Annotated in this window: 61 protein-coding genes (2 of these 61 running past the window's edge); 44 read left to right on the forward strand and 17 right to left on the reverse strand. The window is 64.3% G+C overall.

Annotation, left to right across the window (positions count from 1 at the left end; all coding sequences use genetic code 11):
- From M2334_RS01655 to M2334_RS01680, 6 genes are all read right to left on the reverse strand, one after another.
- Positions 1-97, reverse strand: partial view of a HesA/MoeB/ThiF family protein gene (locus M2334_RS01655; RefSeq protein WP_264604635.1) — the start only. The gene continues 662 nt to the left of window position 1, outside the view; the window shows 97 of its 759 coding nt (coding positions 1-97); it begins with the start codon at positions 95-97; the stop codon falls past the left edge of the window.
- A gap of 15 nt (positions 98-112) precedes the next feature.
- Positions 113-571 (reverse strand): dUTP diphosphatase, encoded by a 459-nt coding sequence (dut, locus tag M2334_RS01660; protein WP_264604636.1) that lies wholly within the window; start codon positions 569-571, stop codon positions 113-115.
- Complete coding sequence (gene coaBC, locus M2334_RS01665; RefSeq protein ID WP_264604637.1) at positions 552-1,805, reverse strand: bifunctional phosphopantothenoylcysteine decarboxylase/phosphopantothenate--cysteine ligase CoaBC; 1,254 nt, start codon at positions 1,803-1,805, stop codon at positions 552-554. Before coaBC ends, dut begins: the two co-directional genes overlap by 20 nt.
- Positions 1,806-1,862: 57 nt before the next feature.
- A complete protein-coding gene (gene ubiB / locus M2334_RS01670) occupies positions 1,863-3,401 on the reverse strand; it encodes a 2-polyprenylphenol 6-hydroxylase (protein ID WP_264604638.1) in 1,539 nt (512 codons plus the stop codon).
- Between the two features lie 48 nt (positions 3,402-3,449).
- A complete protein-coding gene (locus M2334_RS01675; protein ID WP_181561244.1) occupies positions 3,450-4,181 on the reverse strand; it encodes a class I SAM-dependent methyltransferase in 732 nt (243 codons plus the stop codon).
- Between the two features lie 89 nt (positions 4,182-4,270).
- Complete coding sequence (locus M2334_RS01680) at positions 4,271-4,795, reverse strand: DUF1993 family protein (RefSeq protein ID WP_264604639.1); 525 nt, start codon at positions 4,793-4,795, stop codon at positions 4,271-4,273.
- Between the two features lie 362 nt (positions 4,796-5,157).
- Between M2334_RS01680 and rpsL the strand changes: the two genes are divergently transcribed.
- The 24 genes from rpsL (at position 5,158) to rpmD (ending at position 19,061) form a co-directional block, all read left to right on the forward strand.
- The gene (gene rpsL, locus M2334_RS01685; RefSeq protein ID WP_181561246.1) at positions 5,158-5,529 is read left to right on the forward strand and encodes a 30S ribosomal protein S12; all 372 of its coding nucleotides are present in this window, start codon (positions 5,158-5,160) and stop codon (positions 5,527-5,529) included.
- Positions 5,530-5,547: 18 nt separating this feature from the next.
- On the forward strand, positions 5,548-6,018 hold the full coding sequence (gene rpsG, locus M2334_RS01690) for a 30S ribosomal protein S7 (protein ID WP_181561247.1): 471 nt from the start codon (positions 5,548-5,550) through the stop codon (positions 6,016-6,018).
- A 183-nt stretch (positions 6,019-6,201) separates the two neighbouring features.
- Positions 6,202-8,295, forward strand: coding sequence for an elongation factor G (gene fusA, locus M2334_RS01695; protein ID WP_264571786.1), 2,094 nt, complete (start codon positions 6,202-6,204; stop codon positions 8,293-8,295).
- Positions 8,296-8,401: 106 nt separating this feature from the next.
- Positions 8,402-9,592 (forward strand): elongation factor Tu, encoded by a 1,191-nt coding sequence (tuf, locus tag M2334_RS01700; protein ID WP_181561249.1) that lies wholly within the window; start codon positions 8,402-8,404, stop codon positions 9,590-9,592.
- A 144-nt stretch (positions 9,593-9,736) separates the two neighbouring features.
- Positions 9,737-10,048: a 30S ribosomal protein S10 gene (gene rpsJ / locus M2334_RS01705; RefSeq protein WP_014077880.1), complete on the forward strand. Its 312-nt coding sequence runs from the start codon at positions 9,737-9,739 to the stop codon at positions 10,046-10,048.
- Between the two features lie 236 nt (positions 10,049-10,284).
- Positions 10,285-11,043 carry a 50S ribosomal protein L3 gene (rplC, locus tag M2334_RS01710; RefSeq protein ID WP_181561250.1) on the forward strand — a complete coding sequence of 253 codons (759 nt, stop codon included), beginning with the start codon at positions 10,285-10,287 and terminating at the stop codon, positions 11,041-11,043.
- A gap of 3 nt (positions 11,044-11,046) precedes the next feature.
- Positions 11,047-11,673, forward strand: a complete 627-nt coding sequence (rplD, locus tag M2334_RS01715; protein ID WP_264571787.1) for a 50S ribosomal protein L4 — start codon at positions 11,047-11,049, stop codon at positions 11,671-11,673.
- Positions 11,666-11,980 (forward strand): 50S ribosomal protein L23, encoded by a 315-nt coding sequence (locus M2334_RS01720; protein ID WP_181561252.1) that lies wholly within the window; start codon positions 11,666-11,668, stop codon positions 11,978-11,980. The genes rplD and M2334_RS01720 overlap by 8 nt, the downstream gene beginning before the upstream one ends.
- Positions 11,981-11,994: 14 nt before the next feature.
- Entirely contained in the window at positions 11,995-12,831 is an 837-nt protein-coding gene (gene rplB, locus M2334_RS01725) for a 50S ribosomal protein L2 (protein ID WP_181561253.1), read from the forward strand.
- A gap of 3 nt (positions 12,832-12,834) precedes the next feature.
- Complete coding sequence (gene rpsS / locus M2334_RS01730) at positions 12,835-13,113, forward strand: 30S ribosomal protein S19 (protein WP_181561254.1); 279 nt, start codon at positions 12,835-12,837, stop codon at positions 13,111-13,113.
- Positions 13,113-13,496 carry a 50S ribosomal protein L22 gene (rplV, locus tag M2334_RS01735; protein ID WP_181561255.1) on the forward strand — a complete coding sequence of 128 codons (384 nt, stop codon included), beginning with the start codon at positions 13,113-13,115 and terminating at the stop codon, positions 13,494-13,496. Before rpsS ends, rplV begins: the two co-directional genes overlap by 1 nt.
- Positions 13,497-13,499: 3 nt before the next feature.
- Positions 13,500-14,195, forward strand: coding sequence for a 30S ribosomal protein S3 (gene rpsC, locus M2334_RS01740; protein ID WP_181561256.1), 696 nt, complete (start codon positions 13,500-13,502; stop codon positions 14,193-14,195).
- Positions 14,196-14,219: 24 nt separating this feature from the next.
- Positions 14,220-14,651 carry a 50S ribosomal protein L16 gene (rplP, locus tag M2334_RS01745; RefSeq protein ID WP_181561257.1) on the forward strand — a complete coding sequence of 144 codons (432 nt, stop codon included), beginning with the start codon at positions 14,220-14,222 and terminating at the stop codon, positions 14,649-14,651.
- Between the two features lie 5 nt (positions 14,652-14,656).
- Complete coding sequence (gene rpmC / locus M2334_RS01750; RefSeq protein ID WP_181561258.1) at positions 14,657-14,860, forward strand: 50S ribosomal protein L29; 204 nt, start codon at positions 14,657-14,659, stop codon at positions 14,858-14,860.
- Positions 14,861-14,875: 15 nt separating this feature from the next.
- Positions 14,876-15,154, forward strand: a complete 279-nt coding sequence (rpsQ, locus tag M2334_RS01755) for a 30S ribosomal protein S17 (RefSeq protein WP_181561259.1) — start codon at positions 14,876-14,878, stop codon at positions 15,152-15,154.
- 81 nt (positions 15,155-15,235) lie between these two features.
- On the forward strand, positions 15,236-15,604 hold the full coding sequence (rplN, locus tag M2334_RS01760) for a 50S ribosomal protein L14 (RefSeq protein ID WP_014077869.1): 369 nt from the start codon (positions 15,236-15,238) through the stop codon (positions 15,602-15,604).
- Positions 15,604-15,912, forward strand: coding sequence for a 50S ribosomal protein L24 (gene rplX, locus M2334_RS01765; RefSeq protein WP_181561260.1), 309 nt, complete (start codon positions 15,604-15,606; stop codon positions 15,910-15,912). The genes rplN and rplX overlap by 1 nt, the downstream gene beginning before the upstream one ends.
- A complete protein-coding gene (gene rplE / locus M2334_RS01770) occupies positions 15,912-16,487 on the forward strand; it encodes a 50S ribosomal protein L5 (RefSeq protein WP_181561261.1) in 576 nt (191 codons plus the stop codon). The genes rplX and rplE overlap by 1 nt, the downstream gene beginning before the upstream one ends.
- Positions 16,488-16,528: 41 nt before the next feature.
- Complete coding sequence (gene rpsN / locus M2334_RS01775; protein ID WP_181561262.1) at positions 16,529-16,834, forward strand: 30S ribosomal protein S14; 306 nt, start codon at positions 16,529-16,531, stop codon at positions 16,832-16,834.
- 10 nt (positions 16,835-16,844) lie between these two features.
- The gene (gene rpsH / locus M2334_RS01780) at positions 16,845-17,240 is read left to right on the forward strand and encodes a 30S ribosomal protein S8 (protein ID WP_181561263.1); all 396 of its coding nucleotides are present in this window, start codon (positions 16,845-16,847) and stop codon (positions 17,238-17,240) included.
- On the forward strand, positions 17,240-17,773 hold the full coding sequence (rplF, locus tag M2334_RS01785) for a 50S ribosomal protein L6 (protein WP_181561264.1): 534 nt from the start codon (positions 17,240-17,242) through the stop codon (positions 17,771-17,773). Before rpsH ends, rplF begins: the two co-directional genes overlap by 1 nt.
- Positions 17,774-17,776: 3 nt before the next feature.
- Positions 17,777-18,130: a 50S ribosomal protein L18 gene (gene rplR, locus M2334_RS01790; RefSeq protein WP_264604640.1), complete on the forward strand. Its 354-nt coding sequence runs from the start codon at positions 17,777-17,779 to the stop codon at positions 18,128-18,130.
- A 2-nt stretch (positions 18,131-18,132) separates the two neighbouring features.
- Entirely contained in the window at positions 18,133-18,876 is a 744-nt protein-coding gene (gene rpsE / locus M2334_RS01795; protein ID WP_264572349.1) for a 30S ribosomal protein S5, read from the forward strand.
- A gap of 5 nt (positions 18,877-18,881) precedes the next feature.
- Positions 18,882-19,061: a 50S ribosomal protein L30 gene (gene rpmD / locus M2334_RS01800; RefSeq protein WP_181561266.1), complete on the forward strand. Its 180-nt coding sequence runs from the start codon at positions 18,882-18,884 to the stop codon at positions 19,059-19,061.
- Between the two features lie 102 nt (positions 19,062-19,163).
- Here the strand turns inward: rpmD and M2334_RS01805 are convergent, their stop codons facing one another.
- Entirely contained in the window at positions 19,164-20,279 is a 1,116-nt protein-coding gene (locus M2334_RS01805) for an acyltransferase family protein (protein ID WP_264604641.1), read from the reverse strand.
- A 227-nt stretch (positions 20,280-20,506) separates the two neighbouring features.
- Between M2334_RS01805 and rplO the strand changes: the two genes are divergently transcribed.
- The 4 genes from rplO (at position 20,507) to M2334_RS01825 (ending at position 24,516) form a co-directional block, all read left to right on the forward strand.
- Complete coding sequence (rplO, locus tag M2334_RS01810) at positions 20,507-20,989, forward strand: 50S ribosomal protein L15 (RefSeq protein ID WP_264573848.1); 483 nt, start codon at positions 20,507-20,509, stop codon at positions 20,987-20,989.
- Positions 20,990-21,190: 201 nt separating this feature from the next.
- A complete protein-coding gene (secY, locus tag M2334_RS01815; RefSeq protein ID WP_181558375.1) occupies positions 21,191-22,558 on the forward strand; it encodes a preprotein translocase subunit SecY in 1,368 nt (455 codons plus the stop codon).
- Between the two features lie 58 nt (positions 22,559-22,616).
- Positions 22,617-23,264: an adenylate kinase gene (locus M2334_RS01820; protein ID WP_264604642.1), complete on the forward strand. Its 648-nt coding sequence runs from the start codon at positions 22,617-22,619 to the stop codon at positions 23,262-23,264.
- 61 nt (positions 23,265-23,325) lie between these two features.
- On the forward strand, positions 23,326-24,516 hold the full coding sequence (locus M2334_RS01825) for a glycosyltransferase (RefSeq protein ID WP_264593644.1): 1,191 nt from the start codon (positions 23,326-23,328) through the stop codon (positions 24,514-24,516).
- A 9-nt stretch (positions 24,517-24,525) separates the two neighbouring features.
- Here M2334_RS01825 and M2334_RS01830 read toward each other — a convergent pair whose 3' ends face one another.
- Positions 24,526-26,025: a lipopolysaccharide biosynthesis protein gene (locus tag M2334_RS01830; protein ID WP_264604643.1), complete on the reverse strand. Its 1,500-nt coding sequence runs from the start codon at positions 26,023-26,025 to the stop codon at positions 24,526-24,528.
- Positions 26,026-26,317: 292 nt separating this feature from the next.
- Here M2334_RS01830 and rpsM point away from each other — a divergent pair, with 292 nt between their 5' ends.
- The 3 genes from rpsM (at position 26,318) to M2334_RS01845 (ending at position 28,761) form a co-directional block, all read left to right on the forward strand.
- A complete protein-coding gene (gene rpsM / locus M2334_RS01835; protein WP_181558379.1) occupies positions 26,318-26,686 on the forward strand; it encodes a 30S ribosomal protein S13 in 369 nt (122 codons plus the stop codon).
- A gap of 492 nt (positions 26,687-27,178) precedes the next feature.
- Positions 27,179-27,568: a 30S ribosomal protein S11 gene (gene rpsK, locus M2334_RS01840; RefSeq protein ID WP_014077853.1), complete on the forward strand. Its 390-nt coding sequence runs from the start codon at positions 27,179-27,181 to the stop codon at positions 27,566-27,568.
- 128 nt (positions 27,569-27,696) lie between these two features.
- On the forward strand, positions 27,697-28,761 hold the full coding sequence (locus M2334_RS01845; protein WP_264604644.1) for a DNA-directed RNA polymerase subunit alpha: 1,065 nt from the start codon (positions 27,697-27,699) through the stop codon (positions 28,759-28,761).
- 89 nt (positions 28,762-28,850) lie between these two features.
- On the opposite strand, the gene M2334_RS01850 is transcribed toward M2334_RS01845, so the two are convergent.
- A complete protein-coding gene (locus tag M2334_RS01850; protein WP_264593646.1) occupies positions 28,851-29,141 on the reverse strand; it encodes a hypothetical protein in 291 nt (96 codons plus the stop codon).
- A gap of 66 nt (positions 29,142-29,207) precedes the next feature.
- Here M2334_RS01850 and M2334_RS01855 point away from each other — a divergent pair, with 66 nt between their 5' ends.
- Together M2334_RS01855 and rplQ are read left to right on the forward strand one after the other, a co-directional pair.
- Positions 29,208-32,504 carry a type ISP restriction/modification enzyme gene (locus M2334_RS01855; RefSeq protein ID WP_264593647.1) on the forward strand — a complete coding sequence of 1,099 codons (3,297 nt, stop codon included), beginning with the start codon at positions 29,208-29,210 and terminating at the stop codon, positions 32,502-32,504.
- Between the two features lie 225 nt (positions 32,505-32,729).
- Positions 32,730-33,155, forward strand: a complete 426-nt coding sequence (rplQ, locus tag M2334_RS01860) for a 50S ribosomal protein L17 (RefSeq protein WP_264604645.1) — start codon at positions 32,730-32,732, stop codon at positions 33,153-33,155.
- 178 nt (positions 33,156-33,333) lie between these two features.
- Here rplQ and M2334_RS01865 read toward each other — a convergent pair whose 3' ends face one another.
- From M2334_RS01865 to M2334_RS01890, 6 genes are all read right to left on the reverse strand, one after another.
- Positions 33,334-34,134, reverse strand: a complete 801-nt coding sequence (locus M2334_RS01865; RefSeq protein ID WP_264604646.1) for an IclR family transcriptional regulator — start codon at positions 34,132-34,134, stop codon at positions 33,334-33,336.
- Between the two features lie 138 nt (positions 34,135-34,272).
- A complete protein-coding gene (locus M2334_RS01870) occupies positions 34,273-35,217 on the reverse strand; it encodes a hypothetical protein (protein WP_264604647.1) in 945 nt (314 codons plus the stop codon).
- 87 nt (positions 35,218-35,304) lie between these two features.
- Positions 35,305-37,908, reverse strand: coding sequence for a TonB-dependent receptor (locus M2334_RS01875; RefSeq protein ID WP_264604648.1), 2,604 nt, complete (start codon positions 37,906-37,908; stop codon positions 35,305-35,307).
- Between the two features lie 244 nt (positions 37,909-38,152).
- A complete protein-coding gene (locus M2334_RS01880) occupies positions 38,153-39,730 on the reverse strand; it encodes a tannase/feruloyl esterase family alpha/beta hydrolase (protein WP_264604649.1) in 1,578 nt (525 codons plus the stop codon).
- A complete protein-coding gene (locus tag M2334_RS01885) occupies positions 39,727-40,215 on the reverse strand; it encodes a DUF3237 domain-containing protein (RefSeq protein WP_264571798.1) in 489 nt (162 codons plus the stop codon). The genes M2334_RS01880 and M2334_RS01885 overlap by 4 nt, the downstream gene beginning before the upstream one ends.
- Before the next feature lie 16 nt (positions 40,216-40,231).
- Complete coding sequence (locus tag M2334_RS01890; protein ID WP_264604650.1) at positions 40,232-41,893, reverse strand: carboxylesterase/lipase family protein; 1,662 nt, start codon at positions 41,891-41,893, stop codon at positions 40,232-40,234.
- Positions 41,894-42,247: 354 nt separating this feature from the next.
- Between M2334_RS01890 and M2334_RS01895 the strand changes: the two genes are divergently transcribed.
- From M2334_RS01895 to M2334_RS01935, 9 genes are all read left to right on the forward strand, one after another.
- The gene (locus M2334_RS01895; protein WP_264579941.1) at positions 42,248-42,724 is read left to right on the forward strand and encodes a nuclear transport factor 2 family protein; all 477 of its coding nucleotides are present in this window, start codon (positions 42,248-42,250) and stop codon (positions 42,722-42,724) included.
- A gap of 60 nt (positions 42,725-42,784) precedes the next feature.
- Positions 42,785-43,264, forward strand: a complete 480-nt coding sequence (locus M2334_RS01900; RefSeq protein ID WP_264592534.1) for a nuclear transport factor 2 family protein — start codon at positions 42,785-42,787, stop codon at positions 43,262-43,264.
- A gap of 3 nt (positions 43,265-43,267) precedes the next feature.
- Entirely contained in the window at positions 43,268-45,499 is a 2,232-nt protein-coding gene (locus tag M2334_RS01905) for a PQQ-dependent dehydrogenase, methanol/ethanol family (RefSeq protein ID WP_264604651.1), read from the forward strand.
- Between the two features lie 129 nt (positions 45,500-45,628).
- Positions 45,629-47,050, forward strand: a complete 1,422-nt coding sequence (locus tag M2334_RS01910; protein WP_264593652.1) for an MFS transporter — start codon at positions 45,629-45,631, stop codon at positions 47,048-47,050.
- Positions 47,051-47,096: 46 nt separating this feature from the next.
- Positions 47,097-47,561 (forward strand): DUF3237 domain-containing protein, encoded by a 465-nt coding sequence (locus tag M2334_RS01915; RefSeq protein WP_264604652.1) that lies wholly within the window; start codon positions 47,097-47,099, stop codon positions 47,559-47,561.
- Between the two features lie 2 nt (positions 47,562-47,563).
- Positions 47,564-48,037 (forward strand): nuclear transport factor 2 family protein, encoded by a 474-nt coding sequence (locus M2334_RS01920; protein ID WP_264593653.1) that lies wholly within the window; start codon positions 47,564-47,566, stop codon positions 48,035-48,037.
- A 174-nt stretch (positions 48,038-48,211) separates the two neighbouring features.
- Complete coding sequence (locus M2334_RS01925) at positions 48,212-49,000, forward strand: SDR family oxidoreductase (RefSeq protein ID WP_264604653.1); 789 nt, start codon at positions 48,212-48,214, stop codon at positions 48,998-49,000.
- Between the two features lie 235 nt (positions 49,001-49,235).
- Positions 49,236-49,916, forward strand: coding sequence for an epoxyqueuosine reductase QueH (locus M2334_RS01930; protein WP_264571805.1), 681 nt, complete (start codon positions 49,236-49,238; stop codon positions 49,914-49,916).
- An 89-nt stretch (positions 49,917-50,005) separates the two neighbouring features.
- Positions 50,006-50,758, forward strand: a complete 753-nt coding sequence (locus M2334_RS01935; RefSeq protein WP_264593655.1) for an SDR family oxidoreductase — start codon at positions 50,006-50,008, stop codon at positions 50,756-50,758.
- A gap of 79 nt (positions 50,759-50,837) precedes the next feature.
- Here M2334_RS01935 and M2334_RS01940 read toward each other — a convergent pair whose 3' ends face one another.
- Positions 50,838-50,972: an entericidin A/B family lipoprotein gene (locus M2334_RS01940; protein WP_181558396.1), complete on the reverse strand. Its 135-nt coding sequence runs from the start codon at positions 50,970-50,972 to the stop codon at positions 50,838-50,840.
- 186 nt (positions 50,973-51,158) lie between these two features.
- On the opposite strand from M2334_RS01940, the gene M2334_RS01945 reads away from it, so the two are divergent.
- Complete coding sequence (locus tag M2334_RS01945) at positions 51,159-51,716, forward strand: NADPH-dependent FMN reductase (RefSeq protein WP_181558397.1); 558 nt, start codon at positions 51,159-51,161, stop codon at positions 51,714-51,716.
- A gap of 7 nt (positions 51,717-51,723) precedes the next feature.
- On the opposite strand, the gene M2334_RS01950 is transcribed toward M2334_RS01945, so the two are convergent.
- Positions 51,724-52,002: a hypothetical protein gene (locus M2334_RS01950; protein ID WP_181558398.1), complete on the reverse strand. Its 279-nt coding sequence runs from the start codon at positions 52,000-52,002 to the stop codon at positions 51,724-51,726.
- A gap of 154 nt (positions 52,003-52,156) precedes the next feature.
- On the opposite strand from M2334_RS01950, the gene M2334_RS01955 reads away from it, so the two are divergent.
- Positions 52,157-54,350 carry the 5' portion of a DUF2126 domain-containing protein gene (locus M2334_RS01955; protein ID WP_264604654.1) on the forward strand. The gene runs 1,151 nt beyond the window's last position, so the window shows 2,194 of its 3,345 coding nt (coding positions 1-2,194); it begins with the start codon at positions 52,157-52,159; the stop codon falls past the right edge of the window.

The raw sequence follows: 54,350 nt of genomic DNA on the forward strand, positions 1-54,350 counted from the left end.
CATGCGCTCCGGCCAGCCGTGCCTGCCCCGCGCCGCCGATCTCGCGCAGCACGATGTGGCGGGCATATCGCTCAAGCTGATCGTCGGTGAAGTCCATCAGTGCGGCTGTGCGTCAGACCGTGCGGACGCCGGTGGAGCCAAAGCCGCCCGCACCGCGCGCCGTATCGTCCAGCGTCGCGACCTCGACCATGCGCGCGATCTGCACAGGCGCAACGATGAGCTGGGCGATCCGGTCGCCGCGCTTGATCTCGAAATCATCCTCGCCCAGGTTGACCAGAATGACCTTCAGTTCGCCGCGATAATCGCTGTCGATCGTGCCGGGCGTGTTCGGCAGCGTGATGCCATGCTTGAGCGCCAGCCCGGACCGGGGGCGCACCTGCACCTCGAACCCCTCGGGAATGGCGAGCGCGAGGCCGGTGGCCACCGCATGGCGAGCCATGCTCGGCAGCGTTACATCCTCGGCGGAGACCACGTCCATGCCGGCTGCGCCGGCGGTGGCGTAGCTGGGCAATGGCAGGTCTTCGCCATGGGGCAGGCGCTTCACCGCAATGTCAACGGGCGGCCAGTTCATCGGAAATCCTTTCAATCAGCCGCGTGGCGACAAGGGCTTTGGGCATGTCCGGCCAGTCTTCGACGCCCTGCGCCGTGACCAGATGGACGCTGTTATGCGATCCGCCCATGACATCGCCGGACACGTCATTGGCGACGATCCAGTCCGCGCCCTTGCGCTGGCGCTTGGCGATAGCGTGGTCGACGACAGTTTCGGTCTCGGCCGCGAAGCCGACGAGCAGGGCGGGGCGCTGGACGTGGCGCGCCAGCGTCGCGAGGATGTCCGGATTCTCGGCCAGCGCGAGCGGGGCAGGCGTGCCCGAGCCATCCTTCTTGATCTTCTGGCCGGCCTCGTCGGCGGCGCGCCAATCGGCCACTGCTGCGACCAATATGGCAATATCGGCTGGCAAGGCTCCCTCCACGGCGGCCTGCATCTCCCGCGCGGTCTGCACGTCCACCCGGGTGACGCCACGCGGCGTGGGCAGGCTGACCGGCCCTGCGACGAGCGTGACGCGCGCGCCGGCCTGTGCGGCGGCGGCGGCAATCGCAAAGCCCTGCTGCCCGGACGAGCGATTGGCGATGTAGCGCACCGGGTCGATCGGCTCATGTGTGGGGCCGGCGGTGATCAGCACATGGCGGCCGAGCAGATTGGCGTGGCTGAGATCGGGCGCATGGATCGTTCGGCTGGTGTCGGTCAGCAGCGCGGCCGGTGACGGCGCCTCTGCCAGCAGCCGCTCGATTTCCTGCACGATGGCGGCCGGCTCGGGCAGGCGACCCTTGCCCCACTCGTTGCAGGCCATGGCGCCGACGTCAGGCTCCATCACATGGATGCCATCGCCGCGCAGCGTGTCGAGGTTCCGCTGGGTGGCCTTGTGGTGCCACATCCGCACATTCATCGCGGGCACGGCGAGCACCGGCTTGTCGGTGGCGAGCAGCACGGTGGTGGCGAGATCGTCAGCGATGCCCGATGCCATCTTGGCGAGGATGTTGGCGGTCGCCGGCGCGACGACGATCAGGTCGGCCTCGCGGCTGAGCTGGATATGGCCGATCTCGCGCTCCTCCTTGAGGTCGAACATGTCGCCATAGACATGATCCTCGGTGAGCACGCCGAAGGAAAGCGGCGTCACGAACTGGGTGGCGGCGTCGGTCAGCACGGCGCGCACGGCAAGGCCCTTGCCCTTGAGCAGGCGCACCAGTTCCAGCGCCTTGTAGGCGGCGATCCCGCCGGAGACGATGAGGAGGATCCGCTGGGTCATGATGGTTCCATAGCGGCTGGGCGCCGGTTCGGCTAGCGGCTCGGCAGGGGCGGGACGTCAGGCAAGGAGCGCCATGGCACCCGCGCCGGCTGCTGCCGCCAGAATCGCCACGCCCGCATAGCGCCAGAACCAGCCGACCTTCACCTGCACCAGCTTCACCGCCGGTAAGGGCGGCGGGGGCGGGGCGCCGCCCGGCTCGGGATAGGCTTCCTCCAGCCGCCGGACGAGGCCGGGCAGGCGGCGGATTGTGTCCACCGTTTCGTGGATCGAATCGGCGAGCTTGGCTTCGGGCCCGAGTTCGTCGCGCAGCCAGCTCTTCACATAGGGGCCGGAAACGTCCCACATGTTGATCGTCGGGTCGAGCATCGTCGCCACGCCTTCGACCATGACCATCGTCTTTTGCAGCAGCAACAGATGGGGCTGGGTCTGCATGTCAAAATCGCGGGTGATGGCGAACAGGCCGTCCAGCATCTGACCCACGGATAGCTCGCTGACCGGCTTGCCGCGCATCGGTTCGCCCACGGCACGCAGGGCGGTCGCGAACTCGGCGACATTGTGGTGGGCCGGCACATATTGCGCCTCGAAATGGATTTCCGCCACGCGGCGATAGTTACCGGTGATAAGACCATAGAGGATCTCGGCCAGCCATAGCCGCGCGCGCCGGTCGATCCGCCCCATGATGCCGAAGTCGATGGCAACGATGGTGCCGTCGGCCTGCACGAACAGATTGCCCTGGTGCATGTCGGCATGGAAGAATCCGTCCGCGATGGCTTGGCGCAGGAAGGTGTTGACCAGCCGCGCCGCCAGATCGCTCAGGTCATGCCCGGCCGCGACCAGCGCGGCGCGGTCGCTGATCTTGATGCCGTCGATCCATTCGAGGGTCATCACCCGGCCGTTGGTGCGATCCCAGTCGATTTGCGGGATGCGATAGCGCGGCACGGCGGACATGGCCTCGGCCAGTTCGGAGGCAGAGGCTGCCTCGCGCCGCAGATCCAGCTCGCGCGCTGTCCAGCGCTTGAGATTGGCGACGACCAAACGCGGTCGGAGGCGCGAGGCCTCGCCGCCCAGTTGCTCGAGATGCGCCGCCGCCCATTCATAAGTGTCGATGTCGCGGTTGAATCGCTCGCGAATGCCCGGGCGCAGCACCTTGATGGCGACCGCGCGGCCGTCCGTCGTCACGGCACGATGCACCTGCGCGATGGACGCCGCGCCGACAGCCTGCTCATCGACACTGGCGTAGATCGAGTCGAGCGGTCGCCCGAAGCTGGCTTCGATCTCGGCGCGAATCGCGGAGAAGGGCATGGGCGGCAGCGCGTCCTGCAGCGACAGCAGATCGCGGGCGGCATCCTCACCGACCAGATCGGGGCGCGTCGCCAGCGACTGGCCGAGCTTGATCGCGGCCGGGCCAATGGCTTGAAACGCCTCCGCATAGCGCGGCTCCTTGGGCACGCGCGCACCGAGCCGCGCCAGCCGTGCGAGGCGGCGGACCGGCGCGGGCGTATTGCCATCCCGCTCGATACCGCGCAGCGCGCCGTGGCGAGCCAGGGTCCGCCCCCATGAGAGCAGGCGCCAGAGATGGGTGATGTGGGCTGTCATGACCTTATCGCCTTGCGGAACGCACCATGGGACCGCTGCGCCGCCGAATCATATCTTCCATCCAGAATGAATGGCGACGAGGCCGCCCATGATCGGCTCGGCCTTCGCTTGCACGAAGCCCGCCTCTTCGATCATGCCCTTGAACTTGGGCATGTCCGGGAAGCGGCGGATCGACTCGATGAGATAGCGATAGCTCTCCGCATCGCCGGCGATCATCTTGCCCAGCTTGGGCACCAGCTTGTGCGAATAGGCGTCATACACATCGCCGAAACCGGGCCAGGTGGTGCTGGAAAATTCCAGGCAGAAGAAGCGGCCGCCATATTTGAGCACGCGATGCGCCTCGCGCAGCGCGGCCGGGATATCGGTCACATTACGGATGCCGAACGCGATGGTGTAGGCATCGAAGCTGCGATCCCCGAAGACCAGCTGCTCGGCATTCTGCGGCTGCCAGACCAGGCCCTCGATGCCGCGCTTCTGCGCCCGCGTCATGCCCACGGCGAGCATATCCTCGTTGATGTCGCTCACCGTCACACGCGCGCCATGCTTGGCCATGCGGAAGGCGATGTCGCCGGTGCCGCCGGCCATGTCGAGAATCGCCTCGTCCTTGCGCGGCTTCACGCGGCGGACGAACTGGTCCTTCCATAGCCGATGCATACCGCCGGACATCGCATCGTTCATGATGTCGTAGTTGCGGGCGACATTGGAGAAGACGTCGCCGACCAGCTTCGTCTTTTCCTCGGGGGCTACCTCACGATAGCCAAAGGACACTGTCTCGCTCATGGGGCCGGGCTCTAGCCGACTCTGCCGGTCGCGCAAAGGGCGAACCATGCCGGAGCGGCCGATGCCGCGCGGGATGGGCCGCCGTCAGCTCATGCCGGGTCGGCGAGCGCGACCGGCGCGCCGAGATGGGCCAGGAAATCCGGCTTGCCGATCGCGATCCCACGTGTCCGCAGCAGCGCATAGGCCGTCGTCGCGTGGAACAGGAAGTTGGGCAGCATGAAGCCGGTGACATAATCCCGCCCGTGGAACCGATATCCCTGGCCGTTCGGGAAGCGCAGCACGATCTCGCGGTCCTCGCTGCCCTCCAGTTGCGCGGGCGTCACGCTCCGGACGAAGGCGATGGTCTTTGCGCACCGCTCCTGCAGGGCATCGAGGCTCGCCTCGGTGTCCGGCATGGCGGGCGGCTCGATGCCGGCGAGACGGGCGATGCCATTCTTGGCGCTGTCCGACGCCATCTGATATTGCGCCGTGAGCGGGCGCATATCCTCGATCAGACGGGCGGCCAGCAGATCGGCCTGCGTGGCGCGGACATCGTCCCGACCGAGCCAGTTTTTCATGTTGCCGAGCGTGTTGACGAGGAGGGGAACGGTGATCTCGTGCATGGTCAGGGTCATCGGCGCCTCGCCTTCTCTATCTGTAAGATTGCGGATGTGCGCGTGCGGGCCGAAAGAGGCAAGGCGGCATTTCAAAACGCACGACCGCCACGCGTGCCCCTTGGGGTGAGCCGCGCTTGACCGGTTGGCGGCCTCTCTGTATAGGCCCGCCTGCCTCGCGGCCCGCAACCTGTGCTTTCACTAGGATTCGGTCGCTCGTCCGCTGGGTCATACAGAGCTTGAACATTGCCTATGCTCTTGCGGGGCCAGGGGGTCTTTACCGACCGCCGGGTCTCTTGTCGTTTGGAGGTCAGCCCCGGCTGGCCATCGGCCGACCCAGGACATGCAGATGGCAGAGTAACTGAAAAAAGGTGAAGGGCTTCATGCCAACGATCAACCAGCTGGTCCGCAAGGGCCGCGAGCCGCAGAAGGCCAAGAGCAAGGTCCCTGCGATGGAGCAGAACCCGCAGAAGCGCGGCGTCTGCACCCGTGTCTACACCGTGACCCCGAAGAAGCCGAACTCGGCTCTCCGCAAGGTCTGCAAGGTGCGCCTCACCAACAGCCGTGAGGTCATCAGCTACATTCCGGGCGAAGGCCACAACCTCCAGGAACACAGCGTCGTGCTGATCCGTGGCGGCCGTGTGCGCGACCTTCCCGGTGTGCGCTATCACGTTCTTCGCGGCGTTCTGGATACCCAGGGCGTCAAGGACCGCAAGCAGAGCCGTTCCAAGTACGGCGCGAAGCGTCCGAAGTAAGTAGGGGAGAACAGAGATATGTCACGTCGTCGTCGCCCCGAAAAGCGCGTCATCCTGCCCGATCCCCAGTATGGCGATCAGGTTCTGTCCAAGTTCATGAACAGCGTCATGTATGACGGCAAGAAGGCCGTCGCTGAGCAGATTGTTTATGGCGCACTGGCCACCGTTGAAACCCGCGCCAAGAAGGATCCGATCTCGGTCTTTCATGACGCCCTCAACAATGTGAAGCCGGGCATCGAGGTCCGCAGCCGCCGTGTTGGCGGTGCGACCTATCAGGTGCCGGTGGAAGTCCGTCCCGAGCGCGCCCAGGCGCTGGCCATTCGCTGGCTCATCAATGCGGCGCGCAGCCGCAGCGAGACCACGATGGCGGCCCGCCTCTCCGGCGAGCTTCTGGACGCCGCGAACAACCGTGGCAATGCCGTGAAGAAGCGTGAAGACACGCACCGGATGGCCGAAGCCAACCGCGCCTTCTCGCATTACCGCTGGTAAGCACTATATTGGACGCCGGGGCAGTCACAGGACTGTCCCGGCTTCCTGCACCACCGTTCGCTCGGGCCTGTCGAAGGGCTGTTCTTCCGTGAGGGGAGAAACGGGTCCCCGCCGAGCCAACCCGAACGGAGAGGAACCTTTCAGACCGCAGCCCCGCCGCACGCGGGCAATGGAGTAAAGATCATGGCCCGCAGCCACCCGCTCGAGCGTTACCGCAATTTCGGCATTATGGCGCACATCGACGCCGGCAAGACGACGACGACCGAGCGCATCCTCTATTACACCGGCAAGTCCTACAAGATCGGCGAAGTGCACGACGGCGCCGCCACGATGGACTGGATGGAGCAGGAGCAGGAGCGCGGCATCACGATCACGTCGGCTGCGACGACCTGCCTGTGGAAGGCTGACGAGGGCAAAGGCCCCGAGCATCGCCTGAACATCATCGACACCCCCGGCCACGTGGACTTCACCATTGAGGTGGAGCGTTCGCTGCGCGTGCTCGATGGCGCGGTTGCCGCGTTCGACGGCGTTGCCGGCGTGGAGCCGCAGTCGGAGACGGTGTGGCGTCAGGCTGACAAGTACGGCGTGCCTCGGATGTGCTTCATCAACAAGCTCGACCGTACGGGTGCCAATTTCTATTATTGCGTGCAGACGATCATCGATCGCCTGGGCGCGACCCCGGCCGTCCTGTATCTGCCCATCGGCGCGGAATCGGACTTCAAGGGTCTCGTCGATCTCGTCAACAACCGCGCGATCATCTGGAAGGATGAGAATCTGGGCGCCGAGTTCTTCTATGAAGAAATTCCGGCCGACCTCGCCGACAAGGCTGCCGAGTATCGCGAGAAGCTGGTCGAGCTGGCCGTCGAGCAGGACGATGCTGCGATGGAAGCCTATCTCGAGGGCAACGAGCCCGACGTCGCGACGCTCAAGAAGCTGATCCGCAAGGGCACGCTGAACCAGAGCTTCGTGCCGGTGCTGTGCGGCTCGGCCTTCAAGAACAAGGGCGTGCAGGCGCTGCTGGATGCGGTCGTCGACTATCTGCCCAGCCCGCTGGACATCGAGGACGTGCAGGGCATCAACCCCGACACGGAAGAGCCGGACAGCCGTGCCACCAGCGACGAGGCGCCGTTCTCGGGTCTCGCGTTCAAGATCATGAACGATCCGTTCGTCGGCTCGCTCACCTTCCTGCGCGTCTATTCCGGCACGCTGAGCAAGGGCACCTATCTGAACTCCGTGAAGGACAAGAAGGAAAAGATCGGCCGTATGCTCCTGATGCATGCGAACAGCCGTGAGGACATCGATACGGCTTATGCCGGCGATATCGTCGCGCTGGCCGGCATGAAGGAAACGACGACCGGTGACACGCTGTGCGCCGAACGTCAGCCGATCATCCTGGAGCGTATGGAATTCCCCGAGCCGGTCATCGAGCTGTCCGTGGAGCCCAAGACCAAGGCCGACCAGGAGAAGATGGGCGTTGCGCTCAATCGTCTGGCTGCCGAGGATCCGTCGTTCCGCGTCTCGACCGACCACGAATCGGGCCAGACGATCATCAAGGGCATGGGCGAACTTCACCTCGAAATCCTGGTCGATCGCATGAAGCGTGAGTTCAAGGTCGAGGCGAACGTCGGTGCGCCGCAGGTGGCCTATCGCGAGTATCTCAAGAAGGCCGTCGACGTCGACTACACCCACAAGAAGCAGTCGGGCGGCACCGGCCAGTTCGGCCGCATCAAGGTGAAGGTCACGCCGGGCGAGCGCGGTGCGGGCATCATCTTCAAGGACGAGATCAAGGGGGGCAATATTCCCAAGGAATATATCCCGGCGATCGAGAAGGGTATGCGCGAGACGGCCGCCACGGGCTCGCTCATCGGCTTCCCGATCATCGACTTCGAGATCAACCTGTATGACGGCGCCTATCACGACGTCGACTCGTCGGCGCTGGCATTCGAAATCACCGGTCGCGGTGCGATGCGTGAAGTCGCGCAGAAGGCCGGCATCACGCTGCTCGAGCCGGTGATGAAGGTCGAGGTGGTGACGCCTGAGGAATATCTGGGTGACGTCATCGGCGACATGAACTCGCGTCGTGGCCAGATCCAGGGCACCGACAGCCGCGGTAATGCGCAGGTTGTCGAGGCGATGGTCCCGCTGGCCAACATGTTCGGCTATGTGAACTCGCTCCGCTCGTTCACCCAGGGCCGCGCGAACTACTCCATGCAGTTCTCGCACTATGACGAGGTGCCGCAGAACGTCGCGGACGAGGTGAAGGCGAAGCTGGCCTAAGCCGGCACTTTCATCTGGATTTATGTAAATTTGCTGTTATGGGGGCGCCTTCGCGAGGCTTCCCCGAGCGGTTGAACCCAAGCTATTGAGCGAAAAGAGGTAGGAAATGGCTAAGGCTAAATTCGAGCGGAACAAGCCGCACTGCAATATCGGCACCATCGGTCACGTCGACCATGGCAAGACCACGCTGACCGCCGCCATCACCAAGGTGCTGGCCGAAACCGGTGGCGCCACGTTCACGGACTATGCCAACATCGACAAGGCTCCCGAGGAGCGCGAGCGCGGCATCACGATCTCGACCGCACACGTCGAGTACGAGACCGGCGCCCGTCACTATGCGCACGTCGACTGCCCGGGCCACGCTGACTATGTGAAGAACATGATCACCGGTGCCGCCCAGATGGACGGCGCGATCCTCGTGGTGAACGCTGCTGACGGCCCGATGCCGCAGACCCGCGAGCACATCCTGCTCGCCCGTCAGGTCGGCGTGCCGGCGCTCGTCGTGTACATGAACAAGGTCGACCAGGTCGACGACGAGGAGCTCCTCGAGCTCGTCGAGCTGGAAGTGCGCGAGCTGCTCTCCAGCTACGACTTCCCGGGCGACGACATCCCCATCGTCAAGGGTTCGGCTCTGGCCGCTCTCGAAGGCCGTGACGACGCGATCGGCAAGGATTCGATCAAGGCGCTCATGGATGCCGTCGACGCCTACATCCCGCAGCCGGCCCGTCCGGTTGACCGTCCGTTCCTGATGCCGATCGAAGACGTGTTCTCGATCTCGGGTCGCGGCACCGTGGTGACCGGCCGCGTCGAGACCGGCGTTGTGAAGGTTGGCGAGGAAGTCGAGATCATCGGCCTCAAGCCCACCAAGAAGACGACCGTCACCGGCGTGGAAATGTTCCGCAAGCTGCTCGACCAGGGTGAAGCCGGCGACAACATCGGCGCGCTGATCCGTGGCGTTGGCCGTGAAGAAGTCGAGCGTGGTCAGGTTCTGGCCAAGCCGGGTTCGGTCACGCCGCACACCGAGTTCGAAGCCGAGGTGTACGTGCTGTCGAAGGACGAAGGTGGCCGTCACACGCCGTTCTTCGCCAACTATCGTCCGCAGTTCTACTTCCGCACGACGGACGTGACCGGCGAGGTCGTCCTTCCCGAGGGTACCGAGATGGTCATGCCTGGCGACAACGTGAAGCTGGCCGTCAAGCTCATCGCGCCGATCGCGATGGACCCGGGTCTCCGCTTCGCTATTCGCGAAGGTGGCCGCACGGTCGGTTCTGGGGTTGTCGCGACGATCTCGAAGTAATATAGGCAGCGAGCCGCTCGGATCAGGTGATTCGAGCGGCCTGCTTTTTTCGCCGCTTCGCGCGGGCTCGTGAGTGCCAGAACGGCACCGGGGCCATCAGGGTGAAGCGGTTTTGTTTTGGCTCTTTCACATCGGTTAGTGGACATGGAAACGCAGAATATCCGTATTCGTCTCAAGGCATTCGATCATCGCGTGCTGGATCAGGCGACCGGCGACATCGCCGATACCGCTCGTCGTACGGGTGCTCTCATTCGCGGTCCCATTCCGCTGCCGACCCGTATCGAGAAGTTCACGGTCAACCGTGGGCCGCACATCGATAAGAAGAGCCGTGAACAGTTCGAGGTCCGCACCTACAAGCGCATGCTTGATATCGTGCAGCCGACCCCGCAGACCGTCGACGCGCTGATGAAGCTCGATCTGGCTGCCGGCGTGAACGTCGAGATCAAACTGGCCTGATGGCCGTAGCGGGGCGGCCTTCGGGTCGCCTTGCAGGACATTTGGATACCGCCGGCTTCGGCCGGGCAGCGTCCTCCGTCGTTTCCACCTCGCTTGTCGAGGGTCCGGAAGCATCCAGCCCGGACGGGGGAACGCATCGCAAAATCGGGTTGGCTGCCTGGGTCTTAGGGTCCTGGCGGTTTTTTCGTTGGATAAGCCCCCGCATCATGCAGGGGCCTCTATTGGAGGATTGGATCATGCGTACCGGCGTGATCGCGAAGAAAGTGGGTATGACCCGCCTGTTCCAGGATGATGGCCGCCATGTGCCCGTCACCGTCCTGGCGCTCGAAGGCAACCAGGTCATTGCCCGTCGCGAAATGGATAAGGACGGCTATGTAGCCGTGCAGCTGGGTGCCGGCGTTGCGAAGGCGAAGAATGTCGCCAAGCCGCAGCGCGAGCACTTTGCCAAGGCTCAGGTGGAACCCAAGGCGCAGGTCGTCGAGTTCCGCGTGGCCGAGGACGCCCTGCTCGATGTCGGCGCGGAAATCGCTGCCGATCACTTCATCGCTGGTCAGCTCGTCGACGTGACGGGCCAGACGCAGGGCAAGGGCTTTGCCGGCGCCATGAAGCGCTGGGGCTTCGGCGGTATGCGTGCCACGCACGGTGTGTCGATCAGCCACCGTGCCCACGGTTCGACGGGTAACCGTCAGGATCCGGGCCGCGTGTTCAAGAACAAGAAGATGGCCGGCCACATGGGCGACCGTCAGCGCACCCAGCAGAACCTCGAGATCGTCCGCACGGACGTGGAGCGCGGCCTGCTGTTCGTGAAGGGCAGCGTGCCCGGCTCGAAGGGCGCCTGGCTTCTCGTCAAGGACGCCGTGAAGGTCGATCGTCCGGCTGATGTGCCGTACCCGGCCAGCATCAAGTCGGCTGCGAACAATAACGCCGAGGCTCCGGCCGATACGCCTGCGCAGGACGTCGCGGCGCCCGAGGCCACTGAAGGCCAGGAGGGCTAAGTCATGAAGATCAAGGTTCTCACTCTGGACGGCGGCAAGGCCTCCGGCGATGTTGAGCTGAATGACGATGTGTTCGGCCTCGAGCCGCGCGCGGACATTCTGCACCGTGTCGTCACCTGGCAGCTTGAAAAGCGCCGTGCCCCGGCATCGGCGACGCGCGAGCGTTCTGACGTTGCCCGCACGGGCAAGAAGTTCGGTCGCCAGAAGGGCGGCGGTACGGCTCGTCACGGCGATCGCCGCGCCCCGATCTTCATCGGTGGTGGTAAGGCGCACGGCCAGCGCGCCCGTACCTTCGGGCACTCGCTCAACAAGAAGGTGCGTGCACTGGGCCTGAAGATGGCGCTTTCGGCCAAGGCCAAGGGCGGCTCGCTCACGGTTCTGGACAATCTGGACGTCAAGGACGGCAAGACCAAGGAACTGGCGGGTCAGCTCGCCAAGCTCAACCTCGGCAAGGTGCTGTTCATCGACGGCGAGGCGACCAACCTCTCCTTCGCCAAGGCCTCGTCCAATCTCGTCGGTGTCAATGTGCTCCCCGCCATCGGTGCCAATGTCTACGATATCCTGCGTGCGGACAGCCTGGTGCTGACCCGTGCCGCGGTCGAGCAGCTGGAGGCGCGCTTCAATGGCTAAGAAGCAGGCAGCAGCGGTGGCCACGCGTCATTACGACGTGATTGTCGCCCCGCACATCACCGAAAAGGCGACGCTGGTCTCCGAGCACAACGCGGTTGTGTTCAAGGTCGCGCGTGACGCTTCGAAGCCCGAGATCAAGGCCGCTGTCGAGGCGCTGTTCAATGTCAGCGTCAAGTCGGTCAACACGATCGTCCAGAAGGGCAAGACCAAGCGCTGGAAGGGCAAGCCCTACACGCGCTCGGACGTGAAGAAGGCTGTCGTGACCCTGGCCGAAGGCCAGTCGATCGACATCACCACGGGCATTTGAGGGCGGACTGAACAATGGCACTCAAGCATTATAACCCGACGAGCCCGGCCCAGCGCGGCCTGATCCTCGTCGACCGGTCCGGCCTCCACAAGGGCAAGCCCGTCAAGGCGCTGACCGAAGGCAAGCGCAAGACCGGTGGCCGCAACAACAAGGGTCATGTGACCTCGCGCGGTATCGCCGGCGGTCACAAGCAGCGCTATCGCATCATCGACTTCAAGCGTCGCAAGTGGGACGTCGAAGGCACGGTGGAGCGTCTGGAATATGACCCCAACCGCACGGCGTTCATTGCGCTGGTCAGCTATGCCGATGGCGAGCAGGCCTACATCATCGCCCCGCAGCGTCTGGCTGTGGGCGACAAGGTGATCGCAGGCAAGAAGACCGACGTGAAGCCGGGCAATGCGATGGAACTGGGTCAGATGCCGGTCGGCACGATCATCCACAACATCGAGATGAAGCCGGGCAAGGGCGCTCAGATTGCACGCAGCGCGGGCACCTATGCCCAGCTCGTCGGTCGCGATCGCGGCATGGTCATCGTCCGTCTCGGCTCGGGTGAGCAGCGCTACATCCGCTCGGACTGCATGGCGACCATCGGTGCGGTGTCGAACCCCGACAACCAGAACCAGAACCTCGCCAAGGCCGGCCGCAGCCGCTGGCTCGGCCGTCGCCCGCTCACCCGCGGCGTCGCCAAGAACCCGGTCGACCACCCGCACGGCGGTGGTGAAGGCCGGACCTCGGGCGGCCGTCATCCGGTTACCCCGTGGGGCAAGCCGACCAAGGGTGCTCGTACCCGTCACAACAAGTCGACCGACAAGATGATCATCCGGTCGCGTCACGCCAAGAAGAAGAGGTAAGCGATGGCTCGCTCCGTCTGGAAGGGTCCCTTCGTGGACCTGCATCTGCTCAAGAAGGCAGAAACCGCGCAGGAGAACAACGGCCGTGGCGGTCCGATCAAGACCTGGTCGCGCCGCTCCACCATCCTGCCGCAGTTCGTTGGCCTGACGTTCAACGTCTACAATGGTCGCAAGCACGTTCCCGTTTCGGTGAACGAAGACATGGTCGGTCACAAGCTGGGTGAATTCGCGCCGACGCGCTACTTCCCCGGCCACGCCGCTGACAAGAAGGGCAAGCGCTGATGGGCAAGGCAAAAGCTCCCCGCCGCGTCTCGGACAATGAGGCGCTGGCCGTCGGCACGCAGATCCGCGGTTCGGCCCAGAAGCTGAACCTGGTCGCCGCGCTCATCCGTGGCCGCAAGGTCGAGGACGCGATGAACGTGCTCGCCTTCTCCAAGCGCGCGATGGCGGTCGATGTTCGCAAGGTGCTCGCCAGCGCGGTCGCCAATGCGGAGAACAACCACAATCTCGACGTCGACGCGCTCGTCGTCGCCGAGGCGAGTGTCGGCAAGTCGTTCACCATGAAGCGCTTCCATGCGCGTGGTCGCGGCAAGTCCACCCGCATCCTGAAGCCCTTCAGCCGCGTGCGCATCGTCGTGCGTGAAGCTGCGGAAGAGGAGGCCTGATCCATGGGTCACAAGAGCAATCCCATCGGTCTGCGCCTGCAGATCAACCGCACCTGGGACAGCCGCTGGTTCGCGGAAGGCCAGGACTATGGTCGCCTGCTGCTTGAGGATCTCAAGATCCGCAAGTATGTCATGAAGACGCTGCCCCAGGCCGCGATCTCCAAGGTGGTCATCGAGCGTCCGGCCAAGCTGTGCCGCGTGTCGATCTATGCAGCCCGTCCCGGTGTCATCATCGGCAAGAAGGGCGCGGACATTGAGAAGCTGCGCAAGAAGCTGAGCGCGATGACGTCCAGCGACGTGAGCCTGAACATCGTCGAGATCCGCAAGCCGGAAATCGACTCCAAGCTCGTCGCCCAGGGCGTTGCCGATCAGCTCGAGCGTCGTATCGCTTTCCGTCGCGCCATGAAGCGCGCCGTGCAGAGCGCGCTTCGTCTCGGCGCCGAGGGCATCAAGATCACCTGCGGCGGCCGTCTGGGCGGCGCGGAGATCGCCCGTGTCGAGTGGTATCGCGAAGGTCGCGTTCCGCTGCACACGCTGCGTGCGAACGTCGATTATGCAGAAGCCGAGGCCCACACGGCCTATGGCGTTTGCGGCATCAAGGTCTGGATCTTCAAGGGCGAGATCCTCGGCCACGATCCGATGGCGACCGACCGTCTCATGCTGGAGGCTCAGACCTCCGGTGTGCGTCCGGCTCGCTGAGAATTGAGAGCAAGGTAAAGCATCATGCTACAGCCGAAGAAAACCAAGTTCCGCAAGACCTTCAAGGGTCGCATCAAGGGCGATGCCAAGGGTGGAACGGACCTCAATTTCGGATCCTACGGCCTCAAGGCTCTGGAACCGGAGCGGGTCACCGCGCGCCAGATCGAAGCGGCTCGCCGCGCGATCACGCGTCACATCCGTCGTCAGGGCCGTCTCTGGATCCGCGTCTTCCCGGACGTGCCGGTGTCCAAGAAGCCTGCCGAAGTCCGTCAGGGTAAGGGCAAGGGTTCGATCGAATATTGGGCGGCGCGCGTAAAGCCCGGCCGCATCCTGTTCGAGCTGGACGGCGTGCCCGGTCCGCTGGCTGCGGAAGCATTCAGCCGCGCAGCGATGAAGCTGCCGATCAAGACGAAGGTGGTGGCGCGTCTCGGCGACACCTCGCATCTGGGAGCATGATGGTCATGACCAAGATTTCTGACCTCAAGGCGAAGAGCGACGATCAGCTGTCGACCGATCTGGGCGAGCTGAAGCGCGAGCAGTTCAACCTGCGCTTTCAGGCTGCGACCAACCAGCTTGAGAAGCCGAGCCGCGTGCGCGAAGTGCGTCGTGACATCGCGCGGATCAAAACCCTCCAGGCCGAGCGTTCGCGCTCGTCCGCGAAGTAAGAAGGAAACAGGCCCATGCCCAAGCGCGTGCTGACGGGAACGGTGGTTTCCGACAAGGGTGACAAGACGGTCGTCGTCAAGGTGGAGCGCAAGGTGAAGCACCCGCTCTACGGCAAGATCATCCGTCGCTCGAAGAAGTATCACGCCCACGATGATGCCAACGAGTATCACGAGGGTGAGACCGTCCGTATCGAGGAGACGGCGCCGATCTCGAAGCTGAAGACCTGGAAGGTCATCGCGCGGGTCGACACCCACAAGTCTCCCGAGCAGGTCGCTGCAGACGCAGCAGCCTGAGCAGGTCTCAAGGATTTAACGGAACCACCGGGCCAGACACAGGCTGTGTCCCGGCAGGCCAATTGAGAAGGAACCGGATCGATGATCCAGATGCAATCCAATCTTGATGTCGCTGACAACAGCGGCGCCAAGCGCGTCCAGTGCATCAAGGTGCTCGGCGGCTCGAAGCGTCGTTTTGCCAGCGTTGGCGACATCATCGTCGTCTCCGTGAAGGACGCCGCCCCCCGTGGCCGCGTGAAGAAGGGTGACGTTCACCGCGCCGTGATCGTGCGCACCGCCAAGGACGTTCGTCGTCCCGACGGCAGCGTCATTCGCTTCGACGGCAATGCGGCCGTGTTGGTCAACAAGAATGCGGAGCCGATTGGCACGCGTATCTTTGGCCCCGTGGTCCGCGAGCTGCGCGCGAAGAACTTCATGAAGATCATTTCGCTTGCTCCCGAGGTGCTGTGATGAGCGCTGCACGTATCAAGAAGGGTGACACGGTCGTCGTGCTCGCCGGCAAGGACAAGGGCCGTACCGGTTCCGTCCTCCAGGTGATGCCCAAGGATGACAAGGTGCTGGTCGACGGCATCAACGTTCACGCCCGCCACCGCAAGCCCGACCAGGCAAATCCGCAGGGCGGCATCGATCGCAAGCCAGCGCCGCTGCACATTTCCAATGTTGCACTGGCTGTCGACGGCAAGGCCACGCGCGTCCGCTTCGAGGACCGTGACGGCAAGAAGGTCCGCGTCGCGGTTAAGACCGGGGAGGTCATCTGATGGCTGACAAGTACATCCCGCGCTCGCGCAAGCTGTATGACGAGACCATCGTCAAGGCGCTGAGCGAGAAGTTCGGTTACAAGAACCACATGGAAATCCCCCGGATCGAGAAGATCACGCTCAACATGGGCGTGGGCGAGGCGACCCAGGACAAGAAGAAGGTCACCCAGGCCGCCGAGGAAATGGAACTGATTGCCGGCCAGAAGCCGGTCATCACCAAGGCGAAGAAGTCGATCGCGCAGTTCAAGCTGCGTGAAGGCATGCCCATCGGTGCTAAGGTGACCCTGCGTCGCGAGCGCATGTATGAGTTTCTCGATCGTCTCGTGACGATCGCGATGCCCCGCATCCGCGACTTCCGTGGTCTCAACCCGAAGAGCTTCGACGGCCGTGGCAACTATGCTTTCGGTATCAAGGAGCAGATCATCTTCCCCGAGATCAGCTATGACCGCGTCGACAAGGTGCGTGGCATGGACATCATCGTGACCACCACGGCCCGCACGGACGAAGAAGCGCGCGAACTGCTGCGTCTTTTCGGTTTCCCGTTCCCCGCCGAGGCGGAAAAAGAGGCTGCGTGAGCGTGGCCGGATCCAATTTCTAAGGAAGAGAGCTTAAGTCCATGGCGAAACTGAGTTCGATCAACAAGAACGAACGGCGCAAGAAGCTGGTGAAGAAGTACGCCGGCAAATATGCCCGTCTCAAGGCAGTGGCGAATGACACGTCGCTTGATGACAGCGAGCGTCTGATCGCGCGTCTCAAGCTGGCCGAGATCCCCCGCAACGGCAACCCGACCCGGGTGCGCAACCGTTGCGAGCTGACCGGTCGTCCCCGCGCTTACTATCGCAAGTTCCGGCTTTGCCGTGTTCAGCTGCGCGATCTGGCCAACAAGGGCCTGATCCCCGGCGTCACCAAGTCGAGCTGGTAAGGATTAAGAGATGGCACTGACCGATCCCCTGGGTGACCTGCTCACCCGCATCCGCAACGGCCAGCGGGCACGCAAGGACAGCGTGGTTTCGCCCGCGTCCAAGCTGCGTGCGCGTGTGCTCGACGTGCTTCAGCGCGAGGGTTACATCCGCGGCTATTCCGAAGAGCAGGTGGCTGGCCATGATGGCCTGCGCATCGAGCTGAAATATTTTGAAGGCGAGCCGGCGATCAAGCACGTCGCGCGCGTTTCCAAGCCCGGCCGTCGCGTCTATTCGGGCTCCAAGGAGCTTCCGGTGGTACGCAATGGCCTCGGTATCACCATCGTCTCGACGCCCCGTGGCGTGCTCTCGGATGCCGAAGCGCGTGCACAGAATGTCGGCGGCGAAGTGCTGGCGGAGGTGTTCTGATGAGCCGCATCGGCAAAAAGCCGGTCACGATCCCCAGCGGGGTGACGGCCACCATCGAGAACGGTCAGCTTTCCGTGAAGGGCCCGAAGGGCACGCTGGCGCTCCAGATGCGCGACGAGATCAGCTATGAGCTGGAAGACGGTGCGATTTCGATCAAGCCGGCCAACGCTACCAAGGCGGCTCGGGCATTCTGGGGCATGCAGCGCACGCTGGTGCAGAACCTCGTTACGGGCGTGACCGAGGGTTACACCAAGGTGCTCGAGATCACCGGCGTCGGCTATCGTGCCACGGCCCAGGGCAAGAACCTGAAGCTGCAGCTCGGCTACAGCCATGATGTCGATTTCCCGGTTCCGGCCGGCATCGAGATCAAGACCCCCGATAACACCACGGTGGAAATCAGCGGGATCGACAAGCAGCAGGTCGGCCAGGTCGCGGCGGAAATCCGTCGCTGGCGCAAGCCGGAGCCCTATAAGGGCAAGGGTATCAAGTATCGCGGCGAGTTTATCTTCCGCAAAGAAGGCAAGAAGAAGTAAGCCATGGCGAAACTCTCTCTCTTCGATCGTCGCGCCCGGCGCGTGCGTACCGCGATCAAGGCGCGGGCGGGTGGCAAGCCCCGTCTGTCCGTGCACCGTTCCGGCCGGCATATCTATGCGCAGGTCATCGACGACACGCAGGGCAAGACCCTGGCCGCAGCGTCGACCCTGGACAAGGATGTGCGCGGCAAGACCGGCGCCACCTCATTGGCTGCAGCCGATGTCGGCAAGCGCGTGGCCGAGGCTGCGGCCAAGGCCGGCGTTACCAAGGTCGTGTTCGATCGTGGTGGCTTCCTCTTTCATGGTCGCGTGAAAGCGCTGGCCGATGCCGCTCGTGAAGGCGGACTGGAGTTCTGATGATGGCAGACGAAAACACCACCGGTGAGGGCAATCAGCCCGAGGCTGTTCTCGCGCCCGAGACCACGCCGCAGGACGTGACGGGTGTGGCCGCCGAGCCGCAGCAGCAACAGCGCCGTGGCCGTGGCGGCCGCAGCGGTGGCGATCGGGATCGTGGCGGCCGTGGCCGTCGTGACGACCGCCGTGGCCGTGGCGGTGAGGACGACAATGGCGAGGAATTCGTCGAGAAGCTCGTCCACATCAACCGCGTCTCGAAGACCGTGAAAGGCGGCAAGCGCTTCGGCTTTGCGGCACTCGTGGTCGTGGGTGACGGCAAGGGCCGTGCCGGCTTCGGCCATGGCAAGGCGCGTGAGGTTCCCGAGGCGATCAGCAAGGCGACCGCCGCTGCCAAGAAGGCAATGGTTCGCGTTCCGCTCAAGGAAGGCCGCACGCTGCACCATGATGGTCGCGGGCACTTCGGCGCCGGCAAGGTGACCGTTCGTACCGCGCCGGCAGGCACCGGCATCATCGCCGGCGGTCCGATGCGCGCCGTGTTCGAGAGCCTTGGCGTGGCCGACGTGGTGACCAAGTCGGTCGGCACCTCGAACCCGTACAACATGATCCGGGCGACGTTCGCGGCTCTCACCGAGCAGACCAGCCCCAAGTCGGTCGCTCAGCGTCGCGGCAAGAAGGTCGCTGACCTGCTTCGTCGCGGTGGCGCCTCTGCCGAGGTCGCTGCGGCTGACGCCGAAGCGATTGCGGAGTAACTGACATGGCGAAGATCAAGCTGAAGCAGATCGGGTCCCCGATCCGCCGTCCGGCCTCTCAGGAGAAGATCCTGATCGGCCTCGGCCTGGGCAAGATGAACCGTGTCGTCGAGCTCGAGGACACGCCGGAAGTGCGCGGCGCGATCCGCAAGCTGCCGCACATGGTGCAGATCGTCGAAGGCTGAAGCCTTTTACGACCGACATTGAAAACGGAGCGCGTAGCCTTGAGGGTTACGCGCTCCGTTTTCGTTTGTAGGTAATGCCGAACGCGTACTCGGGAAGGCGGCTCAATGGCCGCGCGGGACGACCGGGCGGGATGATGTGGCCGGAAGGGCCAGAGCGGATGCAGATGCGCGCGCTTTGACATGCGGGGCCGGGGCGTTGCGAGGCGCGCGCGCCTTGGTCCGGATGCCCAGGGCCAGCGGGCCGACGACGGGCGTCTTGAGCAGAATGAGATGCAGTGCCACCGGGCCGAGCAGCCCGGCAAGAACGCCGACCGGCAGATGAACCGCGAGCGCGTCGATACCGACTGTGTGGAGCGCCATCCGCGCGCCGGCGGTGGCGAACACATGATAGAGATAGATGGTAAAGCTGAACTGCCCAACCTTGCGTGCATAGGGGTGGTGTGGCCAGCGGAGCAGAATGAGCAGGCTGACCGACATGCCCAGCAGCAGCGATGAGGCAATGCCCGTGTTCGGAGAGACGCCGAGCATCAGATAATCATAGAAGGCGCCACTGAAGGCGAGCAATGCAGCCACGGCGGCCAGCGGGACGATCAGCCGCCCATGCTGCGCGATCCATGCCCAGCTTCGATAGACGCACATGCCGAAGATGAAGAAGGGCGCCAGCAGGATCGCTTGCGGCAGTGCGAAAAGAGTCGGGATGGGCGGCGGCCACAAGGCAAGCAGCAAGGCGCCGGCGAACATTGGCCACTGCCCGCGATGATCGAGTGCGATGTCGATCAGGCCGACGACGATGAACAGCGCAAGGATTGCCTGCAAAAACCAGAAGTGCGCATAGGGGAAGATGGCCAGCCCCCACAGGGCTTCGGGTGGGATGCCGAACCGTGAGCCCTGCATGTAGGCAACCGATCCAAACAGGACGGCAGCGATCAGGCCAGGGAGCGCGATCCGCCGCGCCTTTCCGCGCAGAAAGTCGCGCATATGGCCTCGCGTAGGCGGACGCAGGCAGTAGATGAAGCCGGCGACAAAGGCGAAGGCCGGCATCCGGAAGCTGGCGCCCAGATCGACGATGAACCGCGCGGGATGACCGTCCTCGATTCGCAGGCCGCTGTCGGTCTGCCCCACGACATGGAAGGCAACGAGGAGAACGGTCGCGATAATGCGCAACTCGTCGATGGAGCCGGGCGCGCTCGGGCGCGACTGATCACGAGCGTTAACCATGTAAAGCCCTATAGCGAATGACTTTTCGAGCCTTCGCACCTGCAAAATTTGTGAATGCCGGGGTGCCGCTTAACCATGAGGCTTGTCACGCCGATAGCGCTGAGCCGTGTGCAGGACGCGAAGGACGGAGATCGGCCGAGACAGATTCTATGGGGTGACAAAGCAAAGTGCGGCGGTTATGGGCCGCACTTTCTACCAGCGCGACAACAGCGAAAGCGAGTGCACTTATGAAGCTGAATGAACTCAAGGATAATGCCGGCTCCCGCAAGGGCCGGATGCGCGTCGGCCGCGGTATCGGCTCGGGCAAGGGCAAGACTGCCGGTCGCGGCCAGAAGGGTGCCAAGGCACGTTCGGGCGTCGCCATTAACGGTTTCGAGGGCGGCCAGATGCCGCTCCACATGCGTCTGCCGAAGCGCGGCTTCAACAACATCTTCCGCAAGGACTATGCGGTCGTGAACCTCGGCATGGTCCAGAAGGCGATCGACGCCGGCAAGCTCGATGCGGCTGCGACCATCGACCAGGCGGCGCTGCGCGCGGCCGGCATTTCGCGCGGCGGCAAGCATGGCGTGCGTCTGCTCGCCAAGGGCGAACTGACCACCAAGGCGAACTTCGCCGTGGCGGGCGCCTCCAGCGCTGCCATCGAGGCGGTCGAAAAGGCTGGCGGCAAGGTCGAGATTCTCGCCAAGGCTGCACCGGCCGAGGCCGCATAATCTCCTTGATCGGGAGACAGGCCTGACTGTGAGCTTGCATAGCCGACCCCTCCCGCCGATATGGGCGGGTGGGGTCGCTTGCATATGCCGTCATATAGTCAGGCACCGCTATTCGACAGGCGCCGGTCAGACGTCTAAGGGATAAGGCTGTTCGTCCCCCAAATCCTGGGCGAGCATCATTTTTCGGGATTGCAAGCGATCATGGCATCACGCGCCGACCAAATGGCAGCCAATCTGAGCCTCGCTAACTTCGGCCAGGCTACAGAGCTCAAGAAGCGGATCTGGTTCACGGTGGGCGCGCTCATCGTCTTCCGCTTTTTCTCGTTCGTCCCGCTCCCCGGTGTCGATCCGACCGTGCTGGCCCAGCTCTATCAACAGACGCAGGGCGGCATTCTCGACATCTTCAATACCTTCTCCGGCGGTAGCCTGCAGCGCATGAGCCTCATCGCGCTGGGCATCATGCCCTATATTACTGCCTCCATCGTCGTGCAGCTCGGCTCGTCGCTCTCGCCCAAGCTGGCCGCGATCAAGAAGGAAGGCGAAGCCGGCCGCAAGAAGCTCAACCAGTACACCCGCTATGGCACGGTCGGCCTCACGGCGATCCAGGGCTATTTCATTGCCGTCGGGCTCGAGGCCTATGGCGCGCAATCCGGGCTGCAGGCCGTGGTCGATCCCGGCATGTTGTTCCGCATCAGCGCGGTCATCTCGCTGATCGGCGGCACGATGTTCCTGCTGTGGCTGGGTGAGCAGATCACCAGCCGCGGCATCGGCAACGGCATCTCGCTGATCATCATGGCGGGTATCGTCGCCCAATTGCCGGTGACGCTCACCAACCTCTTCGAATCGGGCCGCACCGGTTCGATCTCGGGTCTGGTCATCCTCGGCATCATCATCGTCGGCCTCGGCCTGATCGCGGGCATCTGCTTTGTCGAGCGCGCCCAGCGCCGCGTGCTGATCCAGTATCCCAAGCGCCAGACCAAGCAGGGCGTGATGCAGGCGGACCGCAGCCACCTGCCGCTGAAGATCAACACCGCCGGTGTGATCCCGCCGATCTTCGCCTCGTCGCTGCTGCTGCTGCCGCTCACCATCACGCAGTTCTCCGGTGCGGGCGCCAATGCGTCGACCGGCGCGTGGGGCGACTTCGTGCTGTCGATCAACCAGTATCTGTCGCACGGCACGCCGCTCTACATGGCGCTCTACGGCGCGGGCATCATCTTCTTCTGCTTCTTCTACACCGCGGTGGTCTTCAACCCGGAAGAGACGGCGGAGAATCTCAAGCGCAACGGCGGGTTCATTCCGGGCATCCGTCCCGGCAAGAACACTGAGAACTATCTCGATTATGTGCTGACGCGGATCACGGTGATCGGTGCCATCTATCTGGCCCTGGTCTGCCTGATTCCCGAGTTCGCGATCGCCCGTGCCGGGATCCCGTTCTATCTCGGCGGCACGAGCCTGCTCATCGTCGTCAACGTGACCGTGGATACCGTCACGCAGATCCAGAGCCATCTCATCGCCCACCAGTATCGCGACCTCATCAAGAAGGCGCGTCTGAAGGGCCGGATGCGCTGAGCCGGCCGGGGCAACCCGGCCGCAGGCTTATCCTTCTTGTGAATTTTGGGGGAGTGACATGAACATCATCCTGCTGGGACCGCCCGGCGCCGGCAAGGGCACTCAGGCGCAGCGTCTGGTCGCTGCGCGTGGCATGGTTCAGCTCTCGACCGGCGACATGCTGCGGGCGGCGGTGAAGGCCGGCACCCCGGTAGGTCTCAAGGCGAAGGCGGTGATGGATGCCGGCGAGCTCGTCTCGGACGAGATCGTCTCGGGCATCATCGGCGAGGCGCTGGATCAGCTCGCACCGGATGTCGGCGTGATCTTCGATGGCTATCCGCGCACGGCGGCGCAGGCGGAGAGCCTGGACGCGCTGCTGGGCGCGCGCAACCGTCAGCTCGATCATGTCATTGAACTGGCGGTCGACGAGGATGCACTGGTCGACCGGATCACCGGCCGCTTCACTTGCGCAAGCTGCGGTGAAGGCTATCATGATCGGTATAAGACACCAAAGGTCGAGGGCGTTTGCGACCGGTGCGGAAGCACCGAGTTCAAGCGGCGGCCCGATGACAATGAGGAAACGGTGCGCACCCGCATGGCCGAGTATCGCGCGAAAACAGCGCCGATCCTCCCAATTTATGAGGAACGCAACATCGTCAGCCGGGTTGACGGCATGGCGGATATCGATGAGGTGTCGAACGCGATTGTGACCATTCTCGATCGCTGATCCTCCCCTCGTTCGCAAACGAGGCTGGTGCGCTGGGCGCAAATAGGACGGAGCGATAGTGGTGACGGGGATCGAAGCGCGGGTGATAAGCCTTCTGGATGATGGAAGGCGCCGCTACGATCCGGTCAAGCCTGTCATCCGGTCCCATCTCGCGCGCCGCTTCCCTCGCCAGGCCCAGACGCGGATTCTGTTCATCTATGCCGATGACCAGATCGCCTGGCCGCAAATCTACCCTTTCTATCATGACGCGGATCGCTTTGCCCGACAGGGCTATGCGTTCCGCGCCGTGCCCTATCCGGCGGAAAATGCGGAGCATCTGATCAAGGACGCGTCCGCCATCCTGATCCAGTCCTTTTATGTGTTGCCGGATGGCGAGCTCGAGCGCGTATTGGAGCGGGTCAAGTCCGCCAATCCGCACGCGCCGATCACCTATCTCGACTGGTTCGCGCCGACCGATGTCCGCTTTGCCGACCGGGTCGCGGATTATGTCGATCTTTATGCCAAGAAATCGCTGATGCTGGATCGCGATCATTATCGTGTCCCTCAAGCAGCGCATACCAATCTGGCGGCCTATTACAGCGACAAGGCGGGGCTGACTGTGGACGAGCCAAACTGGCGCTGTCGGCCGGACATCGTCGACCGCCTCGTGCTAGCGCCGGCTTTTGCGACCGCGCCGGTGCTGCTCAAGGCGTTCGAACAGCGTCAGGCGATCCCGAGCGGTTCCCGCCCCATCGACGTTCATGCGCGCTTCGCGCTCGCACCTGCGCAGTTACACGCTGAGGGGCGCGTCGACGCGGGTGAGCGCACACATTGGTATGTGATCATGCGCCGCGAGGCCGAGCAGGCCGTGCGAGCCCTCGCTGCGCGCCATCAGGTGGCGTGGCAGGGGCGGGTCGATCGGGCTGCGTTCATGAGCGAGATGGACCAGTCGCAGCTGTGCTTCAGCCCGTTCGGTTTTGGCGAGATCTGCTGGCGCGATCTGGAGGCGGTGCTGACCGGCGCCGTGCTGGTGAAGCCCGACATGAGCCATCTGGAAACCTTCTGCGACATCTACCGCGCCGGGGAAACCTATGTGCCGGTACGCTGGGATCTCTCGGACCTGGAGGATGTCGTCGCGGACTTGCTCAAGCGCCCCGACGAATGCCGGGCCATCGCGGAGCGCGCCTTCGCGGCAATCAAGCGCCATCTTGATGGCCCCAAGCTCGAAATGCTGCTGCAGCGATTGACGGCAGGGACCGCCTCGGCCGGCTAAGCCTTCGTCTTATCGCTCGGATAGTCCGGGCTGGGGCCTTTTGAACCGTCCCAGCTTGCGCAGGACGCCGCTAAAGATTGCGATCAGATCCGTTTCCGGTCCTACAGGCCGTCCGCGCAGGATCCATAGCCCCAGATGGCAGGCGATGTAAGCCACCCCGCCGACCGCAATCGTCGCCAGCAGGCCGGACACGCTGTGCGCGATATGGGTGGGCAAGGCCATCTTGAAGGCGATCACTCCTGCGCACATGCCGCCCACGGCGACAAAGGTGCGCGCGCAGCCGAGAAACTGACGGCGGATGCTGACATGCACGATCTGTTTGGCGAGCAGCATGTTGAGCAGGACAGAGGCAAGGGTGGACAGCACGCGCGCCCCGAGCAGCCCCGTTATGCCGAACAGCAGAAGCCCGGTGATGATAAGCGGCACGCGGAATGCAAAGGTCATGAGATCGCGCACGAACAGCGCGCGGGTCGCGCCCATGGCCATCGCAAGCGGCGCGGTGGCGGTGACCAGATTCTCGAACGCGAAGGTAAAGGCCAGCACCTGCATAATCGGGATAATCTCGATCCATTTCGGGCCGAGCAACACATGAACGAACATGTCGGCAACCAGGCCGAAGCCGGCGCCGGCCGGCACGCAGACGGCGAAAATGACGGTCAGGGTGCGCTGATAGGCCGCAGCGAGCCGGGCGGGATCGTGCCGTACCGCGGTGAGGCCGGGAAATAGCAGTCGGATGAGCGGCGTTGAGAGCTCGCGCGTGGGCATCCGCGCCTTCTCATCGGCGTAGCTATAGAAGCCCACCTCGCGCTGCCCCAGAACACCGCCCAGCACGAGACTGTCGATGCGCGCGTTGACGGTCGTCAGCACGGAACTGAAGGTCATCCAGATCGAGAAGGACCAGATCTCGCGCACCTTCGAGAGCCTGAGGCGCGGCAGATAGGGCGCATAGAGATGCGTGACCACCACGCTGAGGAACTGCATCAACACAATCGGGATCACGATCGCCCAATAGGTTTGGTACAGATAGGCGATCACGACCGAAGCGGTAACGGCCGCCACGCGCGTTACGACCCCGGCGATCGCGTCCGGTGCGAAGGAGAGCTGCTTCTGGATCATCGGCCAGCGGGCACTGTAGAAGCCGCTGATGAAGGCCTGCCCCGCAAGCGCAAGCATGATCGGCGCCAGGCGACTGTCGTCATACATGGCCGCGACCGGCCAGGCTGCCCCGGCCAGCAGCAGCGTGAGCATCATCGCACGAATGAAACCCAGCGTGAACGCGCTGTGGAAGTGATCGTCCTCGATATCGTTGATCTGGATGAGCGCCTCGGATAGCGGCATGGAGGTCAAGGCCGTTACGACCGCGCTGACCCCCAGTGCAATGGCGACCAGGCCGAAGTCTTCCGGCATCAGCAGGCGCGCCAGCACGATCGACGAGGCGAATGACACTGCGTTGATGATGACCTGCGAGGTCATCACCCAGCCGGCCCCCTTCACGAGTCGCGTGGTCACCGAGGATGTGGGAGCGCTTTGGGACATGAAAAGGGGGCTCTGATTCGGAAACGGGCGACAGGGCGGCGGGCCGGAAGGCTCATAAGAACCCGGCAGGGGTTTTGATACTGTTAAAGAGGCGGTCCGTTCCGGCCTGCCGTTGACAGGGCACGAGCGTTGCAGTAACGACCACCGTTCCCAATGCGACGAGGTCAACGGCAGCGCGAGCGAGCGCTCGCCGCGCTTTGCGCGTCCGGGTTCAACGCTACGAGATAGGATGCCCGCCAGAGCATCCTGTGGAGCAGGAGGATATATGGCACGTATTGCGGGGGTCAACATCCCGACCAACAAGCGCGTGATCATCGCGCTGACCTACATCCATGGCATCGGTCCCCGGACCGCCGTGGGCATCGCCGACAAGCTCGGCATCGATCACAGCCGCCGGGTTCAGGACCTGACCGACGCGGAAGTGCTGCAGATCCGTGAAACGATCGACGCCGACCTGACGGTCGAGGGCGATCTGCGTCGCGAAACCGCGATGAACATTAAGCGCCTGATGGATCTGGCCTGCTATCGCGGCCTGCGTCATCGCAAGGGCCTGCCGGTCCGTGGCCAGCGCACGCATACCAATGCGCGCACCCGCAAGGGCAAGGCCAAGCCGATCGCCGGCAAGAAGAAGTAACGCAAGGCCGGATGGCGCGATGCTGGCATGGCTGCGGCCATGCCATCGCGAGCCGCCCGGCGCCGGAGCGATCCGGCTTCTTCTGTTCCGCCGGGCGCATGTGCTGAAACATCGCATCCGCACCCGCCAGAACAGTCCGGACCAGACGTCCCCCGCCGTAGCAGGCCCGCCCCAGTGGAGGCGCGCCGGACCCGGCAAGGCCCGCAAGGGCAGGGACGTGCAGGGGCAAGGCGCGAGCACCGGACCATCCGGTTCATCGCTCCCCATCTCGGTAGCGTGCAAACGCTCAGGTCCTGGTCCCGCATGGGATCGCCTCTTCCCGCGGGTCTGCCGATCATTCGGCGCCCGAAGCGAGATGGGGTGATCGGCACGGGGGCCGGCAAAGGGACAATGCTCCCGGCGCGGACAGGCATGGCAGGGTGTGTGCGACGCAAAATTGCGAAACAGGCGCAGGCACCGGTTCAACCAGTTTCGAGTAGGAAAGTTAGTCAGATGGCACGGGAACCCCAGCGGCTTCGCAGGCGCGAGCGCAAGAATATCTCGGCAGGCGTCGCGCATGTGAACGCCAGCTTCAACAACACCATGATCACCATCACCGATGCGCAGGGCAATGCGATCAGCTGGTCCAGCGCCGGCATGATGGGCTTCAAGGGCAGCCGCAAGTCGACGCCTTATGCCGCACAGGTCTGCGCCGAAGACGCCGGCCGCAAGGCTGCCGAGCATGGTGTGCGCACCCTCGAGGTGGAAGTCAAAGGCCCCGGTTCGGGCCGCGAATCGGCTCTGCGCGCGCTGCAGGCCGTCGGTTTTACCATCACGTCCATCCGTGACGTCACGCCGATCCCGCACAATGGCGTGCGGCCGAGCAAGCGCCGCCGCGTCTGATTCGGCCCGACGAGCAGGGCGGGGGTTTCTTTGCGGAAACCCCATCCCTGCCCGACCATTCCTTCTAAGGCCGGGGCCGGATCGCAGCTGCACTCCACCGTCCTCCGCCCAACTCCCAGGGGAAATACATGACTGTCAACATCCGGAACTGGCAGGAATTGAAGAAGCCCAATGGCCTCGAGATCAAGGCCGGGGGCGACCCGAAACGCCGCGCGACCTTCGTCGCCGAGCCGCTTGAGCGCGGCTTTGGCCTGACGCTGGGCAACGCGCTTCGCCGCGTGTTGCTCTCCTCGTTGCAGGGCGCCGCCGTCACCGCGATCAAGATCGAGAACGTGCTTCACGAATTCTCGAGCCTCGCCGGTGTGCGCGAAGACGTGACCGACATCGTGCTCAACGTGAAGCAGATCGCGCTCAAGATGGAGGGCGAAGGCCCGCGCCGTCTTCAGCTCAGCGCCACCGGCCCGACGACCGTCACCGCCGGTGACATCGCGGTGACCGGCGACATGGCCGTGATGAACAGCGATCTGGTGATCTGCCATCTGGACGAAGGCGCCAGCTTCAACATGGAGCTGACCGTCGACACCGGAAAGGGCTATGTGCCTGCCGTGAACAACCGCCCGGCCGATGCGCCGATCGGCCTCATCCCGGTGGATGCGCTCTACTCGCCCGTGCGCCAAGTGGCGTACAAGGTCGAGAACGCCCGTATCGGCCAGGAGCTGGACTATGACCGGCTCAATCTGACCGTCGAGACGGACGGCACCGTCAGCCCCGAGGACGCCGTGGCCTATGCTGCGCGCATCCTGCAGGACCAGCTGCAGCTCTTCGTCCACTTCGAGGATGCGCTGCCGACCGCCGGCCCGAGCACGGGTGCAGGCGCTGGTGCCGCCGCCGACGAAGGCGAGGGCGATGCGAACCAGATCAACCGCTATCTGCTCAAGAAGGTGGACGAGCTGGAGCTGTCGGTCCGTTCGGCCAACTGCCTCAAGAACGATAACATCATCTACATCGGCGACCTCGTGCAGAAGACCGAGGCCGAGATGCTCCGCACGCCGAACTTCGGCCGCAAGAGCCTCAACGAGATCAAGGAAGTGCTCTCCAGCATGGGCCTGCGCCTCGGGATGGACATCCCGGGCTGGCCGCCGGAGAACATCGAAGAGATCGCCAAGAAGCTCGAGCAGGAACTGCTGGGCTGATCGGGCTACACCCGAGAAATCATGAAAGGCTCCGCCGAAAGGCGGGGCCTTTTTTATTCGTGCATTGAATTAGTGAGAAGGGCCTGCATTCAGGCAGCCAGCAGCAGCTCGATCCGTTCAACCTGAGAAGCGAACTCGAAGCACAGTTGATCGCGCTCGTCATCCGGCAGCCAGCGCGCCATCTGTGGAAACACAACCTTATGATAAAGGAATGTGCGGGCGTCCCAAGGGGCTATATCCTTGGCAGACCGTGCTATCTCCAGAATTTCCGTCAGTTCCGCGCGAACCTGATCGCGGTCCGGTTCGTAAGAAACTGGCTGGCCGGCGTCTCCCATGTCGAAGCCAAGTTGTCTGGGGCCGCTGTCGAAAAGATCATTCACGCAAACCACCATTCATCGATTGCCGGACCAGTGGCCCTGATGCAAAGATACTAGTCAAGGGGACCTATGACGCAAGCTGAACGCATCAAAAAAGCTGTGGGTGAATTCGGTGTAGCAGCCAAGGCCAAGCTCAATCAGGGAGGTCAGCCGGAGGACCAGCTGCGCAATCCCATCGAGCAATTGTTCGCGGCTCTGTCAGCCGAATGCGGGCTTGCTAAGGGTGCGCTGGCGCTGATCGGTGAGAAATCCCTTTCGGATTTGCGTACCCGTCCCGATTTCGCTGTTCAGATCAACAAGGCGCTGATCGGATTCATCGAGGTCAAGGCCCCCGACAAGGGCGCCGATCCACGCAAGTTCAGAGACAAGCACGACAAGGAGCAATGGGACAAGCTCAAGTCGCTACCCAACCTTCTCTATATGAATGGCCACGCCCTTTCGCTCTGGCGGAACGGCCAACTGGTTGGCGAAATCGTCAGGCTCGATGGCGACATCGAAACCTCAGGTTCTGCGCTCGCGGCGCCTTTGTCCTTGCTTCCACTCATTCAGGATTTTCTGAGTTGGCAGCCGCTGCCGCCCCGAGGCCCAAAGGAACTCGCGATAACCGCTGCCCGGCTTTGCCGCTATTTGCGCGACGAGGTGATCGAACAACTCGGCGTCAAGAATGCAAGATTATCTGATCTCAAGGAGGACTGGAAAGCGCTGCTCTTCCCTGATGCCGACGATGCGAAATTTGCCGACGGTTATGCGCAGGCCGTCACTTTCGGCCTGCTCATGGCCAAGTCGCGAAAGATTAAACTGGCTAACGGGCTGGACGACGTTGCCAAAGCGCTGGGCAAGACGGACACGTTGATCGGCACGGCGCTGCGCCTGTTGACCGAGCAGGACCTTTCCCTCGGCCCTTCGCTCGACACGATGGTGCGCGTGCTCGACGTGGTCGACTGGGCCGTGATTGCCAAGGGCGATGCGGAAGCCTGGCTGTATTTCTACGAGGACTTCCTCGAAGTCTATGACAACCGCCTGCGCAGGTTGACCGGCTCCTATTACACCCCGCCGCAGGTGGTGCAGACCATGGTCCGGCTGTGCGACGAAGCCCTGCGATCCTCCCAGCGGTTCGGGGTTGCAGAGGGTCTGGCCAGCCAGCAGGTCCATGTCGTCGATCCCGCGATGGGGTCGGGCACCTATCTGCTCGCAATCTTGCGGGCCATTGCCGAAAGCGTGGAGAAGAGCGAAGGCGACGGCGCGATTCCCGACGCCATCAGCGCGGCGGCCAAACGCATCTATGGGTTTGAACTGCAATTCGGCGCCTATGCGGTGGCGGAGCTTCGCCTGCTTGCGGAAATGATCGCGCTGGAGGCGATTGGGACGCCGGGCCTGTTCGTGACCGATACACTCAGCGACCCCTATGCCGATGTCGAATCTGGACAGGGCATTTACCGGGAAATCTCCCGCTCACGGGAGGCCGCCAACAAGGTCAAGCGTGAGCAGCCGATCACGGTGGTGATCGGTAATCCTCCCTATAAGGAGAAAGCCAAAGGCAAAGGCAGCTGGATCGAGAATGGCGGCAATCGCGCAGCCCCGTTCAAAGACTGGGTGCCGCCAGCCAGCTGGAAAGTCGGCACCCACGCCAAGCATCTGCGCAATCTCTACGTCTATTTCTGGCGCTGGGCAGCATGGAAGGTTTTTGAGCAGGGCGCGGGCGGGCGAGACAGGCAGCCTCCGGTCGAGGAAAAGCTTGCCGGCATGGTGTGCTACATCACGGTCGCCGGCTTTCTGAACGGTCCCGGCTTCCAGAAGATGCGCAGCGATCTGCGCCGCGACTGCGACGAGATCTGGGTGATCGATTGTTCACCCGAGGGGCATCAGCCGGAAGTGGCGACGCGCATTTTTCAGGGCGTGCAGCATCCGGTCTGCATCGTATTGGCTTCCCGCTCGCCCGCGAACGATCCGGCGAAGCCCGCACGGGTCCGCTTCCGCGCCCTGCGCAAGGGGCGGCGGGACGAGAAGTTCAAGGAACTGGAGGCGCTCACGCTCGAGAGCAAGGGATGGAGCGATTGTCCACAGGACTGGCGCGCGCCCTTCCTGCCGGATCATGCCGGAGGATGGGGCGACTTTGCGGCGCTTGACGCGGTACTCGGCGATTGCGGATCGGGCGTGATGCCGGGACGGACGTGGATCATCGCGCCGGATGCCGAGTCGCTTGAGGCCCGTTGGGCGAGGCTCATTGAAGAAAAATCTTCGGAAGAGCGGGCGAAGCTCTTTCATCCGCACGAGGGCGGCGACAAGACAATGAGCAAAGCGAGTACGAAAGGACTCGCCGGCCATCATGGCGCATTGAGGTCTATCGAAGCGCTTTTGGCTGAGACAAAACACAATGCGACGAAAGCCCAGGCAGAGCAGCAGCTGCAAATTATCCAGCCAATGCATTACGGCTTTCGGTCATTCGATCGGCAGTGGATCATTCCGGACAATCGTCTGATCAACCGTGCCAACCCGAGCTTGTGGAACGCTTTTGGCGGCCAGCAGGCGTATCTGACCGCCCTCACCCGCACTGCTCCCAAAAATGGTCCGTCATTGACTGTCACCTCGAACGTTCCCGATCTGGATCATTATCGCGGTTCATTTGGCGGTCGCGTCTTCGCGCTCTGGAAAGATGCGGCGGCAGCAGAAAGCAATGTCTCGCCGCAACTGCTGGCGATCCTCGCGAAAACCTACGGTACGGCAGTCGATCCGGCTGACGTCTTTGCCTATGTCGTCGCGCTCCTTGCTCATCCCGCATTTGTCGAGACGTTCAGGGCCGACCTGATCCGCCCCGGCCTGCGTGTGCCGATGACCGCCGACGCGGCCTTGTTCGCGCAGGCGGCGGCGCTGGGGCGCGAGGTGATCTGGCTGCATACATTCGGCGAGCGCTTTGCCGATGCGGATGCGGGACGCCCGGCTGGGCCGCCGCGCGTCGCGGTCAATCCGCCGATGGTCCCGAAGGAGGGCCGTATTCCGCCCACGCCCGAAGGGTTTCCGGACACTCTCGACTATGATGCGGGCAAGCGCCGGCTGCGCGTGGGCGGCGGGTTCATCGACAATGTGAGTCCGCAGGTCTGGGCTTATGAAGTCTCCGGCAAGCAGGTGCTGCGCCAGTGGTTCAGCTATCGCCGCAAGAACCGCGAGCGGCCGCAGATCGGCGACAAGCGTCCGCCTTCGCCGCTGGGCGACATTCAGCCAGACCACTGGCTCCACGAATATACCAGCGAACTCATCAACGTGCTCAACGTGTTGACGCTGCTTGTGGAGCTGGAACCGAAGCAGGCTGCCCTGCTCAAGCGCGTGTGCGATGGACCGCTGATCCCGGCCGGCAAGCTGGCGCCCTGAGGGGGGCGACCCGAAACGCCGCGCGACCTTGGTCGCCGAGCCGCTTGAGCGCGGCTTCGGCCTGACGCTGTGCGACACGCTTTCCCTTGACTCTTCGCCGCCAACCCGCTTTAGGGCGGCGCTTCAAGTCCTTCTTGCAGGAGGCCGGGTTTTGGCGGTGCCCGTTATGCATCGCCTGGTACGGGGTGCCTTGCACGGCCCCATAACGAACGAAGGACTGGACTCATGCGTCACAGATATGGCGGCCGCAAGCTGCAGCGCACTTCCGCTCACCGCACCGCGATGTTCCGCAACATGGCGGCCGCGCTCATCAAGCACGAGCAGATCAAGACCACGCTGCCCAAGGCCAAGGAACTGCGCCCCTATGTCGAGAAGCTGATCACGCTCGCCAAGCGTGGGGGCCTCTCCAACCGTCGTCTGGCGCATGCCCGCCTGCTCGACGACACGCAGCTGACCAAGCTGTTCGACGTGCTGGCCGAGCGCTACAAGGATCGCGCTGGCGGCTACACCCGCATCATCAAGGCGGACATCCGCGCCTCGGACGCCGTGCAGATGGCGATCATCGAGCTGGTTGACCGCGACACGAGCGCCAAGGGGCAGGACAGCGGCCCGGTGCAGACCGCCGATGAGGACGAGCTGGAAGCTGCCTGAGGCTTCTACGCTCCGGCCTGACCGGACCAAGCATTTAAAAGGCCCCGCTGGCACGACCGGCGGGGCCTTTTGCTGTCTGCTGACGGGGCGTCGGAGGAGGCGGCGAGCCCGGCCACGCGATGATGGCGGAGCTGCAATCCGCCGTGTGCCCAGGCCTCGCAGCCATATCCCCCTGAGGTCAGCGGCTCTTGCGCTGCCGGTTGCCGCCATGGCCGAGCGCCGCGCTCATGCCGCGCGCGGCCTTGATCACGGCCGCGCTGAGGCTGGGCTGCATCTCGGCATCGTAGCGCACGGCGGGAATGGTCACGCCAAGGCTGCCGAAGATCTGGCCGCGGGCATTGAACACCGGCGCCGCCGTGCCATTGGTGCCGAGCGCGCTGGGGCTGGTCGCTACGAAGCAGCCCTGCTTGCGCACGCGCTCATTCTCGGTCTGCAGCAGCTCGTAGGTCATCGGCGGCGTGCCCGCCTCCAGCGGCGGCCCCTGCCGTTCGATCGCGATGCGCACATCGGCCTCGTCCAGCCAAGGCAGCATGGCGCGGCCGAGCGCGCCCCAGACAAGCGCGCGTGTCTTGTAGGTCTCCACGACATATTGGAGCGGGTGGAGCGCGTTGATCGTCTCGATGATCGAGCAGCTATGTTCGTTCGGCAGATAGAGGGCGAAGGCGCAGGTTTCTTGAAACGCTTCCGACAGCTCGGCGAGGAACGGGCGTGCGATGGCGCCATAATCGAACTGCGCTGCGACCATCGAGGAGAGGCGCACCAGCTCGCGACCGACGCGGTAGCTGCCATGGCTCGACTTCTCGACGAAGTTCATCGCGCCCAGCGATTGCAGCAGGCGATAGGCGGTGCTGGTTGGGATGCCGACATCCTCGGCGAGATCGCGCGGGGTGAACTCGCCATGCTCGGCGACCGACTTGAGCGCCCGCAGCGCGCGCTCGATCGCGCCGGTCATTTCGGGAGCTTCACTGGCCTTTGCCATCACCACGCATCCTTCTTGCTGCGCCGGCCGTTTCCCGCCCGCTCCGCGCAGCCCAGCTTCGCAGGCTCTTAGGGAGTGGGCGGTAAATTCGCAATCACCGGACCCCGGTCGCGCGCAATGCCAATTTGCGGCGCGGCCTTAAGGGAAGTTCTTGCGTTGGACCGTCCAGCGCGGATCGGTGCAGAGCGTGCAATCCGCGCCGACGAACCAGCGGGCGGCTTGCGGGTCGCCCTTGAGCTGCCAATCCAGCCAGGCCAGCGCCACGGTGCCGTAAGCCCCGCCATTTTTGAGCAGGAAGGTGCCGGAATGGGCGACATCCTTGCGCACCGCGAGCATCGCGGGGATGCCGCTGATGCGCGAGAAGTCGTCCGTGCCGTTGGGCAGGGCGCTGTCCTTCTCGCCATGAATATAGGCAATCGTGCCGTGGATCGTCTCAAGCGATTTCTTGGTGATCTCGGGCGCGCCGGGCAGGCCGCCGGTGCCGATGTTCCACACGCCGCCATTGAGCATCAGCGTGGTGGTGACGCGCGGATCGGTGGACGACATCGCCAGCGCCTGCAGCGTGCCGCAACTATGGCCGGAAACGCCGATCTTGCTGGTATCGAGCCGGCCCTTGAGCGGGCTGCCCTCCTTGCTGTTCTGCGCCACTGCCCAGTCGATCGCCGCCTTCATCTCGTGCGGCAGCGTGCCGGTGGGGCCATCGAGCGGCGGGGGCGTTGCCGGCATGCCGAATTCGCGCGGCCAGCGCCCGAAATTATTCTCCTCGCCCTTGGGACCGATCTTGCCCAGCGCCACGACGAGATAGCCATGCGCGGCAATGTGATCGAGCATGTAGCGATAGGCGTTGCCCTTATCCGCGCAGCCGCCATTCGCCCAGATGAAGATAGGCAGCTTCTTGTCCCTGAGCGCGGCCAGATTGGCCGGCTGATAGACGGTGTGATGATCGAGGCCGTCAATCTCGTCGGTCATCGTTACCCGATAGGGGCCGGCTCCGCCGCTGGTGGAGGTGGTCGCTGGGGCCGCCGTGGCCAGCGCCGCGCCGAGTGCGAGGGATATCAGGGCCTTGCTGCTGCTGTTCAACATCGCTGCCTCTCCGGCTTCATCGGGGTTTGAGAAAATGGCCGGGGCGGCGGCGGGAGGATGGCCAACCCGCCGCCGCCTGCCGGTTCGTCAGAAGGTGCGCTTGAGCGACAGCGACCACTCGCGCGGCATGCCGGGATTGGCAGCCACGGTGCCCGAATTGTTGTTGGGGCCGATGCCAGTCCAGTACAGCTTGTTGGTGATGTTGGTCACCTGCAGGGCAAGCTGCCAGTCATCATCCGCCGAGTTCCAGGCGATGCGGCCGTTGAGCAGACCGTAGGACGGCAGATAGGACAGCACGTTGTTCTGGACCGTCAGGGTCTGCTGCCGCGAACGCCAGCTCCAGTCGAGACGCGGCGTGATCGATCCGGCGGAGCCGATATCGAACTTGTACTGCGCGCCGACGCTGATCTGCCGCTTGGGCGCATAGGGCAGCGTCATGCCGTAACGCAGGCCGGCGCCCAGACCGCCCGACGGTGCCGTGCAGGTCGTCGGCGTGAGGGCCGGCGAACAGCCCGACAGCTGGTCATATTTGAAGTCCAGCAACGCCGCCGAGGCATCGATGAGCAGATTGTCGACCGGCTCGAGCGACAGTTCGGCTTCCAGACCCTTGAGCGTCGCCTTGCCCGCGTTGACGAAGTAGGAGCAGGTCAGGTCGTTGGGCGAAATCGGGCAGCCCGCATTCGGTGCGGTCGTCACGCGGGAGAAGACGCTCGCGATGAAGTCCGAATATTTGTTGACGAATGCCGAGACGTTCAGCTGCGCGCGCCGATCAAAGAACCGCGACTTGAAGCCGATTTCATACGCCTTGAGGTTCTCGGGATCGAACGGAACCGCCTGCGCCGGTGTATAAGGACGGGGATTGATGCCGCCACCCTTGAAGCCGGTGGCGACGCTTGCGTAGGTCATGATATCCGGCGTCCACTGATATTGCAGCACGGCGCGCCAATCGACATTGTTGCCCTTGTAATCGCCCTCAGCGCCATTCAGTCCGCAGAAGGCAACGTGGACGACGCCATAGTTCACGCCATTGACCGTGCAGGGGAAATAAGGCGCCGGGTTACCGGCCTGCACGCCCGGACGACCGCCCCGGAAGAAGCGGAACGTCTTTTCCTCCTCGGAATAGCGGATGCCGCCGTTCAGCTCGAGCTTGTCGGTGATCCGCCAGGAGGCATTGGCAAAGGCCGCCCAGTTGGTGGCGGGGATTTCGTCATATTCGGTGAAGATCAACAGACCCTGGTTGATCGTGCCGCGATAGGTGCCGAAGCGATTGATGTAGAAGCCGCCCACGACCAGATCGACCTTGTTGTCGAACAGGCTGGAGGCAAGGCGTAGTTCCTGGCTGAACTGCCAGTTGGTCGCTTCATAATCGATCAGCGCGTTGCTGAGCGGTGTGGCATCGAAATCCTGCACCCAGTTGGCCGTGAAGCTGCGATAGGCGGTGATCGAGGTCAGCTTGAGATTGTCAGAGAAGCTGTAATCGATGTTGCCGCTGACGCCCCAGCCATTCACGCGGCTCTGCGACTTGAAGCAATAGGGCGCGGAGCCATCCACCGGCTGCGCATCGCAGTAGGTGGAGTAATTGACATAGGGGCTCTTGGTGAAGCTGTCCCCCGCCACACCCCAGGGCGAATAGGGCACGAACGGCGAGGTGCCGGTCGTGGGATTCCACAGGTTGAGGCCGTTTGTGGGGGCCGTGGAATACATGGGATAGTTGCGGCTGAGGTTCAGCCCCGTCGTGCCCGGCGTGTAGCTTGTCGCGTTGGCAGTGCCGACAAAGATCAGCGTCTGCGGCGCGGCCTCCGAATCGTCGCGGGTAATATCGCCACTGATGTTGATCTCCAGATCCTCGGTCGGCACCCAGCGCAGCGAGCCGCGCGCCGCGACATAGGATTTGCCACCCTCCGTGCCGAGCTGGCACTTGCGGCCATCGGCTTGCGAGGGAATGTTGTAGACCGCGTCCAGTTGCGGATGGGTGCAGGCGAAGTCGTAGACCTTCACATAACCGTCCTGATTGCGCGACACGCCCGAGATGCGGGCGAACAGGCGATCCGGCACGATGGTGAAGTTAGCCGCTGCGCGCACGTCCACGCGATTGAGGCTGCCAACGGTCGCTTCCACGAAGCCGCCGTCATTGCCATCGGGCTTCTTGGTGTAGAGCTTGATGGCGCCACCGATGGAGTTCATGCCCGCCAGTGTGCCCTGCGGCCCGCGTAGCACTTCGACCCGCTCCAGATCGAGCAGATCGAGCACCGATCCGGTGAGCGTCGAATAATAGACGTCATTCACATACACGCCCACGCCCGGCTCGAAGGCGAGGCTGAAGTCGGCCTGGCCGATGCCGCGAATATGGGCCTGCAGCGACGGGCCCTGCGGATTGCTCTCGCGCAGGTTCACGTTCGGCGCCTTGGTGGCGATCTCAGTGATGCTGGTCTGGCCGCGTGCCTCAAGCTGCTGCGCGCTCAGCGCGGTGATGGCGATCGGCGTCGATTGCACATTCTGCGAGCGGAACTGGGCGGTGACGATGATGTCTTCCGTCTTCCCGCTCTCTTGCGGGGCGGCATCCGTCTGCGCGGCGGCCGCGGTGGCGAACAGGCTGGCGGGCACGCACAATGCGGCGGCCAGGGTGATGCGTGATATGCCACCGAGGCGGACATGGCCACGCGCGCGTCCTTTCAGAAACTCGGAAATCATTGGCTCTCTCCCTCAACTCGAATTTTGAAAAAATCGGCTGTCTGGACTCAGAATTTTGTCTTTTTACGTCGTCTGAAAACTGGCGTGGCCCGGTCGATGCGGTCTGGCTTCGTGCCTGTATCTGCGCGATTGCGTGAACCGGATCGGGCCCTGCTCCCCCTTCTTCCCCTCCTTCTTCAGTGTCTGGCGCGCACCCTCCGGCAGAGTCGCTCAGGCGACGAGCCATAGGGTGTCGCGAGTGTCGTTACGTGCCTCCCCGCGCATGGCTGTCGCAGCGCAGATCGGCGCCTGGACCGGTCTCGGCGCCCTTGGAGTGTGATGCTTGTGCGGGCCAGGCGCAGAGCGGGCGGGCCGTCGTCACGGTCCCGTCCGCGTCCGCATGCCGGGCGAGGATCGCGCCGGGCGCGGTGCCCTGCTCCACCCATGCCACCAGCGCCGCGAGCAGGTCGCTCTCGGGCTTGCCGGTCGCGCTGCGGTCTTCCGATCCGCCGAAGCGGTCCGTGCCGGCCCCGCCCCGGCAGTGCTGCATGCCCGGGACCATGTAGAGCCGGGCGAAGGCGTCGCGGTCCTGCTCCGCCTCTGCGCCCATGCGCGCGAAGAGATCGAGCGTGGAGAGTGGCTGCACGGATGCATCGGCCCAGCCATGATAGAGGATCAGCTTGCCCCCGCGCGCCGCGAAGGTCCGCATGTCGGCGCTGCGGGCATCCATGGTTGCAAAGCTTTTGCGGGCGGCCGCGAGATCGGCGGCGAGATCGAAGCTTGCCGGGTCCCAGCCGGCGTCGCCCCGGCCTGCGCTGTGACGCGCATGGCCGAACATCTGGACCGGCAGCGGTGGCAGGCCGCCGGGGCGGGCGGTGATGCCGGGCAGCAGGCCGAAATCATGGGCCTTGCCGGTGCTGTCGGTGAGCGGCGCAACGATGTTCGCGATGGTTTTGACGGTGGCGGGCGCAAGGCAGTCTGTAGATTGGCCGGGCTTGCAGGCGAGCTCCTCGACGCGGAAAGCGCAGCTGCGCGGATCGTCGATAATGCCATCGACCGCGCCGTCATTCGCATCGCAGCGCGAAATGGCGCGGCGGGAGACCAGATCCCATTCCGCCGCGCTGATCGCGACGCCGTCGTTCTGCGTCTGGGCCAGATGCACATGCAGCAGCCGGGCGGCGAGCAGGGGCACGTCCAGACCCGGCGCGCCGATGAGCGCACCGTCATAATCGCCGGGGTAAAGCTGTAGCTCACGAAGGCCTTGCCGTCCGCCGCCGGAGCAGCCGAGGAAATAGGCGTGCGCGGCCGGCACGCCGTAAAAGCCATCGATGATCGCCTTAGAGACCTGCGTCAGCCGGTGATATGCGAGATGAGCGTATGTTTCCGACTTGCGGGCATCGTCGATCCAGCGCTCGCCCTGGCGGTGCCCGGTATCGCTGGAGGCAGCGGCAAAGCCCTGCTCCACGCCGCGCGCCATGTCGGCATAATTATAATAGCCGGCCTCGCCGCCGACGCCGGTGCCGAGGAAGCGCCGATTCCAGTCGCGGGGAAGCCAGAGCTCGAAGCCGATGTCGCCGTCGATCCTGCCGGCCAATCGGCAGAAGTCCGCTCGCACCGCTTCGCCTTGCGGCGATGTCGGCGAGGTGGGACTCTGCCAGTGCGAAGCGGGCGCCACCGTTTCGAGTGTGGTGAGCGTCACGTTGGCGGGCAGGAGGGCGCGGGCCGCTGCGCAGCGATCGGCAAAGGCCGGCGTTCCATTGGCGGCGAGCGCAACGGAGGCGCTGCCGAGCAGGCCCGCCAAAGCGAGGGTCTTGAAAGCTGTGAGGGATCGCGCCGCGATCACAGCACCGCCCAGTAGGAGAACACCGCGCGGTCGGCGCGGCGATCGATCTTGCCCACGAACATCGTGCGGCAGAGCCAGTCATGCGGGCCTTCCGGCGCATCGAACACCGGGCTGGCGCCGGCATAATAGTCCGCCGGGTCGACGGCCTCGTAATTCTGGAGCCGGGCCAGCACATCCTTGTTGCCATGCCGCACGCCGCGGTTCTGCAGCTCGATGATCGTGCCGTCATCCGCCTGGATCAGATAGCGCGCCTCGAACTTGACGGTGTGGTCGGTGCGGATGGTCGGCCAGTCGCCGCCGCTGTGCGGGACGACGATCCCATTCAGGCGCGGGCCGCGTACGATGCCGCTTTCCACGCCCACAAAGCCGCGCTCGGCACCCCAGAAGGTGGGGCCGTAGCGATAGCGCTTGGTCAGCTCGATCTCGATCTCGAAGGCGAAATCGAGCGCGGGCGGCTGGCGCTCGGGCGTTAGCGATCTACTCATTAGCGGCCCCTCCTCATCAGCGTATCCAAGGCCCGGGCGGGCGCGGTTCGCGTTCGCCGAGCTGCTCGGAGCCGAAGCGCGACATGTAGCTGCGCTGCGCGGCCAGCGGATCGGATTCGAGCCGAACGGTCTTGCCGAAGCGCATCGTGGCCCGCAGCGAGGTTTCGTAGGGCAGCCACACCGGCATGTGCGGATTGTCCGGCCGGCCGGTCCGGGCGAAGGACGTCCATGCGCCGGACATGGCGGCACGCAGGGCATCGGCTTCGGGCGTCACCGTGCCGACGCCGGAATGTGCCTCGATATTGCCTAAGGTGAAGGCCAGCTCAATGCCATGGGGCGACACCCCGTGCAGACTGCCAATGTCAGTCGGCCAGTCGACCAGATAGAGATAGGCCGGTGCCCGCCCGAGCGCGGCCTTGCTTTCGGCCTGGATCGTCGCGTCGAGCAGATAGGACCGGTCGGTGGTCAGCCGTGCGAACAGCCGGGTGTTGCTATGGTCTGGGAACATGCCCCGCCAGGTCTCGATGGCCTTGGGCGCCTCGCCAGACGGGAAGAAGCGCAGCGATTCCTCCAGCACCCGCGCATCGCTCATCGTGTCGTAGGAAGGCACATGGCCGAGGAATATCGTCGTTTCCTCGATCGTGGTGCCGAGCATCATCGGCACGTCGGCGCTGAGCAGCGGCGCGTGCGGCAGGAACGGGTGCTGGACCACGCTCAACCCATCCACGAAGGGACGGAACTGGCCGGTCTCGTTGCGCACCTCGATGCCGGTGGCGGTGAGCGTGCGGGTCGGCACGTCCGCCAGCCGGCGGAGCCCGCCTTTGCGGATGCCGAGCTTGTGTAGGAGGCGGTCGGCGCGGTCGAGCGAGACCTCACGCGAGTCGAGCCGGATGCCGGGGCCGCTTTGCGAGATGGCGCGGTGGAACAGGCCCGAGGCCGATGGCATCGTCATCATCGCATTGATTTTGCGGCCGCCGCCGGAATGGCCGAAGATCATCACCCGGTCGGCATCGCCACCGAACTGGCCGATATTCTCGCGCACCCAGGCGAGGGCCAGCGCAATGTCGAGTGCGCCGGCATTGCCGGAGAGCGCATAACGCTCATCACCCGCTTCCGAGAGATTGAGATAGCCATGGACGTTGAGGCGATGGTTGATCGAGACCATCACGACGTCATGATTGCGCGCCAGCCAGGCGCCATTGCTGACGGGATCGTCCGAGCCACCGACTTCCCAGCCGCCGCCATGGACCCAGACCATCACCGGCTTGCTGCCGGTCAGCGAGCCGGTCCAGACATTGGCGACAAGGCAGTCTTCCGAATGCGTGGGCGTGTCGGGACCGCCGAGAAAGCCATGCTGCGGGCAGCGCGGCCCGTAGCGCGAGGCGTCGCGCACATCGCTCCAGGGCTTGCGTGGGACAGGCGGGAGGAAACGTGCGGCGCCGCCCGTCGGCTCGCCATAGGGAATGCCCTTGAACGCATAAACGGCGCCCTCGGTAATGCCCTGCACCTTGCCGGCCGAGGTCGAAACAATGGGCCGCTCACCGACCGCGCCGATGGCGGCGAGCGAGGGCGCGGCGATCAATCCGACGCCAGCGCCGAGTAGGCCGCGCCGCGAGAAGGCCATGTGTGGCCGCCGTGACAAGCTGCCGGTGCGTGCGGTGGAGAACGGATCGCTCATCGCATCACCTTCCGCGATGGGAAGGCGCGCTGAGACACGCGGATGCAGCCGGGATGCAGCATTGTCCTCTCCTGTGAACCAAGCTCCTGCCGCGACTCTTTCCTGAATCGTCTAGCAATCATGAGATGAAACTTGCAAATTTGTTCATTCAGTGCAAGCTGGTTCCGTTCAATGAGAAAAAATTGCCGTTTCCCATTTCGTTGCGGAGCGGTTGAGCGGGGAAATGCGGATCGCCGAGTCGGGCCAGAGGTCTGAACAGGCGGCCGCGCGGAGAGGGTGCGATTCGGTCCGGCGCGTGCGCGACGGACCGTCGACACCGGATCGGACGATCATGGGTCGGGAAGAGGTGAGAGGATGAAGATATCGCTAGTGCTCGGTGCCCTCCTGCTGGTGGGCGTGACTGCCGCGATCAGCTGGTGGCTCGGGATCAATCACGAGCGCAGGCGCGAGCAGGCCAATATCGAGATGGTGCTGGCAATGTGGGATGGCGTCATCAATCGCGCCGATCCCGATGCGGTAATGAAATACATCGATGAGGATTACATCCAGCATAACCCCAATGTGCGGCAGGGCCGCGAGGGCGTGCTGGAGCTGATCTCGCTGATCCGCAATCCGCCCCCCGCAATGATCCCGCCCGGCAAGAAGACGCTGAAGAAGGCCATCGCGCAGGGCGACTATGTGGTGGTGATCTGGACCCAGCCGCAGCCCGATCCGCACAATCCCGGCGAGACCTACTCCGGCGAAGCCTTCGACATGTTCCGCATCGCCGATGGCAAGGTCGTCGAGCATTGGGACGATACCCGCAAGGCGCTGACACCCTGGCGGCGCTAGGCGCGCTGACCCTAAATCCGGCGCCCCAAGAAGATGAGAGACCTGAGGAGAGGAAAGTTCATGGCCAGTTTCGCTGACGACCGCGCGGAAATCGAGGATCTGCAGGCGCGCTATCTGTTCGCGCTCGATTGGCAGGACCCGGATGGTTACGCCGGCACCTTCGCGCCGGAAGGCGTGCTGGACTGGGCCGGTGGCATCGTGCGAGGGCGCGAGGCAATCCGCGAGGAATGCAAGGGCATGCGCACCTACTTCTCGGGGCGCGGCAAGGGCGAGGAGCCGACTCGCCCGCCGCGGCTGCGCCACTTCATCACCAACATCACCGTGAAGGTGGAGGGCGACAAGGCCTGGAGCCGCTCCTTCTGGTTCGAAATCGACAACGATACCCGCCTGCGCACGCCCTATGTCGGCGGCTACGGCCATTATGAAGACGAGTTGCGCCGCGTCGATGGCAAATGGCTCTTCACCTTCCGCAAGATCTGGAACGAGTGCATGGAGGACCGCGCCGCCGAATATGTGAACCCCGTCACGCAGATGGGTTGAGCAGTGTCCGGGCGTCCTGCCGTGCCGCCATCCGGTGTGTCGAGCCTGCTTGGCGCCATGCTGGGCCTTGCCCTGCTGGCGGCCTGCTCGAACGCGCCGCCCGGCAGCATGGCGGGACCGCCTCCGTTCGGTGCGGGCGACGATTGGAACAATCCGGCCGGGGACTGGGCGGAAAGTCGCTACTCCCGCCTCACCGATATCGACAAGACCAATGTGGGTAGGCTCGGCCTCGCCTGGGAGTATGATCTCGGCACCACCCGCGTGCAGGAAGCGACACCGGTCGTCATCGACGGGGTGATGTATACGTCTGGCAATCTCGGCCGGGCCTATGCGCTGGACGCGGCGACGGGCCGGCAACTCTGGGCCTTCTCGCCCGAGGTCGACATGCAGGTCAATCGCTACGCCTGTTGCGATCAGGCCAATCGCGGGGTGGCGGTGGCGGACGGGAAAGTGTTCGTCGCCGCGCTCGACGGATGGCTCTATGCGCTCGACGAGAAGACCGGTGCGGTCGTCTGGAAGGTCGACAGTTTTCTCGATCGCAGTCGGGCCTATACCAGCACCGGCGCGCCGGAAGTGGCGGGCGACCTCGTCATCATCGGCAATGCCGGCGCGGAATATGACACGCGCGGCTATGTCATCGCGTTCGACATCCGCACCGGCAAGGAAGTCTGGCGCTTCTACACCATACCGCGCGATCCCGCGCTGGGGCCGCAGGAAAGCAAGGCGCTGGAGGCGGCGCTCAAGACCTGGAACCCGAAAAGTCGCTGGGATATCGGCGGCGGCGGCACGGCCTGGGATGCGATCACCTACGATCCCGAATTCGATCAGGTCATCATCGGCGTCGGCAATGGCGGGCCTTATGCGCAGGCGATCCGTTCGCCGGGCGGCGGGGATAATCTCTACCTGAGTTCGCTGGTCGCGCTCGACCGCACGACGGGCGCGATGAAATGGCATTTTCAGGAGACGCCGGGCGACAACTGGGATTTCACCTCCGTCCAGCCCATGATCCTGACGCGCATGGTCGTGAACGGCACCGAGCGCCCCGTGCTGCTGCACACGCCCAAGAACGGCTTCTTCTTCATGCTGGACCGGGAGACGGGCAAGCCGCTCGCCGTGCACAGGATGGTGCGCACAAGCTGGGCCTCGGGCTGGGACCTCAAGACCGGCAAGCCGATCGCCACGCCGGAATATTCGGACATCAATGCCGGCCCCAAGCTGGTCTTCCCGGCCCCGCCCGGCGCGCGCAACTGGTATGGCGCGGCTTATGATCCGCAGCGCAAGATGTACGTCGCCCATTTTCTCGACATGGGCAATCTCATCATGGTGCCGCCCGCCAATCTGACGATGCCGCGGCGCAAGCTGGCGCTGAACGCGGGCACGGAATCGATCTTCACGCCCTTTCTGGAAGCGGCGCTTCCCAGTCTCCCCAAGGATGTGCAGAAGACCATCACCGATCTGCCGCAATGGCAATGGGTGAAGGACAAGCCCTGGGCGGCCGATGTGCGCGCCGTTGATCCGGTGACCGGCAGGACGATCTGGAGCTATCCGCGCGAGGACGGCTGGCAGGACCGCAGCGGCGTACTCGCGACGCAGAGTGGCCTCATCATCTTCGGCACGCTGTCGGGTAAGCTGGTCATCCTGGATTCCGATACCGGCAAGGTGGTGCGCACGATCGACACCGGTCGCTCGATCCTTGCCGCCCCCATGACCTACCGGGTGAAGGGCGTGCAATATATCGCGGTGCAGACCGGCTGGGGCGGGGGCGGCTGGGGGTTGGTCCCCGATTATTCCGCCGCCTATGCCAAGGGGAACGCCAATCGCATCCTGGTCTTTCGGCTGGATGGCGGACCAGTGCCGATCCCGCCGGACGTCCCGCCGGAGGGGCCGATCCCGGCCCCGCCCGTGCAGATCTCCGGCACCGATGCCGATCGGTTGGCGAAGGGACGGGTGCTCTTCTCAAAGAATTGTTCGATCTGCCATTCCAACATGCCGCGCGCGCCGCTGCCGAGCCTGACCCGCATGAGCGAGGGCGCGCATCAGGCGTTCGAGCAGATCGTGCTGCAAGGGCTGCTGTTGCCCAACGGAATGCCGCGCTGGGACGATCTGCTGACGCGCGCCGACGTGCAGGCGATCCATGCCCATCTGATCGATCTGCAGAGCAAGGCATATGCCCGTCAGCAGGCCGGAGCGCCGCAGGAAACCCCGATCTACTCCCGCATCACCACGGCCAACTGATGAGAGCATGAGCGAGATGGATGATATATTCTCACTGTTCGGAAGGGTATCGCTCTCGAGAGATGTGGAGAGGCGTCCCCTGAGGATGAGCATCCTTGTCTGCCCGGCTGCGGACGCGGGTGGTCGCGTATGACTGCCGCAGCGACGGCCCTGCCCGAGCAGGATGGCATCGACATTTTCGAATCGGCCCGGCTCAAGCCGCGCTACTGGCTGCTCGTCGTCCTGTTGATGACGCAGGGCCTGTTCGAGTTTTTCGATTTCTACATCATCGGCTTTCTGGTCAGCGTCATCGGGCCGGAATGGAACCTCACCTTCGGCCAGGTCTCCATCGTGTTGCTTTCGGCAGGCGTGGGCCAATTGGTGGGTGCGCTGCCCTTCGCCTGGTTCGCGGATCGTTACGGGCGCAAGCCGGCGCTGATTTCCGGGATTGTGCTCTATTCGCTGGCGGCCGGCTGCGCGGCCTTCGTGCCGGACGGGAGCTGGATGCTGTTCGCGTTCCTGCGCTTCATCGTCGGCGTGGGCTATGGCGGCACGCAGATCACCTTGCTGATCGAGATCGCGCCGACGCGCTGGCGCACCATGATCGCAAGTGCGAGCGGCCTGATCGCGCCCGGCGGGGTGTTGCTGGCCTCGTTGCTGGTCGCCAATTTCCTGCCGACCATCGGCTGGCGCGGCCTCGCCCTGCTCGGTTTCTTCCCGCTCGTCATCGCCTTCGCACTCTACTTCCTGGTGCCGGAATCGGTCCGCTGGCTGGTCTCCCAGGGCCGCGCGACCGAAGCGCATGATGTGCTCGCCAAATATGTCGATCTGCCCAAGGAGCAGATCCCGCTACCGCGCGTGCCCAAGGAAGTGCGCCGCGCGCGCCTGCGCGACATCGCCTTGTATCCAGGTCGCTTCTGGCTGATCGTCGCGACCAGCTCGGGGCTCGGCATCGCGGGCTTCGGCGTGGCCTTGTGGGGCCCAACGGTGCTCACCATGCTGCTCAAGATCCAGCCGGCCGAGGCGGCTGCCTATTTCGTGTTCGTGAGCATTGCCGGCATCGCCGGCCGGGCGCTGTGGACGGTCACCCCGCACTTCATCGGTCGCTGGCGCTCCGCGCTCATCTGCCTGTTCGGCACGGCGGTGACGATCAGCGCGGCGGCCTTCCTGCACCCTTATTTCGTGGCCGGGGTGCCCGTGTTCCTGCTGTGCCTGATGTGCGGATCGCTGTTCTACGATGGCGGCGCCTCCAACAGCTCGCCCTACGGGACGGAATTATTCCCGGTCCGCCTCGCCGGGCTGGGCGGCGGCCTCGTCCAGATGGTCAGCGGCTTCGGCAAGCTACTCGGGCCGATCATTCTCGCGCTGATCGCCGGCAGCGGCAATCTGCTCTCGCCGCAGGCAACGGAAGCCGCGATTACGCCCGGCTTCCTCACGCTCGCCGCCTTTGCCGTCATCGGCTTCCTCGCCACCTCGATGCTGCGATACGAAACCCATGGCGTCCGCATGGTGACGGACGAGGATGATTTCGTTTCCGGCAAGGTCAACACCAAGCCGCCGCCGCTCGCCTGAGCGCCGCCACCCGCCTCATCCACACACCCACATGCAAGGAACCGGTATGCAACCGCCTGAACTGGAATATGTCTTCACCATCGAGATCGATCTGAGCCCTCGCTTTCGTTACGGCCCGACCACGGACGGGCTGGAGCGCGGCTATGTCGGCGTGCTCGGTGGCCGCATCACCGGTCCGCGCCTCAATGGGCGCATCGTGCCCCACACCGGCGGGGACTGGCCCAGCATCCGCCCGGACCAGACCTGCGACTTCAACGCGCGTTACCTGATCGAGACTGATGACGGCACGCTGATCCAGCTGCGCAACACCGGCGTGCGTCATGGACCCAAGGAGGTTCTGGATCGCCTGCAGAATTATGAGCCGGTCGACCCCTCCGAATATTATATGCGGGTGACCCCGCAGTTCGATGCACCGGAAGGGCCGCATGGCTGGCTCAGCCGGACCGTGTTCATCGGCAAGACGGATCGGCAGAAGACCAAGTCCGTGTTCAACTATTGGGCGGTGCTCTGAACATGGCGGAGTCCTCTGCAGGGCTGTTTCCGGTGGATCGGGCGATCGCGCAGGGCGCGGTCGTCGATCCGGCACAGGCCGGGAGCGCCGATCATGTCGCGCTGACGGCGCGCAACCGGGCGTTGATGATCGACTTCGTGACGATCCTCTACGAGCAGCGCGATCCCCGCGGGGCCTTCGAGCGATATGTCCATGAGGATTATATCCAGCACAATCCGATCATCGCCGACGGCCGCGAGAATGCGCTCAAATGGCTGGAGCCGGTCTTCTCCAAGGCGGGCACGGAGATTCAGGTCCGGCGGGTGCTGGTGGATGGCGATTATGCCACCGTGCAGATCATCGGACGGATGGGGCCGGAGGATGGCGGCAGCGCGGTCATGAACATCTTCCGCATCGAGGACGGGATGATCGTTGAGCATTGGGACGTGACGCAAGCGATGCCGGCGGAAACGGCAAGTGGGCGGCCTTTGGGTTGAGGGCAGCGCCAATAACTTGAGCCGTCATTCCCGCGAACGCGGGAATCCAGAACCCAGCCGCATTGCCATCGCGCCTCTGGATTCCCGCGTCCGCGGGAATGACGAGAGTGTGATGGTGTCAGCCGCTCGCCGACGCTAGGCTGGGCCGAACGAGAAACACAGGAGAGGCAAGCCATGGATCTGGGCATCAGGGGCCGCAAGGCGATCGTCAACGGCGCCAGCGCCGGCATGGGCAAGAGCGCGGCGATGGCGCTGGCCCGCGAGGGCGTGGACGTGTTCATCTCGGCGCGGGGCGAGCAGCGGCTGATGCGCGCGGCGCAGGAGATTGCCGATGAGACCGGCGCGCGGGTCCTGCCAATCGTCGCCGATCATGCCAGCGCCGAGGGGCGCGAGCGCATTCTGGCGGCCTGCCCGGAGCCGGACATTCTCGTCGGCACCTGCGCCCCGCCGCCGATGACGCCGGACTATCGCGCGATCACCGGTGAGCAATGGGAGAGCGCCATCGAAATTTCGCTGCTCTCGCCCATCGAGTTCATGCGCCGCGTGCTCGATGGCATGGTGGAGCGCCGATGGGGGCGGGTGGTGAACATCGCCACGGTGGCTGCGAAATATCCCGGCGAAATCCGGGCGCTTTCCGGCAGCACGCGGGCGGCGCTGGTGAACTACAGCGTCGCCGTCTCCAAGGTGGTAGCCAAGCACAATGTCGTCATCAACAACCTGCTGCCGGGCATGCACCACACCGCGACAGTCGAGGACCAGTTCAATGCCCGCGCGAAGGCCAAGGGCACGACCTATGAGGATGAGGTCGCCGAGTTCGTGCGAGACTGGCGGATCGCCAGCGGGCGCTTCGGCAATGCGGACGATGTCGGGGCGTTCGTGGCGATGTTCTGCAGCGAGTTTGCGAATTACACCACGGGCCAGAGCCTCACCATCGATGGCGGTGCCACGACCTCGACCTTTTAGAGGACGGTCGGTTGGTCGGGCGGATTATGAGATATATGATCTCCGTTCGCCCTGAGCCTGTCGAAGGGCCGTCCTTCCCTGCTTAGCCTCGAGGGTAGAAGAACGGGGCTTCGACAAGCTCAGCCCGAACGGCGTGGGGAAAGGCCGAACCGTGATTGGGGTTAAGGCATAGATCAGTCCACTCGCCCGCCGCACAGGGTGACGCGGGCCCGGCGATCTGCTATGGGCGCGCGCCATGACGAACCCCAATAGCCTCGATTACGAACGCCCGGTCATCACGCCGCCCGATGGCGAGAAGAAGGTGCTGCTGCACAGCTGTTGCGCGCCCTGCTCGGGCGAGGTGATGGAAGCGATGACCGCGAGCGGCATCGATTACACCATCTTCTTCTACAATCCGAACATCCACCCCAAGGAGGAATATCTGCTGCGCAAGGAGGAGAATATCCGCTTTGCCGAGCAGCATAATATTCCCTTCGTCGATGCCGACTATGACACGGTGAACTGGTTCAAGCGCGCCAAGGGCATGGAGAATGAGCCCGAGCGCGGTGCGCGCTGCACGATGTGCTTTGACATGCGCTTCGAACGCACGGCGCTCTACGCGCATGAGCATGGCTTCCCGGTCATCACCTCGTCGCTCGGCATCTCGCGCTGGAAGAACATGAACCAGATCAACGATTGCGGGGAGCGCGCGGCGGCGCATTATCCCGGCATCAAATATTGGACGTTCAACTGGCGCAAGGGTGGCGGCGCGGCGCGGATGATCGAGATCAGCAAGCGCGAGCGCTTCTACCAGCAGGAATATTGCGGCTGCGTCTTCTCGCTGCGGGATACCAACGCGCACCGGGTCGCCCAAGGCCGTGAGGAAATCCGCATCGGCGAGCTGTATTATGGGGACGAGCCTTCCGCGCAGGGCTGAGCCATGCGGGAGGGGTTTGACCACAAGAAACGGGACGCGCCCGTCCGGCCGCGCGTCTAGCTGATCAGCTCCACTTATGGAGCTGGATCATGACATTACTGGATCGCAAAGTCGCCATCGTCACCGGCGCGAGTTCGGGAATCGGACGCGCCGCTGCTCTGCTGTTCGCGCAACAGGGCGCGGCCCTCGTGCTGGTTTCCCGACGCGAGGCGGCGCTTGAGAGCGTGGCCGAGTCCATCAGAGCGCAGGGTGGTCGGGCGGCCATTGTCGCGGGCGACGTGCGCGAGGAGGAGACGCACCGCCGAGCCGTCGCGGTCGCCTGTGAGACCTTCGGGGGGCTGCATATCGCGTTCAACAATGCCGGGCTTGTTGGGACGATGCAGCCGCTGGCAGATTTCACGCCGGAGGATTGGTCGCAGGTGCTGGCGGTCAACCTGACGGCGGCTTTCCTCGGCGCCCGCGCGCAGATTCCGGCCATGCTCGATCAAGGCGGCGGCGCGCTCATCTTCACTGGCAGCTTCGTGGGCAATAGCGTCGGCTTGCCGGGCATGTCGGCTTATGGGGCGGCGAAGGCGGGGCTGCTTGGCCTCGTGCGCGGCATTACGGCCGATTATGGCGCGCAGGGCATCCGCGCCAACGCTCTGCTACCGGGCGGGACAGCGACAGGGATGGCAGGCGATGCCGATCAGCAGGCCTGGGCGGCTAGTCTTCACGCGATGAAGCGGATCGCACAACCAGAAGAAATCGCGCAGGCGGCGCTATTTCTGGCCAGCGACATGGCGAGCTTTGTGACTGGCTCGGCGCTGTGGGCGGATGGGGGCAACGCCGCCGTCAAATTGTGATGCTGGGGACGTTGATAGTCGGCGGGCGGGCTCTTGAAGGATCGGGCGGCCGTATCAAGGCCGCCCGTGTCAATCGCGCTTAGTTGCCGTCGATCACTTCCTGCCCGGCCTGACCAACCGATTCGATGTCCTTGCCGGCGCCTTTGACAGTCGCGCAAGCCTGGAGTGCGAGGGCCGCGCCGAGCAGCAGAATCAATGTGCCGCGCTGTTTCATGATCGTCTTCCTTCTGTTTGTTCCGGGCGATGAAATGCTTGAGCAACGGTTCGGTTGCGATTCCCGGTCGGCAGGCGCAGGTTGCAGGGAAGGTGTCAGGGAACGCGTGCCTCGTCGGGCCGTTCAGGAAGCTGAGACGGCAGCGCCTCGGTCGCGCCGGATAGCAACCAGATGAAAGGGTCAGTGATGAGCGGGAAGATCGATGTCGCGGTAATCGTGGGCAGTCTGCGCAAGGACTCGTATAATCGAAAGGCGGCGCTGGAGCTGGCGCGCCTCGCCGATGACGATATGGCGCTGCGGATCGTGGAGATCGGCGATTTGCCGCATTATGATGAAGATGCGGAGACCGACAGCCCGCCGGCAGCGTGGACGCGCTTTCGCAAGGAGATCGCCCCGGCCGACGCGTTGCTGTTCGTCACGCCCGAATATAACCGCTCGGTGCCGGGCGTGCTCAAGAACGCTATCGACGTTGGCTCGCGGCCCTATGGCCAGAGCGTGTGGATGGGCAAACCGGCGGCGATCATGACCGTCTCGCCCGGAGCGCTGGGCGGGTTCGGCGCCAATCACCATCTGCGCCAGATGCTGGTCTTTCAAGATACACCCATCCTCCAGCAGCCCGAGGCCTATGTCGGCAATGCGGCCAAGCTGTTCGAGGATGACGGCCGGCTGACGGACAAGAAGACGGAGGATTTTTTCCGCAGCTTCCTCGACGCATTTCGCAAGCTGATCGACCGGGCGGGCTGACCGCCGCTCAGTTTACGATCGACTTGAGGCGTCGCCAGATTCGCGTGCGCAGCGGCGTGCGCGATTCGATGCTGAGGCCACGCGCACGCGCCGCCCGCATGAGATCGCGGGTCAGCGCGCGCAACTGGCGGTCGTTGAGTGCCGTCGACACCCGGTGGTGGCCGCCGCGCATGCCGCTTTCGGCGATATGCAGCGTCAGGATGACGCCATGGTCCGCGCCGCGCCGCTCCCAATCAATAAGCGCCCCGGAAATATACTCCTGCCGCCTGAAATCCTGTTCCGCCATGCCTTCCTCTGTTGCGCCCGGCTTGCGCGCCGTCCTGCTCGTGCAATCCCTGACCGCCGTTTCTTAACGTTTTGGAAAGGCCGGGCCGAGCCGTTGGCGCACCGGGCGTGCATTGTCTATTGCGCATTGCACAATATTCGCATTCACTGTGCGGATGCTCAAAGCTGCAGTCTATCATCGCACGGCCTATCACTACAGCAGGCCGATCCGTCTCGGGCCGCAGATCATCCGGCTTCGACCCGCGCCGCACAGTCGCACCAAGGTGCCGAACTATGCGCTGCGGATCGAGCCAGAGGGCCATTTCATCAACTGGCAGCAGGACCCGCATGGCAACTGGCAGGCCCGGCTGGTGTTCCCCGAGCCGGTGGACCGCTTCGTGGTGGAAGTGGATCTGCTCGCCGATCTCGACGTCATCAATCCGTTCGATTTCTTCGTCGAGCCTTATGCCGAGGACTATCCGTTCGCCTATGACGAGGCGCTGAAGACGGATTTGGCCGCCTATTTCGAGGTCGAGGCGCAGGGGCCTCTCTTCGAGGCGCTGGTGGCGCAGCACGCAGGCCATCAGGGGCGCACCATCGATTTTCTGGTGGAGATCAATCGCCAGCTCGAACAGCGCATTGGCTATGTCATCCGCATGGAAACCGGGGTGCAGACCCCGGAAGAGACCTTGCAGATCGGCACCGGCTCCTGCCGGGACAGCGCCTGGCTGCTGGTGCAGCTGGTGCGGCGGCTGGGCTTCGCGGCGCGGTTCGTCTCGGGCTATTCGATCCAACTGGTTGCGGATGTCGAGCCAGTGGAAGGCCCCAAGGGCGTGACGCGCGACGTGGTCGATCTCCACGCCTGGGCGGAAGTCTATGTGCCGGGCGCCGGCTGGATCGCGCTGGATGCCACTTCCGGCATGTTCGCCGGCGAGGGGCATATCCCGCTCTGTGCATCGCCCCATTATCGCTCGGCTTCGCCCATCGAGGGGCTGGCCGAGCCGGCGGAAGTGGACTTCCGCTTCGAGATGCGCGTCTCGCGCATTGCCGAGGCGGTGCGGATCACCAAGCCGTTCACCGATGAGCGCTGGGCCGCCGTGCAGGCGCTGGGCGAGCAGGTGGACGCTGACCTCGTGGCGCAGGATGTGCGGCTGACCACCGGCGGCGAGCCGACCTTCGTCGCCGAGAATGGCGGGCAGGAGGATGAGTGGAACGGCGGCGCCGTCGGCCCGACCAAGCAGGGCTATGCGGACAAGCTCGTGCGGGCGCTGCGGGAGAAATTCGCGCCGGGCGGGATGCTCCACCACGGTCAGGGCAAATGGTATCCGGGCGAGAGCCTGCCGCGCTGGGCCTATGCGGTGTACTGGCGCAAGGATGGCGTGCCAGTGTGGCGTGACCCGATGCTGATCGCGCGGGAAGAGGCCGAGGGCAAGCCGCTCGCGACGCCGGCGCTTGCCGCGCGCTTTCTGGCGACTATCGCCGCAGGCCTTGAGGTTCAGCCCGATTATGTCGCGCCGGTCTATGAGGATGAGCAGGAGTGGGCGCGCAAGGCGGAAGATTTGCCCGTCAATGTGACACCAGACGATAACAAGCTCAGCGATGTCGAGGCGCGCGAGCGGATGAAGAAGGCGTTTGCGATGGGGCTGGTCGAGCCCGTCGGCTACGCCTTGCCCATCCAGCGCTGGCAGGCTGCGCAAACCAAGCCACGCTGGCAGAGCGAGGTCTGGGCGGTGCGCCGGGGCAAGCTCCATGCCGTGCCGGGCGACAGCTCGCTCGGCTATCGCCTGCCGTTGGGCTCGCTGCCCTTCGTGCCGCCGGCCGACTTCCCCTACATTCACCCGCGGGACACCAGCGAACCGCGCGAGCCGCTGGCGGATTATCATGTCCAGCGTGCGCAGCGGGCGCACCGGCCGGATGTGCGCGAGCAGATGGTTGCCTCCCGCGCGGAGGCCGGCGGCGCGGCAGCGCAGGAGCGGGTGGAGCAGGAGATCATCGAGGGCGCGGTGCGCACCGCGATCACCGTCGAGCCCAAGGCACATTATCTCTCCGTCTTCCTGCCGCCGGTGCGCGAATTGGAGGATTATCTGGAGCTGATCGCGCAGGTGGAGGCCGCAGCCTGCGCCATGCGCGTCGAAGTGCGGATTGAAGGCTACGCCCCGCCGCCCGATCCGCGCCTGCAGGTGCTCAAGATCACGCCCGATCCCGGCGTCATCGAGGTCAATGTGCAGCCGGTCGCGACATGGGGCGAGACGGTCGAGCTGACCGAAACGCTCTACGATGTTGCGCGAGCGCTCAAGCTCACGGCCGACAAGTTCATGGTCGATGGGCGCGCGGTGGGCACGGGCGGCGGCAATCATCTCGTGCTCGGCG

Source organism: Sphingobium sp. B11D3D, from assembly GCF_025961755.1.
GTDB lineage: Bacteria > Pseudomonadota > Alphaproteobacteria > Sphingomonadales > Sphingomonadaceae > Sphingobium.

What these genes read in the sequence shown, in the direction of transcription:
- dut (WP_264604636.1), bottom strand. Translation starts at nt 571, where the DNA reads ATGAACTGGCCGCCCGTTGACATTGCGGTGAAGCGCCTGCCCCATGGC.
- coaBC (WP_264604637.1), bottom strand. Translation starts at nt 1,805, where the DNA reads ATGACCCAGCGGATCCTCCTCATCGTCTCCGGCGGGATCGCCGCCTAC.
- ubiB (WP_264604638.1), bottom strand. Translation starts at nt 3,401, where the DNA reads ATGACAGCCCACATCACCCATCTCTGGCGCCTGCTCTCATGGGGGCGG.
- M2334_RS01675 (WP_181561244.1), bottom strand. Translation starts at nt 4,181, where the DNA reads ATGAGCGAGACAGTGTCCTTTGGCTATCGTGAGGTAGCCCCCGAGGAA.
- M2334_RS01680 (WP_264604639.1), bottom strand. Translation starts at nt 4,795, where the DNA reads ATGACCCTGACCATGCACGAGATCACCGTTCCCCTCCTCGTCAACACG.
- rpsL (WP_181561246.1), top strand. Translation starts at nt 5,158, where the DNA reads ATGCCAACGATCAACCAGCTGGTCCGCAAGGGCCGCGAGCCGCAGAAG.
- rpsG (WP_181561247.1), top strand. Translation starts at nt 5,548, where the DNA reads ATGTCACGTCGTCGTCGCCCCGAAAAGCGCGTCATCCTGCCCGATCCC.
- fusA (WP_264571786.1), top strand. Translation starts at nt 6,202, where the DNA reads ATGGCCCGCAGCCACCCGCTCGAGCGTTACCGCAATTTCGGCATTATG.
- tuf (WP_181561249.1), top strand. Translation starts at nt 8,402, where the DNA reads ATGGCTAAGGCTAAATTCGAGCGGAACAAGCCGCACTGCAATATCGGC.
- rpsJ (WP_014077880.1), top strand. Translation starts at nt 9,737, where the DNA reads ATGGAAACGCAGAATATCCGTATTCGTCTCAAGGCATTCGATCATCGC.
- rplC (WP_181561250.1), top strand. Translation starts at nt 10,285, where the DNA reads ATGCGTACCGGCGTGATCGCGAAGAAAGTGGGTATGACCCGCCTGTTC.
- rplD (WP_264571787.1), top strand. Translation starts at nt 11,047, where the DNA reads ATGAAGATCAAGGTTCTCACTCTGGACGGCGGCAAGGCCTCCGGCGAT.
- M2334_RS01720 (WP_181561252.1), top strand. Translation starts at nt 11,666, where the DNA reads ATGGCTAAGAAGCAGGCAGCAGCGGTGGCCACGCGTCATTACGACGTG.
- rplB (WP_181561253.1), top strand. Translation starts at nt 11,995, where the DNA reads ATGGCACTCAAGCATTATAACCCGACGAGCCCGGCCCAGCGCGGCCTG.
- rpsS (WP_181561254.1), top strand. Translation starts at nt 12,835, where the DNA reads ATGGCTCGCTCCGTCTGGAAGGGTCCCTTCGTGGACCTGCATCTGCTC.
- rplV (WP_181561255.1), top strand. Translation starts at nt 13,113, where the DNA reads ATGGGCAAGGCAAAAGCTCCCCGCCGCGTCTCGGACAATGAGGCGCTG.
- rpsC (WP_181561256.1), top strand. Translation starts at nt 13,500, where the DNA reads ATGGGTCACAAGAGCAATCCCATCGGTCTGCGCCTGCAGATCAACCGC.
- rplP (WP_181561257.1), top strand. Translation starts at nt 14,220, where the DNA reads ATGCTACAGCCGAAGAAAACCAAGTTCCGCAAGACCTTCAAGGGTCGC.
- rpmC (WP_181561258.1), top strand. Translation starts at nt 14,657, where the DNA reads ATGACCAAGATTTCTGACCTCAAGGCGAAGAGCGACGATCAGCTGTCG.
- rpsQ (WP_181561259.1), top strand. Translation starts at nt 14,876, where the DNA reads ATGCCCAAGCGCGTGCTGACGGGAACGGTGGTTTCCGACAAGGGTGAC.
- rplN (WP_014077869.1), top strand. Translation starts at nt 15,236, where the DNA reads ATGATCCAGATGCAATCCAATCTTGATGTCGCTGACAACAGCGGCGCC.
- rplX (WP_181561260.1), top strand. Translation starts at nt 15,604, where the DNA reads ATGAGCGCTGCACGTATCAAGAAGGGTGACACGGTCGTCGTGCTCGCC.
- rplE (WP_181561261.1), top strand. Translation starts at nt 15,912, where the DNA reads ATGGCTGACAAGTACATCCCGCGCTCGCGCAAGCTGTATGACGAGACC.
- rpsN (WP_181561262.1), top strand. Translation starts at nt 16,529, where the DNA reads ATGGCGAAACTGAGTTCGATCAACAAGAACGAACGGCGCAAGAAGCTG.
- rpsH (WP_181561263.1), top strand. Translation starts at nt 16,845, where the DNA reads ATGGCACTGACCGATCCCCTGGGTGACCTGCTCACCCGCATCCGCAAC.
- rplF (WP_181561264.1), top strand. Translation starts at nt 17,240, where the DNA reads ATGAGCCGCATCGGCAAAAAGCCGGTCACGATCCCCAGCGGGGTGACG.
- rplR (WP_264604640.1), top strand. Translation starts at nt 17,777, where the DNA reads ATGGCGAAACTCTCTCTCTTCGATCGTCGCGCCCGGCGCGTGCGTACC.
- rpsE (WP_264572349.1), top strand. Translation starts at nt 18,133, where the DNA reads ATGGCAGACGAAAACACCACCGGTGAGGGCAATCAGCCCGAGGCTGTT.
- rpmD (WP_181561266.1), top strand. Translation starts at nt 18,882, where the DNA reads ATGGCGAAGATCAAGCTGAAGCAGATCGGGTCCCCGATCCGCCGTCCG.
- M2334_RS01805 (WP_264604641.1), bottom strand. Translation starts at nt 20,279, where the DNA reads ATGGTTAACGCTCGTGATCAGTCGCGCCCGAGCGCGCCCGGCTCCATC.
- rplO (WP_264573848.1), top strand. Translation starts at nt 20,507, where the DNA reads ATGAAGCTGAATGAACTCAAGGATAATGCCGGCTCCCGCAAGGGCCGG.
- secY (WP_181558375.1), top strand. Translation starts at nt 21,191, where the DNA reads ATGGCATCACGCGCCGACCAAATGGCAGCCAATCTGAGCCTCGCTAAC.
- M2334_RS01820 (WP_264604642.1), top strand. Translation starts at nt 22,617, where the DNA reads ATGAACATCATCCTGCTGGGACCGCCCGGCGCCGGCAAGGGCACTCAG.
- rpsM (WP_181558379.1), top strand. Translation starts at nt 26,318, where the DNA reads ATGGCACGTATTGCGGGGGTCAACATCCCGACCAACAAGCGCGTGATC.
- rpsK (WP_014077853.1), top strand. Translation starts at nt 27,179, where the DNA reads ATGGCACGGGAACCCCAGCGGCTTCGCAGGCGCGAGCGCAAGAATATC.
- M2334_RS01845 (WP_264604644.1), top strand. Translation starts at nt 27,697, where the DNA reads ATGACTGTCAACATCCGGAACTGGCAGGAATTGAAGAAGCCCAATGGC.
- M2334_RS01855 (WP_264593647.1), top strand. Translation starts at nt 29,208, where the DNA reads ATGACGCAAGCTGAACGCATCAAAAAAGCTGTGGGTGAATTCGGTGTA.
- rplQ (WP_264604645.1), top strand. Translation starts at nt 32,730, where the DNA reads ATGCGTCACAGATATGGCGGCCGCAAGCTGCAGCGCACTTCCGCTCAC.
- M2334_RS01865 (WP_264604646.1), bottom strand. Translation starts at nt 34,134, where the DNA reads ATGGCAAAGGCCAGTGAAGCTCCCGAAATGACCGGCGCGATCGAGCGC.
- M2334_RS01870 (WP_264604647.1), bottom strand. Translation starts at nt 35,217, where the DNA reads ATGTTGAACAGCAGCAGCAAGGCCCTGATATCCCTCGCACTCGGCGCG.
- M2334_RS01875 (WP_264604648.1), bottom strand. Translation starts at nt 37,908, where the DNA reads ATGATTTCCGAGTTTCTGAAAGGACGCGCGCGTGGCCATGTCCGCCTC.
- M2334_RS01885 (WP_264571798.1), bottom strand. Translation starts at nt 40,215, where the DNA reads ATGAGTAGATCGCTAACGCCCGAGCGCCAGCCGCCCGCGCTCGATTTC.
- M2334_RS01890 (WP_264604650.1), bottom strand. Translation starts at nt 41,893, where the DNA reads ATGAGCGATCCGTTCTCCACCGCACGCACCGGCAGCTTGTCACGGCGG.
- M2334_RS01895 (WP_264579941.1), top strand. Translation starts at nt 42,248, where the DNA reads ATGAAGATATCGCTAGTGCTCGGTGCCCTCCTGCTGGTGGGCGTGACT.
- M2334_RS01900 (WP_264592534.1), top strand. Translation starts at nt 42,785, where the DNA reads ATGGCCAGTTTCGCTGACGACCGCGCGGAAATCGAGGATCTGCAGGCG.
- M2334_RS01910 (WP_264593652.1), top strand. Translation starts at nt 45,629, where the DNA reads ATGACTGCCGCAGCGACGGCCCTGCCCGAGCAGGATGGCATCGACATT.
- M2334_RS01915 (WP_264604652.1), top strand. Translation starts at nt 47,097, where the DNA reads ATGCAACCGCCTGAACTGGAATATGTCTTCACCATCGAGATCGATCTG.
- M2334_RS01920 (WP_264593653.1), top strand. Translation starts at nt 47,564, where the DNA reads ATGGCGGAGTCCTCTGCAGGGCTGTTTCCGGTGGATCGGGCGATCGCG.
- M2334_RS01925 (WP_264604653.1), top strand. Translation starts at nt 48,212, where the DNA reads ATGGATCTGGGCATCAGGGGCCGCAAGGCGATCGTCAACGGCGCCAGC.
- M2334_RS01930 (WP_264571805.1), top strand. Translation starts at nt 49,236, where the DNA reads ATGACGAACCCCAATAGCCTCGATTACGAACGCCCGGTCATCACGCCG.
- M2334_RS01935 (WP_264593655.1), top strand. Translation starts at nt 50,006, where the DNA reads ATGACATTACTGGATCGCAAAGTCGCCATCGTCACCGGCGCGAGTTCG.
- M2334_RS01940 (WP_181558396.1), bottom strand. Translation starts at nt 50,972, where the DNA reads ATGAAACAGCGCGGCACATTGATTCTGCTGCTCGGCGCGGCCCTCGCA.
- M2334_RS01945 (WP_181558397.1), top strand. Translation starts at nt 51,159, where the DNA reads ATGAGCGGGAAGATCGATGTCGCGGTAATCGTGGGCAGTCTGCGCAAG.
- M2334_RS01950 (WP_181558398.1), bottom strand. Translation starts at nt 52,002, where the DNA reads ATGGCGGAACAGGATTTCAGGCGGCAGGAGTATATTTCCGGGGCGCTT.